52 protein-coding genes (2 of these 52 only partly in view) are annotated in these 57,293 nt (G+C 61.0%); 32 read left to right on the top strand and 20 right to left on the bottom strand.

From position 1 onward, the window contains the following. The 3 genes from OIM99_RS10945 to OIM99_RS10955 form a co-directional block, all read left to right on the top strand. On the top strand, nt 1–60 hold the 3' portion of the coding sequence (locus OIM99_RS10945) for a phosphate ABC transporter substrate-binding protein (protein ID WP_311850442.1). Its footprint begins 843 nt before the window's first position; the window shows 60 of its 903 coding nt (coding positions 844–903); its start codon lies off the left edge, out of view; its stop codon occupies nt 58–60. Between the two features lie 52 nt (nt 61–112). Then, nucleotides 113–1,141 (top strand): tripartite tricarboxylate transporter substrate-binding protein, encoded by a 1,029-nt coding sequence (locus OIM99_RS10950; protein ID WP_311850444.1) that lies wholly within the window; start codon nt 113–115, stop codon nt 1,139–1,141. Nucleotides 1,142–1,630: 489 nt separating this feature from the next. Further along, entirely contained in the window at nt 1,631–2,326 is a 696-nt protein-coding gene (locus OIM99_RS10955) for a hypothetical protein (protein ID WP_311850445.1), read from the top strand. 48 nt (nt 2,327–2,374) lie between these two features. On the opposite strand, the gene OIM99_RS10960 is transcribed toward OIM99_RS10955, so the two are convergent. The 5 genes from OIM99_RS10960 to OIM99_RS10980 all read right to left on the bottom strand — a co-directional run bounded on the left by OIM99_RS10960 (nt 2,375) and on the right by OIM99_RS10980 (nt 9,180). Continuing rightward, nucleotides 2,375–3,673 carry an HlyD family type I secretion periplasmic adaptor subunit gene (locus tag OIM99_RS10960; protein ID WP_311850446.1) on the bottom strand — a complete coding sequence of 433 codons (1,299 nt, stop codon included), beginning with the start codon at nt 3,671–3,673 and terminating at the stop codon, nt 2,375–2,377. Further along, nucleotides 3,670–5,442, bottom strand: coding sequence for a type I secretion system permease/ATPase (locus OIM99_RS10965; RefSeq protein WP_311850447.1), 1,773 nt, complete (start codon nt 5,440–5,442; stop codon nt 3,670–3,672). Before OIM99_RS10965 ends, OIM99_RS10960 begins: the two co-directional genes overlap by 4 nt. Before the next feature lie 36 nt (nt 5,443–5,478). Continuing rightward, nucleotides 5,479–6,435, bottom strand: a complete 957-nt coding sequence (locus tag OIM99_RS10970) for a hypothetical protein (protein WP_311850448.1) — start codon at nt 6,433–6,435, stop codon at nt 5,479–5,481. Between the two features lie 141 nt (nt 6,436–6,576). After that, the gene (locus OIM99_RS10975; protein WP_311850449.1) at nt 6,577–7,041 is read right to left on the bottom strand and encodes a group III truncated hemoglobin; all 465 of its coding nucleotides are present in this window, start codon (nt 7,039–7,041) and stop codon (nt 6,577–6,579) included. Nucleotides 7,042–7,644: 603 nt separating this feature from the next. Further along, a complete protein-coding gene (locus OIM99_RS10980) occupies nt 7,645–9,180 on the bottom strand; it encodes an ABC transporter substrate-binding protein (protein ID WP_311850450.1) in 1,536 nt (511 codons plus the stop codon). A gap of 427 nt (nt 9,181–9,607) precedes the next feature. On the opposite strand from OIM99_RS10980, the gene OIM99_RS10985 reads away from it, so the two are divergent. From OIM99_RS10985 to OIM99_RS11035, 11 genes are all read left to right on the top strand, one after another. Then, nucleotides 9,608–11,752, top strand: coding sequence for an indolepyruvate ferredoxin oxidoreductase subunit alpha (locus OIM99_RS10985; RefSeq protein WP_311850451.1), 2,145 nt, complete (start codon nt 9,608–9,610; stop codon nt 11,750–11,752). After that, nucleotides 11,752–13,206 carry an indolepyruvate oxidoreductase subunit beta family protein gene (locus tag OIM99_RS10990; RefSeq protein ID WP_311850452.1) on the top strand — a complete coding sequence of 485 codons (1,455 nt, stop codon included), beginning with the start codon at nt 11,752–11,754 and terminating at the stop codon, nt 13,204–13,206. Before OIM99_RS10985 ends, OIM99_RS10990 begins: the two co-directional genes overlap by 1 nt. A gap of 284 nt (nt 13,207–13,490) precedes the next feature. Beyond that, the gene (locus tag OIM99_RS10995; RefSeq protein WP_311850453.1) at nt 13,491–14,861 is read left to right on the top strand and encodes a TAXI family TRAP transporter solute-binding subunit; all 1,371 of its coding nucleotides are present in this window, start codon (nt 13,491–13,493) and stop codon (nt 14,859–14,861) included. 272 nt (nt 14,862–15,133) lie between these two features. Next, the gene (locus tag OIM99_RS11000; protein WP_311850454.1) at nt 15,134–16,117 is read left to right on the top strand and encodes a dihydrodipicolinate synthase family protein; all 984 of its coding nucleotides are present in this window, start codon (nt 15,134–15,136) and stop codon (nt 16,115–16,117) included. 13 nt (nt 16,118–16,130) lie between these two features. Continuing rightward, complete coding sequence (locus OIM99_RS11005; protein ID WP_311850455.1) at nt 16,131–16,679, top strand: 3-hydroxyanthranilate 3,4-dioxygenase; 549 nt, start codon at nt 16,131–16,133, stop codon at nt 16,677–16,679. Between the two features lie 70 nt (nt 16,680–16,749). Then, the gene (locus OIM99_RS11010) at nt 16,750–17,919 is read left to right on the top strand and encodes an ABC transporter substrate-binding protein (protein WP_311850456.1); all 1,170 of its coding nucleotides are present in this window, start codon (nt 16,750–16,752) and stop codon (nt 17,917–17,919) included. A 108-nt stretch (nt 17,920–18,027) separates the two neighbouring features. After that, a complete protein-coding gene (locus OIM99_RS11015; RefSeq protein ID WP_311850457.1) occupies nt 18,028–18,945 on the top strand; it encodes a branched-chain amino acid ABC transporter permease in 918 nt (305 codons plus the stop codon). Then, nucleotides 18,938–19,954 (top strand): branched-chain amino acid ABC transporter permease, encoded by a 1,017-nt coding sequence (locus tag OIM99_RS11020; protein ID WP_311850458.1) that lies wholly within the window; start codon nt 18,938–18,940, stop codon nt 19,952–19,954. Before OIM99_RS11015 ends, OIM99_RS11020 begins: the two co-directional genes overlap by 8 nt. Next, nucleotides 19,947–20,699 (top strand): ABC transporter ATP-binding protein, encoded by a 753-nt coding sequence (locus tag OIM99_RS11025; protein ID WP_311850459.1) that lies wholly within the window; start codon nt 19,947–19,949, stop codon nt 20,697–20,699. Before OIM99_RS11020 ends, OIM99_RS11025 begins: the two co-directional genes overlap by 8 nt. Next, nucleotides 20,699–21,400, top strand: a complete 702-nt coding sequence (locus OIM99_RS11030) for an ABC transporter ATP-binding protein (RefSeq protein ID WP_311852251.1) — start codon at nt 20,699–20,701, stop codon at nt 21,398–21,400. Before OIM99_RS11025 ends, OIM99_RS11030 begins: the two co-directional genes overlap by 1 nt. Beyond that, on the top strand, nt 21,387–22,520 hold the full coding sequence (locus OIM99_RS11035; RefSeq protein WP_311850460.1) for an alpha/beta hydrolase: 1,134 nt from the start codon (nt 21,387–21,389) through the stop codon (nt 22,518–22,520). Before OIM99_RS11030 ends, OIM99_RS11035 begins: the two co-directional genes overlap by 14 nt. 68 nt (nt 22,521–22,588) lie before the next feature. Here the strand turns inward: OIM99_RS11035 and OIM99_RS11040 are convergent, their stop codons facing one another. From OIM99_RS11040 to OIM99_RS11060, 5 genes are read right to left on the bottom strand one after another with little or no spacing between them, the layout of a single operon-like run. Then, nucleotides 22,589–23,392: an isochorismatase family protein gene (locus tag OIM99_RS11040; RefSeq protein WP_311850461.1), complete on the bottom strand. Its 804-nt coding sequence runs from the start codon at nt 23,390–23,392 to the stop codon at nt 22,589–22,591. A gap of 9 nt (nt 23,393–23,401) precedes the next feature. After that, nucleotides 23,402–24,169: an isochorismatase family protein gene (locus OIM99_RS11045; protein ID WP_311850462.1), complete on the bottom strand. Its 768-nt coding sequence runs from the start codon at nt 24,167–24,169 to the stop codon at nt 23,402–23,404. Between the two features lie 20 nt (nt 24,170–24,189). Beyond that, nucleotides 24,190–25,191 (bottom strand): ABC transporter substrate-binding protein, encoded by a 1,002-nt coding sequence (locus OIM99_RS11050; RefSeq protein WP_311850463.1) that lies wholly within the window; start codon nt 25,189–25,191, stop codon nt 24,190–24,192. 41 nt (nt 25,192–25,232) lie between these two features. Beyond that, a complete protein-coding gene (locus OIM99_RS11055) occupies nt 25,233–26,096 on the bottom strand; it encodes an ABC transporter permease (RefSeq protein WP_311850464.1) in 864 nt (287 codons plus the stop codon). A gap of 21 nt (nt 26,097–26,117) precedes the next feature. Continuing rightward, nucleotides 26,118–26,897, bottom strand: coding sequence for an ABC transporter ATP-binding protein (locus OIM99_RS11060; RefSeq protein WP_311850465.1), 780 nt, complete (start codon nt 26,895–26,897; stop codon nt 26,118–26,120). 584 nt (nt 26,898–27,481) lie between these two features. Here OIM99_RS11060 and OIM99_RS11065 point away from each other — a divergent pair. The 4 genes from OIM99_RS11065 to OIM99_RS11080 are packed head-to-tail and all read left to right on the top strand — an operon-like array spanning nt 27,482 to nt 30,933. After that, on the top strand, nt 27,482–27,748 hold the full coding sequence (locus OIM99_RS11065; RefSeq protein ID WP_311850466.1) for an acyl carrier protein: 267 nt from the start codon (nt 27,482–27,484) through the stop codon (nt 27,746–27,748). Continuing rightward, nucleotides 27,745–28,959 carry a beta-ketoacyl-[acyl-carrier-protein] synthase family protein gene (locus OIM99_RS11070; protein WP_311850467.1) on the top strand — a complete coding sequence of 405 codons (1,215 nt, stop codon included), beginning with the start codon at nt 27,745–27,747 and terminating at the stop codon, nt 28,957–28,959. The genes OIM99_RS11065 and OIM99_RS11070 overlap by 4 nt, the downstream gene beginning before the upstream one ends. Nucleotides 28,960–28,972: 13 nt before the next feature. After that, nucleotides 28,973–29,749, top strand: coding sequence for an SDR family NAD(P)-dependent oxidoreductase (locus OIM99_RS11075; RefSeq protein WP_311850468.1), 777 nt, complete (start codon nt 28,973–28,975; stop codon nt 29,747–29,749). 38 nt (nt 29,750–29,787) lie between these two features. Next, entirely contained in the window at nt 29,788–30,933 is a 1,146-nt protein-coding gene (locus OIM99_RS11080; RefSeq protein WP_311850469.1) for a hypothetical protein, read from the top strand. A 5-nt stretch (nt 30,934–30,938) separates the two neighbouring features. Here OIM99_RS11080 and OIM99_RS11085 read toward each other — a convergent pair whose 3' ends face one another. Continuing rightward, nucleotides 30,939–31,841, bottom strand: coding sequence for a LysR family transcriptional regulator (locus OIM99_RS11085; RefSeq protein ID WP_311850470.1), 903 nt, complete (start codon nt 31,839–31,841; stop codon nt 30,939–30,941). Nucleotides 31,842–31,952: 111 nt separating this feature from the next. On the opposite strand from OIM99_RS11085, the gene OIM99_RS11090 reads away from it, so the two are divergent. Both OIM99_RS11090 and OIM99_RS11095 read left to right on the top strand, forming a co-directional pair. Continuing rightward, nucleotides 31,953–33,113 (top strand): FAD-dependent monooxygenase, encoded by a 1,161-nt coding sequence (locus OIM99_RS11090; protein ID WP_311850471.1) that lies wholly within the window; start codon nt 31,953–31,955, stop codon nt 33,111–33,113. A 142-nt stretch (nt 33,114–33,255) separates the two neighbouring features. Beyond that, nucleotides 33,256–34,695 carry an MFS transporter gene (locus OIM99_RS11095; RefSeq protein ID WP_311850472.1) on the top strand — a complete coding sequence of 480 codons (1,440 nt, stop codon included), beginning with the start codon at nt 33,256–33,258 and terminating at the stop codon, nt 34,693–34,695. Between the two features lie 49 nt (nt 34,696–34,744). On the opposite strand, the gene OIM99_RS11100 is transcribed toward OIM99_RS11095, so the two are convergent. Further along, nucleotides 34,745–36,055 carry an aminotransferase class I/II-fold pyridoxal phosphate-dependent enzyme gene (locus tag OIM99_RS11100; protein ID WP_311850473.1) on the bottom strand — a complete coding sequence of 437 codons (1,311 nt, stop codon included), beginning with the start codon at nt 36,053–36,055 and terminating at the stop codon, nt 34,745–34,747. 461 nt (nt 36,056–36,516) lie between these two features. Then, entirely contained in the window at nt 36,517–37,518 is a 1,002-nt protein-coding gene (locus OIM99_RS11105) for an ABC transporter substrate-binding protein (protein ID WP_311850474.1), read from the bottom strand. Nucleotides 37,519–37,619: 101 nt separating this feature from the next. On the opposite strand from OIM99_RS11105, the gene OIM99_RS11110 reads away from it, so the two are divergent. Both OIM99_RS11110 and OIM99_RS11115 read left to right on the top strand, forming a co-directional pair. Then, on the top strand, nt 37,620–38,819 hold the full coding sequence (locus OIM99_RS11110) for an NAD(P)/FAD-dependent oxidoreductase (protein WP_311850475.1): 1,200 nt from the start codon (nt 37,620–37,622) through the stop codon (nt 38,817–38,819). A 19-nt stretch (nt 38,820–38,838) separates the two neighbouring features. Beyond that, the gene (locus OIM99_RS11115; RefSeq protein WP_311850476.1) at nt 38,839–39,612 is read left to right on the top strand and encodes a hypothetical protein; all 774 of its coding nucleotides are present in this window, start codon (nt 38,839–38,841) and stop codon (nt 39,610–39,612) included. 97 nt (nt 39,613–39,709) lie between these two features. Here the strand turns inward: OIM99_RS11115 and leuD are convergent, their stop codons facing one another. Together leuD and leuC are read right to left on the bottom strand one after the other, a co-directional pair. Continuing rightward, nucleotides 39,710–40,330: a 3-isopropylmalate dehydratase small subunit gene (leuD, locus tag OIM99_RS11120; RefSeq protein WP_311850477.1), complete on the bottom strand. Its 621-nt coding sequence runs from the start codon at nt 40,328–40,330 to the stop codon at nt 39,710–39,712. Beyond that, complete coding sequence (gene leuC / locus OIM99_RS11125; RefSeq protein WP_311850478.1) at nt 40,327–41,739, bottom strand: 3-isopropylmalate dehydratase large subunit; 1,413 nt, start codon at nt 41,737–41,739, stop codon at nt 40,327–40,329. The genes leuD and leuC overlap by 4 nt, the downstream gene beginning before the upstream one ends. 100 nt (nt 41,740–41,839) lie before the next feature. On the opposite strand from leuC, the gene OIM99_RS11130 reads away from it, so the two are divergent. Then, a complete protein-coding gene (locus tag OIM99_RS11130; protein WP_311850479.1) occupies nt 41,840–42,451 on the top strand; it encodes an isochorismatase family cysteine hydrolase in 612 nt (203 codons plus the stop codon). Between the two features lie 151 nt (nt 42,452–42,602). Further along, nucleotides 42,603–43,598, top strand: a complete 996-nt coding sequence (locus OIM99_RS11135; protein WP_311850480.1) for an extradiol ring-cleavage dioxygenase — start codon at nt 42,603–42,605, stop codon at nt 43,596–43,598. 13 nt (nt 43,599–43,611) lie between these two features. Here OIM99_RS11135 and OIM99_RS11140 read toward each other — a convergent pair whose 3' ends face one another. Both OIM99_RS11140 and OIM99_RS11145 read right to left on the bottom strand, forming a co-directional pair. Further along, nucleotides 43,612–44,850 (bottom strand): hypothetical protein, encoded by a 1,239-nt coding sequence (locus OIM99_RS11140; RefSeq protein ID WP_311850481.1) that lies wholly within the window; start codon nt 44,848–44,850, stop codon nt 43,612–43,614. Between the two features lie 21 nt (nt 44,851–44,871). Next, nucleotides 44,872–45,594, bottom strand: coding sequence for a TetR/AcrR family transcriptional regulator (locus OIM99_RS11145; RefSeq protein ID WP_311850482.1), 723 nt, complete (start codon nt 45,592–45,594; stop codon nt 44,872–44,874). 94 nt (nt 45,595–45,688) lie between these two features. Here OIM99_RS11145 and OIM99_RS11150 point away from each other — a divergent pair, with 94 nt between their 5' ends. The 4 genes from OIM99_RS11150 (at nt 45,689) to OIM99_RS11165 (ending at nt 48,070) form a co-directional block, all read left to right on the top strand. Further along, nucleotides 45,689–46,291 (top strand): VOC family protein, encoded by a 603-nt coding sequence (locus OIM99_RS11150; protein WP_311850483.1) that lies wholly within the window; start codon nt 45,689–45,691, stop codon nt 46,289–46,291. Continuing rightward, a complete protein-coding gene (locus OIM99_RS11155) occupies nt 46,288–46,557 on the top strand; it encodes a hypothetical protein (protein ID WP_311850484.1) in 270 nt (89 codons plus the stop codon). The genes OIM99_RS11150 and OIM99_RS11155 overlap by 4 nt, the downstream gene beginning before the upstream one ends. Nucleotides 46,558–46,654: 97 nt before the next feature. Beyond that, nucleotides 46,655–47,422, top strand: a complete 768-nt coding sequence (gene cysQ, locus OIM99_RS11160) for a 3'(2'),5'-bisphosphate nucleotidase CysQ (protein ID WP_311850485.1) — start codon at nt 46,655–46,657, stop codon at nt 47,420–47,422. A gap of 126 nt (nt 47,423–47,548) precedes the next feature. Continuing rightward, entirely contained in the window at nt 47,549–48,070 is a 522-nt protein-coding gene (locus OIM99_RS11165; RefSeq protein ID WP_311850486.1) for a MarR family transcriptional regulator, read from the top strand. A 6-nt stretch (nt 48,071–48,076) separates the two neighbouring features. On the opposite strand, the gene OIM99_RS11170 is transcribed toward OIM99_RS11165, so the two are convergent. Then, nucleotides 48,077–49,066, bottom strand: coding sequence for a tripartite tricarboxylate transporter substrate binding protein (locus OIM99_RS11170; RefSeq protein ID WP_311850487.1), 990 nt, complete (start codon nt 49,064–49,066; stop codon nt 48,077–48,079). 403 nt (nt 49,067–49,469) lie between these two features. Here OIM99_RS11170 and OIM99_RS11175 point away from each other — a divergent pair, with 403 nt between their 5' ends. The 4 genes from OIM99_RS11175 to OIM99_RS11190 all read left to right on the top strand — a co-directional run bounded on the left by OIM99_RS11175 (nt 49,470) and on the right by OIM99_RS11190 (nt 54,465). Beyond that, a complete protein-coding gene (locus OIM99_RS11175) occupies nt 49,470–51,254 on the top strand; it encodes an FAD-dependent oxidoreductase (RefSeq protein ID WP_311850488.1) in 1,785 nt (594 codons plus the stop codon). Continuing rightward, nucleotides 51,236–53,059, top strand: a complete 1,824-nt coding sequence (locus OIM99_RS11180) for a 2-oxoacid:acceptor oxidoreductase subunit alpha (RefSeq protein ID WP_311850489.1) — start codon at nt 51,236–51,238, stop codon at nt 53,057–53,059. Before OIM99_RS11175 ends, OIM99_RS11180 begins: the two co-directional genes overlap by 19 nt. Next, the gene (locus OIM99_RS11185) at nt 53,056–54,111 is read left to right on the top strand and encodes a 2-oxoacid:ferredoxin oxidoreductase subunit beta (protein ID WP_311850490.1); all 1,056 of its coding nucleotides are present in this window, start codon (nt 53,056–53,058) and stop codon (nt 54,109–54,111) included. Before OIM99_RS11180 ends, OIM99_RS11185 begins: the two co-directional genes overlap by 4 nt. Nucleotides 54,112–54,228: 117 nt before the next feature. Further along, entirely contained in the window at nt 54,229–54,465 is a 237-nt protein-coding gene (locus tag OIM99_RS11190; protein ID WP_311850491.1) for a hypothetical protein, read from the top strand. On the opposite strand, the gene OIM99_RS11195 is transcribed toward OIM99_RS11190, so the two are convergent. Together OIM99_RS11195 and uvrA are read right to left on the bottom strand one after the other, a co-directional pair. After that, entirely contained in the window at nt 54,462–55,796 is a 1,335-nt protein-coding gene (locus tag OIM99_RS11195) for a hypothetical protein (RefSeq protein WP_311850492.1), read from the bottom strand. The two genes, OIM99_RS11190 and OIM99_RS11195, sit on opposite strands and share 4 nt — an antisense overlap. Nucleotides 55,797–55,913: 117 nt before the next feature. Further along, nucleotides 55,914–57,293 carry the 3' end of an excinuclease ABC subunit UvrA gene (gene uvrA, locus OIM99_RS11200; protein ID WP_311852252.1) on the bottom strand. 1,518 nt of this gene lie beyond the right edge of the window, so the window shows 1,380 of its 2,898 coding nt (coding positions 1,519–2,898); its start codon lies beyond the right edge, outside the window; the stop codon is at nt 55,914–55,916.

Genomic DNA, 57,293 nt, shown 5'->3' on the forward strand with positions numbered 1-57,293 from the left:
CGCTTCACTGTCGATGAATTATTTGCCGAAAGCCGTACCGTTCTCGACGACCTTGCTTGACTTGTGTTCAACCCGGCTGGCGTCAGCTCGTCAGCCCTTTGGAGAAACCGCCATGTTTTCTGGGACTGCCAATTGGCTACGGACGATCTCTCCTCTCTTTTTCTTCAGTGCGGTTTGTGCCGCGCAGGCGCAACCTTCAGGCGACTTTCTGAAGGGCCAGACCGTGCGGGTCATGGTCGGCCATCCGCCGGGTGGCTCCTACGATTTCTACGCGCGCCTCGCCGCCGACATGCTGAAGGCCAACCTGCCGCAGGCGGCTGCCGTAATCGTCGAGAACAAGCCCGGTGGCGGCGGGCTGATCGCGACGAGCTATCTCTACAATCAGGCGCCGCGTGACGGCACCGTGCTGGCCGTTCTGCCCGAGACAATAGGCAACACCCAGGTGCTTGAGCCCGAGATCGGCAAGTGGAAGGTTCAGGAGATGAACTACATCGGCTCCTTCTCACCGGTGAACACGGCTTTCGTGCGCCGCAAGAATTCACCGTCGAAGACGCCCGAGGATATGAAAAAGCAGGAGACGATCGTCGGTTGCACGGGCACCACGGCGCAGTCCTTTCAATATCCGGCTTTGCTGAAAGTGCTCGGCGGCTTCAAGTTCAAGATGATCTGCGGTTATCCGGGCGCGGGCGAATATTCCATCGCGCTTGAACGGGGCGAAATCGATCTTGTCTCCTCGGCTTGGAATTCCTGGCGCGTCACCCACGCCAAGCAGCTCAAGGAAGGCGACCTCGTCGCCGTGATCCAGACGGGCCTGAAGCGCAATCACGAACTGCCCGACGTGCCGCTGATGCAGGAGCTGGTCGACGATCCCACCGCCAAGAAGGTCATGGAATTCGCTTCGGCGGGCGCCATGATCGGTCGAGCGCTCGTGGCGCCACCGCGCATTCCCGAAGAGCGGATCGCCTATCTGCGCGCGCTCTTCGACAAAATGGTCGCCGATCCCGCGATGAAGGAGATGGCGGCGAAGCGTGGCCTCGAACTTGAACCCACACCCGGTACGGTGGTGCAGAGCTATTCGGATGCGATCGTCAAGACGCCGCCGGAGATCGTCGAAAAAGCGGCCTTGGCCTTCAAGGGCTAAAGCAAGAGCTTAGGGAGGAAGCAAAAACAGGCGCCGGGTATGAAGCATCACGATGCTTCTGCCCGGCGTTATATTTTTCATGCGCCAACCCGAGTGGATCGAGCGCAATTGAGAAAAATGCGTCTCGAAACGGGCACCAATTCTCCACCATGAATGCCGGAAGGTTCCGGATCCACTGAACCACTAATCCGTTCTCTTCGTTCGCTTAAGGCGAGAAGAAGGAGATTCGCGATGGTTCAATACTATTACGGAACTTCCGATAACGGTGCGACCACGATGACGTGGCCGCCGCAGTCCACGGGTCCTGCGCCTGGACAAGATGCAGGCCAGGGATCGACGCCTCCGCCACTGGGAACGGCCCCACCTCAGGATGGCGGCGGAGCAGGCAATCCTCACCAACCGCCGCCGAACAATGCGGGCGGTGATCCGAACACACCGCCGGCGAATGGCGGAGGGAATGGCGGCGGCGATGGAGGCACGGGTGGAGGTTTGCTTTCGGGCGGCCTTGCCAATCTCCTCAACGGCGTCATCGATAATTTCCATGCATCGATCGAAACCGCGAGCCATGATTTGGGGCTCGGCGGAACGGTTCATGGGATCACGCATCTGGGCGAGACCATCGGTTTGGGTGATCTCGGCGGCGATAATCTGCTGACAGATGTTCTCGATGCGCCGTCCGCCATTCTAAGCGGCAACACGGGAACCTTGCTTACCGATCTGGTCCACGACGTCGGCAATACTGTCGAAGCCACGGGAAACCTGGTGAACGGCGTTGGCGATGACCTTTCGTCGCCAAACGGCATTCTCGGCGTCGCCGGTCTCGTCAACGGTCTATTGGATGGCGTCGTCGGCCCCGGCGAAGGCGGATTGCTGGAAAACATCATCAACACCAATGCCCATGGTGGCGATGATGGCCACAACCATCTCCTGGATGTGAATGTCGGCGATCTTGGCACGGGGCTTTCACTGGGCGAGCTGAATGTGCTCGACGGCGGATCGATCCAAGTACCTTTGGTCGATGGGCTACATGCGGATGCGCTCAGCGGTCTGGTGCAGAACGGACCGTTGGCGCAGGTGCTCGACATCGGTGATGTCGGCGGCGGCGCTTTGCCGGACATCGGCGGCATCACGCAATTGCTGCCCGATATTCTCGATCATAACAACGGCCATTTCCTGCTGTCATAGGCTGGGAGCCAGAAGCAAGAGCTGCCGCTGTTTTCAGCGGCAGCTTTTTTATCGCTCTCGGAAGGCTCGGTACATTTGGTCGCTCAGCGGTTTGACCAGATACGAGAGAATGGTGCGTTCGCTGGTGCGCAAATAGGCATCGACAGGCATGCCGGGGATCAACCGCACATCGCCCAAAGCCGGAATGGATTTGGCGTCCATGGCGATGCGAACCGTATAGAAACTCGTTTCGGCCTTGTCGTCCTTGCTGGTGCTTGCCGATACCAGGGTCACCTTGCCGCCGATCTCCGGTGTCGAGCGCTGATTGAAGCTGGAAAAGCGCAAGACCGCATCCTGACCGACATGAACCTGATCGACATTGGAGGGCGGCACCTTCACCTCAACGGCGAGATTGTCGGCATCGGGAACAATCAGCATGATTGGCTCGCCGGCGGCGATGACGCCACCTTGAGTGTGGACGGTAAGCTGATGGACGATGCCCGATTGCGGTGAGCGGATGTCGATCCGCTTCAATTGGTCCTGTGCTGTGACGTAACGCTCGTTGAGTTCCGCGATTTTGGCGCGGATGTCGGCGAGCTGACGAGCTACGTCGCTGCGCATGTCCTGATCGACCTGGATGATCTGCAGTTCGGTTTCGGCGATACGGCCGCGGGACTCCGCGATCGAAGCGGTCAACTGCCCGCTCTCACCATCCAGTCGCGCCTGATTGCGCTCGAGCGCGACGAGACGGGTGAGGGGAACGAGCTTCTTGTCCCAAAGGTCTTGCACGCCCTCCAGTTCCTTGCGGATGAGTCGTGATTCCGCCAGCTTGGCATCGTATTGAACTTTTAGGCCGGTGATCTTCTCGTTCAACTGGGTGATGCGCTCGCGCAACTGCCGCTTCTGTCCGTCCGATGCATCGCGACGAAAATTGAACAGTTTGATCTCGCCTTCGATAATTCGGCCGGTTTCCGACTCTGGTGACGTATCCATATCGGGGGGAAAAAGAATGTCCGGACGCTGGTCTCGCTCGGTTTCCAGGCGCGCCTGCCTTGCCCGCAGCTCGCGCAGATCTTTCTCAACCGTGGCCAGACTGGCGCGAGCAACGGTTTCATCGAGCTTGATCAAGATCTGATTGGCTTCGACCCGATCGCCTTCGCGCACATATAACTCCGCGACGATGCCGCCAGTGGGATGTTGAATTTTCTTGATATTGGTTTCGACGACGAGCGAACCGATAGCGACGACGGCGCCCGACAATTCACTCGTCGCACCGACATAGCCCATGCCGCCGACGAGGAAGATCGCAGCGATGGAACTGTTGCGCAAATGGCGTTCCAACGAAATTTGGGATGGTCGCTTGCTCATGCCGCGCCCTCCTTGGGTGGCTTGGCTTTCGCACGAGAAGCCGGCGCATTTGCGCGCCCGGCAGGTGCGGCCTGCACCAGTTGCGGGAAAAGTTTGTCGCGATCGCCGAAAGCCTGTTTGCGCCCTTCATTGAGGACGAGGACTTTATCGACTGACGCAAGCGCGCTGGAGCGATGGGCGATGACGATGGCGATGCCTTGCCGTTGACGCACTTCCCGAATGGCTGCGGTCAGCGCCGCCTCGCCGTGGGAATCGAGATTGGAGTTCGGCTCGTCGAGAACGACTAGAAACGGATTGCCGTAAAGCGCTCGGGCAAGGCCAATGCGTTGGCGCTGACCGCCGGACAATTGTTCGCCGCCTTCCCCGACGGGGGTTTCATAGGCGAGGGGCAGGCGAAGAATGAGATCGTGGACTCCGGCTGCCTTGGCGGCTGACATCAGCGCTTCGTGATCGACGCGCGTTTGAAATCGCGCGATGTTCTGCGCCACGGTGCCGGGAAACAGCTCCACATCCTGCGGCATGTAGCCGATATGGGCACTCAAGATATCTTGCGGCCAGTCATCGATACGCGCGCCGTCGAGACGGATCGCGCCATGTCGGGCCTTCCAGATGCCGACGACGGCGCGTGCGAGAGATGACTTGCCCGAACCGCTGGGCCCGATGATGGCCAATGCGCTGCCGGCTTCGACCTGGAAACTCACGTCATGGAGAACCGCCCGGCCGGTGGCGGGTGTCGCGAGGCCGAGGCCCGTGACGCGCAAGTTCTGCTTTGGCGCGCCAAGGGCGGTGCGCTCCTGGCGGATGGGGGTATCGTTGAAAATGCGCGAAAGCCGCATCCAGCTTTGCCGCGCCGCGATGAACGATTTCCAATGGGCGATCAGCATGTCGACGGGAGCCAAGGCGCGCGCGGCAAGAATAGTCGATGCCAGCATCACACCGGCCGTGGCCTCTTGATGGATCACGAGCCATGCGCCCAGCGCCAAAAGGCCCGATTGCAGCGTCGTCCGCAGGGCTCTCTGCAAGGCGGCGAAATTGCTAGTGATCTCGACACCGATTTCCTGGCGGTCAAGGGCCCGATCGTTTTCCTCGTTCCAACGGCGTGTCATGGCCGATTGCAGGCCGAGGGCTTGAACGATGCCGGCGTTGCGCCGCATGACCTCGGAGAACCGACGCCGGTCTGCATGAGCGAGTGTCGCTTCCTGCGTTTTGCGGCGAAGCAAAATTTCGCCAGTCGCCGTCAGTCCCACAAAGACGATCACCGCGACCAGAACCGTTGCGCCAATAAGGGGGTGCATTGCGAAACAGATGCCGATGTACAGGATCATCCAGGGCAGATCGAAAAGCGCCACGAGGGCGGGGCTGGCGATGAACTCGCGCAGAGTGTCGACATCGCGCTGGGCTTGCAGGCCATCCTGACCATCGGTACCGCGTTCATGCGAACGCAATAGGATATCGAAGGCCCTGGGGCCGATCTCATCTTCGATACGACGGCCAAGATGCAACATGATCCGGCTGCGCTGACGATCGAAATAGCCTTGAAAGACAAACAAGGCCACGACCAGCAAAAACAGGCTGATCAATGTCGGCACGCTGCGGCTCGGCAGTACCCGATCATAAACTTGAAGCATGAAGATCGGCGCGGCCAGCATCAGAAGGTTGATCAACGCACTGATGCCGGCCACGCCGATGAGCGGGCGCCGGAATTTCTTCACGACACCGAGGAGTTCGTCGGACTCCCATTGCGAGGAGAGTTTAGCCCAGCCCTTCATATGTCTCCCGTTCAATCATCAGGATGAATGGAGTCGTCAAAGAAGATGCAGATGGTATGTCAAACTATCGAGAACATGATCGACGATCAGCGGCACGAGGCCTGGATCGTGGTCATGGTTCGCCGGAGGCAGAATGTCGGAAATCAGATCGGGTATTGGCGAGCCTCCGACAGCGGCGGCGAGCCCGTCCAAAGTATCGTGCAATGCGCCCTGCAAAGAGGGGACCTCAATGGAGCCGTCATTATGCAGGATTGGCAATGGCAAGAGGTCAACAATGTCGCCAACCGCTTGCAATGCCGAGCCGACCAGATGCTGAGTGTCGATGGCCACGTCGTGAACGATATTTCCCACAAGGCCGGTCGCAACATCCAGGACGTGATCCACCAGTTTCAGATTCAAACTGTCCGTTAGATCGGAGATCAACGTGCCTGAATGATCGGCTGGTTGGGGAATGAGATCATCGGTGTGCGGCAAACGCACCAGATCGTCATGCGGGATGATATCTGATGCCGGCTGTTCCGCGTTGGATGTCTGCGGTGTCTCGGGCTCATGCGTCGAGACGATGGCCGGCGTAATAGCTATGCCGCCGCCGTTGGTCGCGAGGCTGGCGGAAGCAGAGTCATTGACTGCGTTCTGATCCGGGGGCGCCGATGTTTCGGCTATGACATCGGGTTGAGTGGTAAACGATAGATCGTGGTTGACGCCCGTGTCGCTAAGGGACGGCAGCGGGGTCTCCACGCCTGGGCCATGCAGGGTTTGATCAGCGGGCTCCACTGAAGCCGTTGGGGACGGCTCCGATTGCGGGGCAGGGGAGGCTTCGTTCTGCGTTCCCGAACCATCATCGGGAACGATCTCCCAGTCCGGATGAGCCGAGAGATGCTCGATCTCTATAAGTTTAGCGATATTGGCAGCCGTCGTCGGGTCCGCGACAAGGGCGGCCGCCATGATGGCAGCCTGGAGCAGGCGCTCGTCGGCAGGAAGATCGACAGCCATAGCCCGGACCTCCGCACGGAATCCCATATGATATCGTCAATGGGGAAGTTAAGGGCGCGTTCCCTCGATGGTTGGAGGGCGTGGGAACGAGGTCAATGAAAGCCTAACGGCGACGCGGCGATTTGATTGGTTCAGGCGCCGCTACAGGCTCTCTTCAAGGATAGGTTGTAGCTGCGTCGCATTCTCGCCGCGGTGGAAGGCGATGGCCAGACGGAAGGAATGGCCGATGCGCAGAGCTCGGTCGAGAAAGAGGGCGGCGACATCAGGCGGACATAGATTTTGCACGGTCGCGCGGAACAAGGTCAGCCAGCGCCGGAAATGCTCTTCGCCGAGGCCGGGCAGAACAAGATGCGGGCGTAGCGGATGTCCTTCGTAGCGGCCCGTGCGCAAGAGCGTCGACGACCAGAAGTCGCACATTTTTGCAAGATGATGCGACCAGGCGTCCGGCGCGATGGCGCCATTGAAGATCGGCCCCAGCAGATCGTCTGAACGGATCTTGTCATAGAAACCATGCACGACGGCGTGGATCATCGCCTCGTCGAGCGCATCGGGAATGAGTCGACCATCGATGGTCATGGCGCGCGTCGGCGCTGGTCGTCCTTTCATCGCTTCACCAAGAGTCGCTTCACGATCAAGATGTGTCGGATGTTGCCATTTTATTGGTCGATGCCCAACCCGCAAAAAGTCGCAGCCAGAAGTCGCCGTATCGCCACAGGTCGCACTTTTTCGTGAGAACCGAAAGCGTGCGGTGCCGGCAGCGGAACGATCATCGGCAAAGCGGATTGATCCCCCGGGGTTTGCAAGGAGAGATCGCAATGATCAAGAAAATGATGATGACTGCCGCATGTGTGGCCATGATGAGTCTGCCAGTTTTGGCTCAGGCTCCGGCGTCAGGCGGCATGCAGCCATCGGATGCAGCGACAAGTTCCGGAGCGCAGGCACCAGCCGATGCAAGTGGAACTGCCGTCCACCGCCCAAAACGCCAACAGCACGCCAAGCTCGTGAAACATAAAAAGGCACCCGCGAAACACAGTCGCAAGCCGCAAAGTTCGGAACCAGATTCATCGGACGGTGCGAGCTCGCCGCAGTAACGAGGCGAATTCTGTAAATGAAAAAGGGGACATTCATAACGAATGTCCCCTTACGAGTTCGAATGCTATCCCGTAGCGCCTGGCCACGCTGCGAAACAGCGTCCGCAATTCAGCCGGATTATTTCCAGCCGATATTATTGAGCTCCGGCGCCGTGAAGATCGTCGAGACCTTGGGCAGCACGAGGTCGGTCGTGTGCACGACGACAGCCGGAAAAGTGGTCAGCGAGAGCAGCAGCGACTTGTCGTTGACTGCATTGAAAACCTTGCGCAGCAATTCGTTGCGCTTGGCCGGGTCCATTTCTGCCGACGCCGCATTGGCCATCTGCGTGATGTCCTTTTCGCGCCAATAGTCGCGCGGTTCGGAACCGACATAATATTCGACCGCCGAATTGACGTCGGACAGGCCGCCCGAGCTGTAGTGCGCGACCAGCAATTGCAGTTTGCCGGACGTCTGCTTTGTGCGGAAAGCGACGAAGGTCGTATTCTCGAGCTTTGCACGCACGCCGATGGCACGGAGTTGGCCAGCGATGGCCTCGCCCATTTTCTCGACGCCCGGAATCGTCGTGATCTCGACGTCGAAACCGTTGGGATAACCGGCCTTGGCGAGCAGGTCGCGTGCCGCTTTCGGATCGTATTTGAGGTTCATCGGGTCGACGACGCAGCCGACCTGCGTGGCCGCATTGCATGGCGCGTCGATCACTTTCACCATATCGCCACCGGCCATGATGGCCTTGGCGAGGGTGGCGCGATCGATCGCCATGGAGAGGGCGCGGCGCACGTCGGGCTTAGTCAGGGGTTCAAGGCCGGAACGGCCGGCTGCGTCGAAGTTCAGATAGGTGTAGACCGTGTTCTCGATCGCCGTCGACGTGATGTTCGGCATCGAGGTGAGCTGTTCGGATTGGTCCTTCGGCGACTCGAGGATGATGTCGAGGCCGCCGGTCAACAGTTGCGCGATCTGCGTCTGCGGATCGGGGATCGGCATCAACTGCACGTTCTTGATTTTTGCCTTTGAGTTCCACGGGCCGGCGGGCTTGTAGTCCTCGTTGCGCACCAGCTTGATGCCGTTCGAGGCGTCGATGGAGATCACTTTGTAGGGGCCCGTGCCGACCGGCGAGCGACGACCGAAATCAGCCTTGGTTTCCAGCTTGGAATGGACGGCCTTCGGATAGATCGGCGTGGTGGTGGCCAGACGCGCCAACGCATAGGGCGTCGGGCTCTTGGTGATGATGCGGATGTTGTAGTCGTCGACCTTCTCGACCTTGTCGATGAAGCCCCAATTGGCGCTGAAGCGCAGGCCCGACTTCGGATCCGAGATATACATCAGCGTGTAGACCACGTCGTCGGCGGTGAAGGGCGAGCCGTCGTGGAACTTGATGCCTTCGCGCAGCTTCATGTCCAACTGGGTCGGCGAGACCTGCTTCCAGCTTTCAGCCAGCGACGGGCGGAAAGTTTTGCTTTGGGCGTCGAAGACGATCAACGTGTCGTAGACCGCCACGGAGGTCAGTGTCGTTTCCGGCTGTGGGTCGATATAGATGTCCGTGGTGGCAATTGGCGCCTTATAGGCGACCCGCAACGTATCCTGCGCTTTCTGCGCCAAGGCCGGCGATGCCAGAAACGCCACGCACGCAAATGCGGTGGCAACGGCCTTCGACATGGGGAACCTCCCGTAAAATACTGACAAAATTGTTTGAGCCCGCTCATGCACCCCAGCACGGAACGGATTGGCGCGGGTTCTAGCCTAAATAGCTAATAATTGTCTAGTTTTGTAATTTGACGGTGCCGTAGCGTTTCGAGCTGGAGCTTGTCTGACGCCCCACGGCCAATCGTGAAATCCCTTCAAACTCTTACGGGCTGGCATGGGTGTCAGAGGGGGGCTGGCGATCGGTTTGAAGTTGTCCAATTAGCAAGGGAGCCACGGAAAGACATAGCGCCAGAGTTTCTATAAAAATCATGTTTATCAGATAGTTATGGAGATGGGACGCGTGCGGGCCAAGCTGTGCGAAACGGCCATGCCGCTTGAAATAATTCTCAACTGCCGTGAAATGCTCAGGTCGCGAGGGGCGACAGTAAAGAGGGGTGCCATGGCCGAGGTTTCATTCAGCAAGGAAATCAAGCTGCTGAAACTGGGGCAGGGTGAGACCTTTCATGGCGAGGGTATCCTCGCTGTCACGAAGGCCCTGCTGCAATCGGGCGTTACTTATGTCGGCGGCTATCAGGGCGCGCCCGTCTCGCATCTGCTCGATGTCATGGTCGAAGCCAAGGATTTGATGGGCGAGCTTGGCGTCCACGTCCAGGCCTGCACCAATGAGGCATCCGCGGCCGCCATGCTGGGTGCCTCGATCATGTATCCGGTGCGTGGCGCCGTGACATGGAAATCCATCGTCGGCACCAATGTGGCGGCCGATGCGCTGTCGAACCTGTCGTCACCCGGCGTCATGGGCGGCGCACTGATCGTCGTCGGCGAAGATTATGGCGAGGGCGCCAGCGTCATTCAGGAGCGCACCCATGCCTTCGCCATGAAGTCGACCATGTGGCTCATGGATCCTAGGCCCAATCTGCCGACTATCGTGCGCATGGTCGAAAAAAGCTTTGAGCTTTCGGAAGCCTCCAATGCCCCGGTGATCATGGAACTGCGCATTCGCGCCTGCCATGTGCGCGGTTCCTTCACGGCAAGCGACAATATCGCGCCGAAAATTTCCGCCCGCGAGTTGCAGAAGATGCCGGCGGAGTTTTTGTACGACCGGCTCGCCCATCCGCCCGTCACCTACAAGCACGAGAAACTGAAATTCGACGTGCGCATGCCGGCGGCGCGTCAATTCATCCGCGATCACAAGCTCAACGAAATCTTTGACGGCGGTCACAAGGATGTCGGCTTGATAGTGCAGGGGGGGCTCTACAACGGTCTCATCCGCGCCTTGCAGGAGATCGGTCTCGCCGATGCCTATGGCCGTACCGACATTCCCATCCTGGCGCTCAATGTCGTCTATCCGCTGGTACCGGAAGAGATCACGGCCTTTGCCGCCGGCCGCAAAGCCATCGCGGTGATCGAGGAAGGCCAGCCCGAATATATAGAACATGAAATCGGCGCGATCTTGCGCCGGGCCGATCTCAATACGGTTCTGCACGGCAAGGATATGTTCCTGCAAGCCGGCGAATACACCACGGAAGTGCTGGTCAGCGGCCTCGTCAAACTCCTGGCTCAGCATCTGCCTTCCATCGACACGTCTAATGGCGCTGGGTTCGCGCGCGAATTGTCGGTGCTGCGTGGCAAGGCGCAGGCGATCCTGGCTGGTCCTCTACCCGCACGCCCGCCGGGCTTTTGCATCGGCTGTCCCGAACGCCCGGTGTTCGCGGCCTTGAAGCTCGCCGAGCGCGAAGTCGGCAAGGTGCATGTGTCGGCCGATATCGGTTGCCATGCGCTGGCGACCTTCGAGCCATTCTCTTTCGGCAATTCCATTCTCGGCTATGGCATGAGCCTCGCGTCGAGCGCCGGCGTGCAAGGCTTTTCGCAAAAGCGGCCGATCGCCATCATGGGCGATGGGGGCTTCTGGCATAACGGCCTGCTCTCCGGCGTCACCTCGTCCCTGCTCAATCATGGCGACCAGATCCTGGTCATCATGAAGAACGGCTATACGTCGGCTACGGGTACGCAGGATGTGATCTCGACGCCACAGGCGGACGCGCGCGAGAAGGCGGCCGGTGCTTCGACAGTCGACAGCGATCTGACCATCGAAAACACCCTCAAGGGCATGGGTGTGAAATGGCTGCGCACGGTCAACAACTATCGCGTCGGCGATATGCGCAAGACCATCGTCGAGGCGATGCGCACGCCTTTCGACGGCCTCAAGGTCATCATTGCGGAAGGCGAGTGTCAGCTCGAGCGGCAGCGCCGCTTGCGGCCGATCCGGGCGAAACTGCTGGGCGAAGGCAAGCGCGTCGTGCGCGAGCGTTTCGGCGTCGATGAAGACACCTGCACGGGCGACCACTCCTGCATCCGTCTGTCCGGCTGTCCGACCTTGACGGTGAAGCCGTCGAGCGATCCGCTGAAGACCGATCCTGTCGCCCATGTCACCAATGGCTGCGTCGGTTGCGGTCTGTGCGGTGCCAATGCCCATGCGGCGACGCTGTGCCCGTCTTTCTTCCGCGCCGAAATCGTCTCCAATCCCAATTGGATCGATCGCGCCAAGGCGGGCCTTCGCCGGGCGCTGACGGCGGGAGCCGCGTGATGAGCCTGCGTCCGCGGACTTTGCTCATTGCCGCGCTCGGTGGCGAAGGCGGCGGCGTTCTCGCCGAATGGATCGTGTCGGCGGCGCTGCAGGCGAAACTGCCGGTGCAGGCGACGTCGGTGCCGGGTGTCGCTCAGCGCACCGGCGCCACCAGCTACTACATCGAGATGATGGACGAGCCGGCACCAGAGGGGCTCACGCCCGTTCTCGCCCTCGTGCCCGTACCGGGCCGCATTGATTACATGATCTCGAGCGAGCATCTCGAAACCGCCCGTCTGCTCGAACGTGGCTTTGCTTCGCCCGAGCGAACGATACTGATTTCCTCGACCAGCCGCGTCTATACCACTGCCGAGAAGATGCAGATGGGCGACGGCCGTTTTGATCCTGAACGTCTCGATCGGCTGTGCCACGATCTATCGCGCGCCTATATCGCGCTCGATCTGGAACGCCTGGCGCTGGACAATGGCACGGTGGTCAGCGCGCCGATGTTTGGCGCTTTGGCAGCGGCTGGCGCGTTTCCATTTTCGCGCGAGACCTGTGAGGCGGCGATCCGCTCGGGCGGGCGTGGCGCCGAGGCGAGCCTGAAAGGCTTTGCCGCCGCTTTCACCGCCACCCGCGCGGCGCTCGATCAGCCGATGGCCGAGCCGGCAAAGACGCAGGAGCCCGCGCCGCCATCCGATGCCTTGAAAAAGGTCGTGGCGCTCGGGCAGGGGCGTTGTGCCGAGTATCAGGACGAGGCCTATGCCGAATTGTTCCTCGATCGCGTGCGCCTTCTGCGCGAGGCGGCGGGATCGACAGACGATCCACGTCAGGCTCACGCGCTGGAAGAGGGCGTGCGCCGCCTGGCGCTATGGATGGCCTATGAGGACATCCCACGCGTGGCCGATCTGAAAACCCGCAAGGAGCGTTTCACCCGCATTCGTCGCGATGCCGAAATGCGCGACGACCAGATCCTGCATGTCGTCGAATATCTTAAGCCGGGGATCGAGGAGATCGCGGCCATGCTGCCGCCCAAGCTCGGCAATGTGCTGATGCGCCGGGCGGCCTCAGGTAAGGAAACTTGGCCATTCGGTCGCGGCGTCAACATCTCGACCACCGGCGTCACCGGCTATTGGACGATGCGGGCGCTGGCGGGCTTCGGCCGGATCCGTCGCTCGTCCTTGCGCTTCGCCGAGGAAACGGCGGCGATCGAGCGCTGGCTCGCCGCCATGCGCCAGGCCCTTCAGGGCTCGCCCACTTTTGCCGGGGCGCTGGCGGAACTGCCACGCTTGCTCAAGGGTTATGGCGACACCCATCTGCGTGGCCGCGCCAATTACGCAGCGATTTGGGACGGCATCGTGATGCCAGCCTTGTCCAACGGGCAGTTGGACGCCGTGGCGCCGAAATTGCGCCAGGCCATTGCTGCGGCTTTGGCCGATCCCGAAGGCAAAACGCTTCGGCGCGCACTCGCCTAGCATTGGGGTCCGACCGATTTTCGCGGTTCCAAACAGTCGCTCACAATCGAGCGAGAGGGCACCGTATTGCCTTTTTTTAACTTGAATCGCTTGGCAGCCTGTTGGAGCTTTTGAACCAAGCGGATTCCGGTCGCGTAAGGAATGGCGACAGAGCAAAGCCGGGTACCGGGTCTGATGGAATCCGAATTGCAAGGCCCTGACCGTCTGTAGGATGGCGAGGATGTCCCGAATCGACCGTGCCGCTTCGATTCAGGGACAAGACGGACTGCGGCCTGGAAGAGGTGATGGAGAAGCGAGTCCTCCTGCGATTGCTGGCCGCGGTCTTCACGGTTCTGGCTCTGGGCATTGCGATCGGTCTTTACCTGTCGATGCCGACCACCTTGCGCATCGCCGTCGGGCCGGAGGGCACTGAGCAGGCGCGCTTCGTCCACGCCGTGCAGCGTGCGATGATCGACACACGCCAACCATTCCGCCTCGATATCCGCCCCGTCATGAATTCCGCCGAAGCCAGCAAGCTCCTCGACAAGAAAACCGTCGATCTTGCCGTGGCGCGCAGTGACGATCCGACCTCGAACGAGGGGCGCTCCGTTGCCGTTTTGCAAAAGCGGTCGATCATCGTCGTTGCCCGAAAGGAGAGCGGCATCGATGGCGTGACGGATTTGCGCGGACGCAACGTCGCGCTTCTCGGAGAATCCGATTCCAACCTGTCGCTTATCGAACGCATTTTCGCCCATTACGAGATCGAGCCCGACGAGGTGAAGCTTAAGGAAATGCGGCCGGCTGACGTGGCGAATGCCATGGCTGACGGCATGCTCGACGCTTTCATTCTGGTGATCGATCCCAACGCTCGTATGCCACGCCGGGTCTTGGCCGAGATCACCGAGAAGCTGAAAATCCCGCTTACCTTCATGGGCATGCCGGCGTCCGAGGCCTTGGCCTTTCGTTTTCGCGATTTGATCACCACGGAAATTCCTGCCGGTATTTTCGGTGGCACGCCACCCCGTCCGGAGGCCGCGATCAATACGGTGGCGATCAGCTACGAACTGATCTCGACGGAGCGCATGTCCGAAACGACGGCGACGGCGTTGACCAAGAGCCTGCTCGATCTGCGCACACGCCTGCGCCGCGATCAGGAAATGTCATTCAGCATCGAAACGCCACCGGTGGACGAGCCGCGTCGCTTCCTGCCTCACGACGGCACAGCGGCGCTGGTCAATGACGATGCGGAAACCTTCCTGGAGAAATATAGCGATGCCATTTGGCTGTCGCTCTTCGGGCTTAGTTTGCTCGGGTCTTCGGTCACGGGCTTCATGGGCTGGGCCTCCGGCCGTCGCCGCGAGGAGGAAGTGTCGTTTCAGGCGCTGTTGCCGCAATTGACCGAAAAGCTGGCGGCGGCGAATTCGCTTGAGGACGTGGACGAGGTGCAGCGGGATTTCGACGCTCTTGTCGTTAGCACCCTGATGGACACCAGCAAGCGGTCGGGCCCGGGAGCGGATACACCTGATCCGACACCGTGGATCACCCTGTTCAATCGCCTCATCGCCAGCCGCCGGGCGGGTCTCGAAGCCCATGCGGCGCCCTCGATCGGTGGCCGTGACGGGTTGGAGCGCCGGCAAGGTGCCAAGGTCGTTGACCTGACCCCGCGCGGTCAATAGCCGCATTCCTTATAGATTTATAACGGGTTCCGTCCGAGGGCCGGTTCGCGCCGTTTGCGGCACTGAGCGCGGGCGTCAAACGGACGGCGGAAACACCATGGTCATGTTAATTATCCTTGCATCCCAAGGATTTCTGCGCGGCGCACCGCGGCGCGCTCGCATGCACCTCTCTGCCGCGCGGAGGCATCTTCGTGGCCCGGCGTCATTGGTCTAGGCCATTGACGGAGCGGGAAATCGGGCGCAGCAATGCCGTCATCTGATGGAGATTGACGATGGCTTATTCTCGCAAGGACGCCAAGGCTTTCGCCCGCGAAAACATGCGCGGCATCTGGGCGGCGGCGCTCACCCCTTTTGCTCCCGATCTGTCGATTGATGAGAAGGCACTGCGTGCCAATCTGCGCCATTGGTTCGATGATCTGGGCATCGACGGCGTGTTCATGGCTGGCAAGCAGGGCGAGTTCTGGTCCCTCTCGCTGGAAGAGCGCAAGCGCCTCATGGCGATCTCGGTCGAAGAGGCCGGCAAGAAGGCCGGCACGATCATGTCCTGCTCGGACCAGAACATCGACACGGTGATCGAACTGGCGAAATATGCCGAGAGCATCGGCGCCACCAGCATCGTCGTTCACGCTCCGGTACTGAGCTTCCTCAAGGCGCAGGACGAGACGCTCTACGAATATTACAAATACATCAGCGAGCAGGTGAACATCGGCATCGCGATGTGGAGCCATCCTGATTCCGGCTATCTGATGAGCCCGGAGCTGTGCGCGCGCATCGCCGAACTGCCGAACATCGTCGCCATCAAATACAGCGTGCCGCGCGAGATGTACGTCAAGCTGACGCATATGGTCGGCGACAAGCTGATCGTGTCGACGTCGTCCGAGGAGGAATGGTTCGACAACATCGTCGAGCTCGGTTGGCGGCTCTATCTCTGCTCGTCGCCGCCCTATCTGCTGCAGACGAAATATGACCGCCGCATGCGCGAATATACCGATCTCGCCTTTGCCGGCGAAGTCGAGAAGGCGCGCGCGGTGCGCAATAGCCTCGACCCGGTGCGTAAGGCGCTGCGCGGCACCCAGCCGAAAGAGAAGCCGCCGGCGCATGGCAAATATTGGCAGCAGCTTCTGGGTCAGCAGGGCGGCGAGGGACGTGTCCGCCGGCCGATGCTTGAATTGACCGACGCCGAAAAGCAGGCCATGCGCGAAGCCTTCGCCTCCTGTGGCTTGCAACTCTCCGCGTCCAAATCCGCAGCCGAATAAAGAGGAGAGGGTGATGTCCGAGGGTCGCCTGCGCGCTTTCAATTTCCAGAAATGGATCGACGAACATCAGCATCTGCTGAAGCCGCCGGTTGGCAACCGGCAGATCTGGGAAGATGCCGACATGATGGTCACTGTCGTCGGCGGCCCGAACCGGCGCACGGACTATCATGACGATCCGGTGGAAGAGTTCTTCTACCAGCTCAAGGGCGACATGGTTTTGAAGGTGTTCGACGAAGGCAAATTTTACGACGTGCCGATCCGTCAGGGCGAAATCTTCATGTTGCCGCCGCACGTGCGCCATTCGCCGCAACGTCCGCAGGAAGGCTCGGTCGGTCTCGTCGTCGAGAACAAGCGGCCGACCGGTGAGAAAGACGCCTTTGAATGGTTCTGCTTCAATTGCGGTGAGAAGGTGCATCGGGTCGAGGTTTTGCTCACCAGTATCGTGCGCGATCTGCCGCCGCTTTTCGAAGCATTCTGGGCCGATGAAAAAGTGCGCACCTGCCCGAAATGCGGCACCCTTCATCCCGGCCGCACGCCGCCGGAGGGTTGGGTAAAAATCTAAGTTCCATTTTGCGTGCATCTACGCCTATGATACTGCAATACCCATAAAAACCTTTCTGGAGGGGTCCCATATGCGTTTGGTGAAGTCGTTTGCGGCGGCGCTTGTCGCCACCTGTCTTGCTGTTCCGGCGCTGGCGCAAGCGCCGGTCAAGATCGGCCTGATCACCACTTTGTCCGGTCCCGGCGGCTATCTGGGTGAGGACACCCGCGACGCCTTCCAGCTCGCCGTTGAAATGGGCGGTGGCAAGCTCGGCGGCGTACCGGTCCAGGTGATGGTCGAAGACGACGCGCTGAAGCCCGGCCAGGGCAAGGAAATCGTCGAACGCCTGATGAAGAACGAAAAGGTGAAGCTGTTCACCGGCGTCATCTTCTCCAACGTGCTGGCCGCCGTCACGCCGGAAGTGCTCGACAATGACGGCGTCTATGTCAGCTCCAATGCCGCGCCGTCGAACTTCGCTGGCAAGGAATGTCATCCCAACTATTTCGTTCTGTCCTGGCAGAACGACACCCTGCACGAGAGCGCCGGCCAATATGCCACCAATCTCGGCTTCAAGAAGGTTTTCGTGCTGGCGCCGAACTACCAGGCGGGCAAGGATGCGATCGCCGGCTTCAAGCGTTATTTCAAGGGTGAAATCGCCGGCGAAATCTACACCCGTCTCGACCAGACCGACTTCGCTGCCGAAATGGCGCAGATCCGCGCTGCCAAGCCGGACGCGGTGTTCCAGTTCCACCCCGGTGGTCTCGGCATTGCCTTCGCCCGTCAGTATCAACAGGCTGGTCTGCTCAGCACCATCCCGATGGTCGTTGCCGCGCCGTCGATGGATCTCGGCATCATGAAGGCGCTGGGTGAGGCGGCAGTCGGCGTCAACGTGTCGTCGCACTGGAACTCGGACCTCGACAATGCGGCGAACAAGGAATTCGTCGCCGCCTTCCAGAAGAAGTATAATCGCCTGCCGTCGGCTTACGGCGCCCAGGCCTATGACGCGGCGCTCGCCATCGGCGCTGCTCTGAAGAATGCCGGCGGTAAGGTCGACGATCTCAAGGCGTTCCGCACGGCGATGCTGAAGGCCGATTTCGCGTCCGTTCGCGGTGCCTTCAAGTTCAACAACAACCAGCATCCGATCCAGGATTGGTATGCTCTGAAGGTCGAGAAGGACGCTGGCGGCAACGTCGTGCTCGTCACCAAGGGCAAGGTGCTGACCAATCATGCCGACTTCTATGCCAAAGACTGCAAGCTCTGAGGCAGGTTTCGTGCGGGCGCGGCTGAACGGACGAATTGATCCGCAGATGTCGCGTCCGCGTTTTGTTTGTAACTCCCGAAACGACGCAGAAGCGTCTTGGCGAGTGTCATGGCGCTTCTAATCGAACAGGCCTTGAATGGCGTGCAGCTTGGCTTCACGCTGTTCCTTCTGGCCGCGGGCCTCACCCTCATCTTCGGCATCATGGGCGTGATCAATCTCGCCCATGGCTCTCTCTTCATGATCGGTGCCTATGCGGCGGCCTTGACCGCGGCCAAGACAGGTTCGTTCCTGATCGCTTTTCCGGTCGGGCTCATCTGCGCTGCCATCGCCGGCATGGTGATCGAATTCCTGGTCGTGCGCCGTCTCTATGCCCGCGATCATCTCGACCAAGTGCTCGCCACCTTCGGCCTGATCCTGTTCTTCAACCAGATGACCATCATTCTCTTCGGGCGGCAGCCGCTGTTCGTTGAAATCCCATCCTGGCTCGAAGGCTCGATCCCCATCGTCGCGGGCGTGCAGTATCCGCTCTACCGCTTCGTCATCATCCTGGTGGGGCTGCTGACGGCGGTCGGTCTCTATTTCCTGATCGCGCGTACGCGCATTGGCATGCTCATCCGCGCTGGCGCCACCAATCGCGATATGGTGCGGGCGCTCGGCGTCGACATCAAACTGCTCTACACGATCGTCTTCGGCCTCGGCGCCATGCTGGCCGGTCTCGCCGGCATCATGACCGGGCCGATCAGCGCCGTTCAGGTCGGTATGGGCGAGCACGTTTTGATCCTCACCTTCGTCGTCATCATCATTGGCGGTGTCGGCTCCATCAAGGGCGCTTTCGCTGGCGCGCTCATCGTCGGTGTCGTCGACACCATGATGCGCGCCTTCCTGCCGGCCTTGATGCGCCATCTGATGACCAGCGGCTCGGAAGCCGACGCGCTGGCCGGTGGTATCTCCGCCATGGGCGTTTATCTGCTGATGGCTATCGTTCTCCTCATCAAGCCCAAGGGTCTGTTGCCTGCCCATGGCTGACATTCAAGACACCTCTCCGGCCAAACCGAAGAATGTGCGCTCGCGTTTGCTGATCGCGCAGCTCATCGTGCTCCTGGCCGTTCTGCCCTATCTCGCCAATCTGTTCGGCCAGCCGGCTCTGGTCTCGTTGGCGACCCGCATCATCATCCTTGCCATCGCCGCGGCCAGCCTCAATCTGATCATGGGCTATGCGGGCCTGGCCAGCTTTGGCCATGCCGCTTGGTATGGGCTCGGCGGTTATGTGGTGGGTATTCTCTATCGCCATTCGGTGACCGGCGATCCGCTGTTCGGTCTGCCGATCGGTAGCGATCAGATGCTGATCACCGTGCCGGCGGCGATCCTGATCGCCGGTCTCTTTGCGGCGATTTTCGGCTCCCTGTCGCTGCGCACGTCCGGCGTGCAGTTCATCATGATCACCTTGGCTTTCGCGCAGATGATCTTCTTCTTCTTCGTCGCCTTGAAAGCTTATGGCGGCGACGACGGCCTGATCATCCGCCGCCGCAATGCCTTGCCGGGGCTCGATACCCGCGATGCCATGGTCTGGTACTGGATCTGTCTCGGGGTGGCGATCCTCTGGTATGCTTTGCTGTCGCGTATCGTCGCTTCGCGTTTCGGCCGCATTCTCGTCGGCGTGCGTCAGAGCGAGCGGCGCATGGCCGCCATGGGCGTGCGCACCTATCCCTATAAACTCGTCGCCTTCGTCATTGCCGGCATGGGCGGTGGCCTGGCCGGCGCGCTGATGGCCAATCACATGCGCTTCGTCAGCCCTGACATGCTGCATTGGACCCAGTCCGGCGAATTCATGTTCATGGTCATTCTCGGCGGTGCCGGTACGCTGCTCGGCCCAGCCTTCGGCGCGGCGGTGCTGATTGGTCTTGAAACCGTTTTGGCCGCGTGGACCGAACATTGGCAGGTGATCCTCGGTCCGATCCTGGTGCTGGCGATCCTCTTCACCCGCGGCGGCCTGTCCGGCCTCGTGCGTATGGTGCGGGGAGGGCGCGATGACTGACGTGCTGCTCCAGGTTGAGGGCCTGCGCAAACGCTTCGGCGGCGTCGCCGCGACAGACAATCTCACGCTCGACGTACGCGCGGGCGAGGTCCACGCGCTGATTGGCCCCAATGGTGCCGGCAAGACCACGTTCATCACGCAGCTCATGGGCGAACTCACGCCCGATGCGGGTTCGGTGCGCTTTGCCGGCCAGCCGCTCGAAGGGCTCGACACCGCGGCACGTGTGCGCCTTGGCATCGCGCGTACCTTCCAGATCACGCAGACGCTGGATGAGGAGACGGCGCAGGCCAATGTCGCCCTCACCATCCAAGCTCATCAGGGCCATTCCTTTCGCTTCTGGAAGAATGCCGCCACCGATCCGAGCCTGAACGAACCGGCGCGGCGGCTGCTCGCCGATGCCGGACTGGCGGCGCGCCGCAATGTTCAGGTGCGCGATATGTCTCACGGCGAACACAAGCAGCTCGAACTGGCCATGGCGCTGGCTAGCGAGCCGCGCCTGCTGTTGCTCGATGAACCGATGGCGGGCCTTGGCGTGTCCGAAAGCCGGCAGATGATCGACGCGCTGAAGACTTTGAAGGGACGTATCGCCATTCTTCTGGTCGAACACGATATGGATGCCGTTTTCGCATTGGCCGATCGCATTTCGGTGCTCGTTTACGGCAAGGTGATCGCCACCGGCACGGCGCAAGAGATCCAGGCCGATCCGCAGGTGCGTGCCGCTTATCTTGGCGAGGGCGACGCATGATGCTCGATGTTCAAGGCCTTCAGGCCGCTTATGGCGCCAGCCAGGTGTTGTTCGATATCTCGCTGCAGGTCGGCGAGGGCGAATGCGTGTCGCTCATGGGCCGCAACGGCATGGGCAAGACGACCACCATCCGCACCATCATGGGCCTGCTTGAAGCCAAGGCGGGCGGTATCGCCTTTCTGGGCCAGCCCATCACGGGTCTGGCGCCGGAAGCCATTGCCCGCCGGGGCATTGGCCTCGTGCCGGAAGGACGGCAGATCTTCTCGACCTTGACGGTGCGCGAAAATCTCGTCGCCACCAGTGCCGATCGCCGCAACAGTGCCAAGCCCTGGACCTTGCAGCGGGTGTTCGACCTGTTTCCGCGCCTGCATGAGCGTCAGCAGCAATGGGCGCGCACGCTGTCGGGCGGCGAGCAGCAGATGCTTGCCATCGGCCGCGCGCTGCTGACCAATCCGCGCCTCATGATCCTCGACGAGGCGACCGAAGGTCTGGCGCCGGTCATCCGCGCCGAAATCTGGAAGTGCCTGGAAACCTTGAAGGCGGAAGGCCAGTCGATTCTCGTCGTCGATAAGAATGTCTCGGTGCTGCGCCGTCTCGCGGATCGTCATGTGGTCATTGAAAAGGGCCGCACGGTCTGGTCCGGCGACGGCGCCGCGCTCGATCGCGATCTGGAAAAGGTGCACACTTATGTCGGACTCTGAACCCCGCATTGTCGAAGTCGAAGGTGCGGCACCGGCGACTTCGCCCGAAACCGGTCTGACGCAGGCGCTCGAAGCGGCACTCGCCGCTCTGGTGAAGGCAGGTGGCGGCCCGCCGCATCTCACCGCCATGCATTGGTCGGCGCCCGATCCCGCCGCGATCCATCCGTCCCGTCGGGTCATCGACCAGCAGTGGCGCATGGTCTTCGCCGGCTTCCGGCCGCAGCCGACCATTACGCGCTCGACCGATGGCCAGATCCATGTGCGCGCCACCGCACGCATCCCGACATCGCCGCCGCCGGCGACGCCCGTTTTCCGGGACTATGGTGTCATCGATCTCGCCCGGGAGATGAGTCCGCGCAACCAAGTGCCCGACATGGGCGCGATGTTTCGCATGTGGACCAGGGACGGGACGGCGGCGCGTGCCAAACACACGGCGCTCGATCTCGCTTATGGCGCTCACCCCGATCAGCGGCTCGACCTCTATCGGCCTGCCGGAGCGGTGCGTCCGCCCGTCTTCGTGTTCATTCATGGCGGTTATTGGCAGGCCTCGACCAAGGATCAGCACGCGCAATTTTTCGACGGCATGCTGAGGGCGGGTTTTGCCGGCGCCAATATCGAATATGGCCTGGCGCCGGAAACGCCGCTCGAAGCCATCATCGGGCAGATTCGCGAAGCGCTGCATTTCCTGGTGCGCGAAGCCGATCGTCTCGACATCGATGCCGGCAATATCCATGTGGCGGGGCATTCGGCCGGCGGCTATCTGTCGGCGATGTGCGCGTGTGACGAAGGCATGCCGCCGATCCGCAGCGCCCATCTGCTTTCCGGCATTTTCGACTTGGAATCGCTGCGGCCGATCCCGATGGGGCCTGTGCTCGGCATCACCAGCCGCGAGATCGCCGAACGGCTGTCGCCCAACCGGCGCAAACCGCGCCCGGGCACGCGCATCGCTGTGGCGGTGGGTGGCGGCGAAAGCAACGAGTTCAAGCGCCAGTCAGCCGAAATCGCTGAATTGTGGAACGCCGGTCCTTCCCTCGTCGTTGAAGGCAGGCATCATTTCAATCTGCTCGACGATCTCAACGGCGGGGCTCTGCTCGACCAGCAATTGCGCCTGGCCCGATAAACACACGGCGCGCACGTGAGTGCGCGCCGAGGATTTGCCTGAGGGATTGATCGCCCGTAACCGGACGACTACGCCGAAGACACCAGTCGGAGGTCTGGCGTACCGGACACAGGGGCATGCGCAGGAACCCCTTTCGGCAAATTCGGAAACAGACCGTCCGGCAGTGTTTTAATATGGGCGATGATGTCGGCCGTCGGCAGCACGTCGGCATATTTCGCGTGCATGTCGCAGAGATTGATCGCATGGCTTGCCTGGGCGCGATCGAAGCAGGCGTCCTCGGCCACCGCGACGCGATAGTTGAGGCTGAAGGCATCGATCACTGTCGCGCGCACGCAGCCTGATGTCGTCGTACCGGTGACGATGACGCTGTCGGCGCCGAGCAACGTCAGATAAGCGGAGAGATTGGTGCCGAAGAAGCCGGATGGCTTCTGCTTCAGGACCATGAGGTCTTGCGGTTGCGGCGCGATCTCGCTGACGATCTCATTGCCGTCGAGCACCTGCGGCCGGTCGAACGCCTCGTTCATGCGTGGGTTCTTCCAGCTCCAGCTTCCCATGTCCCAGCCATCGTCGCGCGCCACGCCGGTGGTGTAGATCACCGGCAGTTTGCGGGCGCGGAACGTCTCGGCCAGAACTTTGATCTTGGCGATCGCATCCCAGCTCTCCGCACCGCAGGATGTGCTCCAGCGCTTGATCGAGTCGAGAATGGGTTCCGGCTTGTCGCCGGCGAAAGCCCAGCTCACATCGATGACGAGCAGAGCAGGGCGTTTACCGTAGCCGCCCTTGGCGCCGAAGCCGGAGGCCTTGAACACTGCCTTGTCGCGATCGGTGAGGAATTTGTCCCAAATCCTTTCCGTCGTTTTACCGTCGTTCATGCCGACCTCCTAAAAGTTGGCGGCCTTCGCCATCTTGGGCGCTTCGCCCTTAGGCAGGTCGAAGAGACCGGCGGGTAGGGTGTCGAAGAAGGAGAGAACTTCGGCGGTCTTCACCACGTCGGCATATTTGGCGTTCATGTCGCAGAGATTGATGGCATGGCTCGCCTGCGAGCGATCGAAACAGCCTTCCTCGGCCAGAGCGACGCGATAATTGAGGCTGAAGGCATCGAGCACTGTAGCGCGCACGCAGCCCGAAGTCGTCGTACCCGTGACGATCACGCTGTCGCAGCCGAGCAAGGTCAGATAGCTCGCCATATTGGTGCCAAAAAAGCCTGACGGCTTTTGCTTGTAGATGACGATGTCTTGCGACGCGGGCGCGATCTCCTCGACAATTTCATTGCCATCGATATTGCTCACCGGCACCACCGGGTGCTCACCACCGCGGCTGTTCTTCCAGCTCCACGAGCCGCTATCCCAATTGTCGGCACGGCGAATACCGGTGGTGTAAATGACCGGAACGCCTTTCTCATGCGCCTTGTCGCAGAGAGATTTGATGGCGGCGACTGCCGGCCAGCTTTCCTCGCCGCAAGAGTTACGCCAGCGCTTGATCGATTCCAGGATCGGCTCAGGTTTGTCGCCGCAGAAAGCATAGTTCACGTCGATCACCAGCAGAGCCGGTCGCTTGCCGAAGCCGCCGCGCGCGCCATAGCCGGAGGCAGCGAACACCGCCTTGTCGCGTTCGGTCAGAAACTGATTCCAAATCGGTTCGTCGGACATGAGTTTTCTCCTTGTGCGAGTTATTGAGCGATCGAAGCCTGGGTCGATTTGACGAACTGCATGTCGATGATTTCGTCATAAGCGACGGGCTTTTTCAAAATGCCGGCTTCGAGCACGACGGCTTCGCCGGTCTTCCAGGATTCCGGAGAAATCATGCCATCCTTGCTCCAGATGGAGTCGGCGAAGGAACGGTCGATCGTCGCTTTGAGGTCTTCAAGCGACATCGTCGGAAATTCCTTCTTGGCGATGGCCAGGGTTTCTTCGTGGTGTGTATCGGTGAATTTGAGGCCCTTGATGATGCCGCGCACGAACGCCGCCACCGTCTTCGGGTCTTCCTTGATCGAGGCGAGACGTACATTCAGCGTCGAATAGGCATAGGGGCCAAGATCCTGTGGTACATTGAGGATCGGTTCGCTCCAAATACCTTCGTTGACACCGCGCGTCAGCACGGGCTCGGTGGTGACGGCGATTTGAGCGGCACCAGCCTTCACCGTGGCGATGATCGCGCCCGTCGCCATCTCCTTCAAGGTCACGTCGCTCTTTGGATTGAGCTTCCATTTGTTCAGCATGTAGAGCGTGATCGAATAGGGCGTGCCGCCATAAAAGTTGAGCGCGACGGACTTGCCTTTGAAATAGCTCGCCAGATCTTCGCCCGGCTTCGGCTCCATGCCTTTCTTGGCGACGTAATAGACGTTGCCGCGGTTGACCACGTTGACGATGCCACGCAACTCGCCGCCCTTGATCTTGGCGAAGGCATTGTGTTCCGGTCCGCCGATGAAGGCGAAGGCCTGGCCGCTCAGCGTCGCGTTGGTATGGCCGGCACCGCTCTCCACCGTGAGGATTTTGACGTCGAGATTCTCTTCCGCCAGAAAACCTTTCTGAATGGCGACATAGAGTGGCAGATAGCCGGTGCTGTGCAGCGGCTCGGCGACGATGAGGGTTTTCTTCTCCTGCGCTATCGCGCCGCTCGCACCCAGCGCGACGACCGAAGCCAGAAGGAAAGTTCTGAACGCGAACGACATCTTATTCTCCTTGTTATTGGTCATATCGATGACGGCGGCGCTCAGCGCACAACGCCCTTGCGCAGGATTCTTTCGAGCCAGGTCACGCCGGCGTACATGACGACAGACAGAGCCGAGAGCACGAGGACAGCCACCCAGACCAGCGAGATTTCATAAGTCGAGCCGGCATAGAGGATGGTGCGGCCGAGACCGTGCTGCGAGGCGACGAATTCGCCGACGATCGAGCCGGTGAGCGCCAGGCCGATGTTCACCCGCAGGATCGAGATGATCCAGGGTATGCAGGAGGGGACGACCAGTTTGGCGAAGATCTGCCAGCGGCTGGCGCCCAGCGAATAGAACAGTTTCTCCTGGTCCTTATCGACTGATTGCACGCCCGAATAGGCGGTGAGCGTCGAGACGATCAAGGTCAGTGCTGTCGCGATGGCGACCTTTGAGGCGAGGCCCATGCCGAAGACGAGAATGATGAGCGGCGCCAGAGCCAGTTTGGGGATCGACTCCAGGCAGATGATATAGGGCTGCATGATCAGCGCGTAATTGCGCGACCACCAGAACGACAGGCCGAGCAGAGCGCCGGCGCTGGTGCCGATAATGAAGCCGAGGATTGTCGAGCGGAACGTGTAGGCGATATCGACGAAAGCGTTCCCCTGCGAGAAGAACTCAAGCATCGTCGTCCAGATCAGGCTGGGGCGCGACCAGAAGAATGGGTCGACGATCCCGACGTCTGCGCCCAGTTCCCACAGTGCGACGAAAACCGCGAGAATGCCGAATTGCGTGGCGACGATGGCCCAAGTGGGCCAGAGCCGTTGCACGGGCAGTCGTCGTTTGACGCGGCGCATCGGCTTCGTCGAGCCGGTGGCGGCCTGCCCGACGTTCAGGCCGGGAAGCGTCGTCGTTCTCGTCGTCATCGAGATCCCTTTCTGTTCGTATCAGGCGGCTTCCGGCACGGCGGCGCCGTGTAGAAGGTCCAGGCAATATTTTTTCATGGCGACGAAACGGGGGGTGCTGACGATGGCGCGATCACGCGGGCGCGGCAGATCGACGGGCATTTTGTCGATGATCCGTCCGGGCCGGCTCGCCATCACATAGACGTCGTCCGACAAGAAGATCGCTTCCTCGACGTCATGGGTGACGAAGATTACCGTGCGTCCGAAATCGTTGAACAGTGTGAGCAACCATTCCTGCATCTTGGCTTTCGTCTGCGCATCGAGCGCGCCGAAAGGTTCGTCGAGCAGAATGACATCCATGTCGATCAGCAGGGTGCGCAACAGGGCGGCGCGCTGGCGCATGCCGCCCGAAAGCGAGGACGGAAAGGCATGTTCGAAGCCGGCCAGGCCGTAGCGTTGTAGCATCGGCATGGCGCGATCGCGCGCTTCCTTAGTCGGCACGCCCCGGATTTCCATGCCGAGGATGACGTTGTCGAGAACCGTCCGCCACGGCAGCAGCAAATCCTTTTGCAGCATGTAGCCGACCTGGCCGATGAGACCGGTCGCATCCTGACCGTCGATCAGCACACGCCCTTCGGTCGGCGCCTGCAAGCCAGCGATGACGTTGAAGAGCGTGCTCTTGCCGCAGCCCGAAGGGCCGATGAGAGAGATGAAACGACCGGCCGGTACTTCAAGGTTGACCGGCGCGAGGGCCACGAATTCTTGGCCATTGGTGTTGAACACCATGGAGACGTTATCGATCGTGAGCTTCGGCTGGCTCAATCCACACCTCGCTTGTCATGCGGCGTGTGTGCCGCCGCGATGCGGGAGCATGTCGCGTGCCAACAGCAAAGGTTGAGCAGAAACAAACGGCTGACCCGGCGAGGGCAAACAGGCCGCATCTTCCGTGGCCAATCCTCGCAAATTCAGCGCAGCCATCGTGTGAATTTTGTGCAGTTGCACAGGCGGGTGGCGGTGCCGGCGCGCGGTATATGTTTTTCGTTATACGAGATATATGCCTGCGGCCTCGGTCAAGCTATCGGAAAACGTCGCAATTTCGTAGGCGCCTCAAGCCGGCTGTATCCGACCTCGTTCCCGATGGCGGTGGCGGGCTCCGATTCCCCGCAGGTCCAACGCAAGGTTCCCATCCTGAAGGTATCCCGTCCAGCCTGTTCGGAGGCCTGGAATGCGATCCATTTCCGTATTTTAGGAGGAGATTCCGTTGAAAATTCGCTATCTCTTGTGGCCCAGGCGGCTGTGGGGTTGAGCCCTTGGAGATTTGATTTGATAAGGGTTATAGAACAGGCGGGATGCGTCCGTCGGACGCACCCAAGCTGGCCTGCAGCGGCGGAATCAGGAGGTTAGACTTGCCCGAAACTCGTGCAGAAATAGCAGAGCGCATTATGGGCTTCATGCGCTCCGAAATGCAGGACAAGTCCATAGAATTCTCGATGGATACGCCGCTCGAAGGGGTCAAGATCGACTCGATCGACGTGATCCACGTCATTTTCAAGGTCGAGGAAGAATATGGCGCAACCGTGGACATGGCGCCGGATTCTAAATTTGCGACCGTTGGTGAATTTGTGAATGCTTTGATTGATTTCATTCCAGCCGACAAGAAGGTCGACGCATGAACCCTCATTGGGTCGATGTGACCGGCCGAGGCGTGATTAGCAGCGCCGGTTTTTCGATCGCCGATTTTACTTCGACCATCATGTCGGGACGCACGATGATCGGTGACATCACCGACATCTGCAATGACGTACGTTTCACCAATGGGGCGGTGATCCGCAATTTCGACGCCAATGCCCATTTCGACGAGCGCACGCTCGGCAATTTGGATCGCTTCTCGCAGTTTGCCGCCGTCGCTGGCCGGCAGGCGGTGGCCGAAGCGAAGCTGGCCGATGCCATCATCGATCCAGCCCGTATCGCAGTGATCATCGGCACGGCGAACGGCGGCGGCGATATTCTCGAAGAGGGATATCAGCGGATTTACGAAGAGCAGCGCAAGCCGCGCCCGCTGACCATCCCCATGTCGATGTCGAACGCGCCGGCGAGCCGTATCGCCAAGGAAATTGGTGCGCGGGGCCCGGTTTTTGGTGTGTCGAGCGCCTGCGCCTCGACCAATCACGCGGTCATGATGGGGCTGATGATGATCCGCTCCGGCCTGGTCGATGTGGCCATCGTCGGCGGCACGGATTCTTGCGGCTATGCCTCCTATTTCAAGGTTTGGGACGTTCTGCGCGCCGTTTCGCCGGAAACCTGCCGGCCGTTCTCGACGGGCCGCAAAGGCCTGATCATCGGCGAAGGGGCTGGCGTTCTGGTACTGGAGCGGGCCGGGCAGGCGGCGGCGCGCGGCGTGAAGCCGGTGGCTCATCTCGCCGGCGGCGGTATGTCGAGCGATGCCGGCGACCTGATCGCGCCTGATAGCAGCGGCATGGCGATGGCCATGCGCGCCGCCGTGGCCGATGCCGGCGTCGCGCCCGATCAGATTGGCTATGTCAACGCCCACGGCACTGGCACGGTCGCCAACGATCGGTCCGAGTCGAGCGCCATCAACGAGATTTTTGGCGGCAATCGCGAGCGCATTTCGGTGTCCGCCACCAAATCGATCATCGGCCATGCCATGGGCGCCTCAGGTGCGCTGGAAGCCATGGCGACGATCGCCGCATTGCAGACCGGCATGATCCCGCCGACGGTCAATTTCACCTCGGCCGACCCGGAATGCGACGTCGATGCGACCCCCAACGAGCCTCGCCAACGCGAAATCGAAATGGCCTTGTCCAATTCTTTTGCTTTCGGCGGCCTCAATGTCTCCCTCGCCTTTGCCCGTGCGCAAGGCTGAGGCCTGATCGCTGATGTCCTTCCGCCATGTGGTCATCACCGGAGCCGGGAGCGGCATCGGGGCGGCATTGGCTCACGCCTATGCCCAGTCCGGCGTGCGTCTCAGCCTATGCGGCCGTAATTCGGCCCGATTGGACATTATAGCTGAGGCCTGCCGGGCGGCCGGCGCCGACGAGGTTGCGATCGGCATCTGTGATGTGACGGAAGCCGACGTGCTGCAGCGCTGGTTGGAAACGATCGACGACGAACGCCCTGTGGATCTGCTGATCGCCAACGCCGGCATCGGCGGTGCCGGCACGCTGACCAAGGATCAGGCGGAGCCGGGCGCCGTGGCGCGGCAGGTGATCGAGGTCAATACGATCGGTGTCGTCAACACACTGACGCCGCTGCTGCCGCGTTTCATCGCGCGCAAGACTGGGTCGATCGCCATCATCAGTTCGGTCGCTGGTTTTCTCGGCCTCCCAGACTCACCCTCCTATTCAGCCTCGAAGGCGGCGACGACCACCTATGGTGAGGCGCTGCGGCGATTGTTGAAGCCGCGCGGCATCAACGTGACGGTGGTCAGCCCCGGCTATGTCGAAACGGCCATGAGCGCATCCTTGCCGTTCCATCGGCCGTTTCTGTGGAGTGCCGAAAAGGCCGCGCGCGTCATTCAGGCGGCCATCGCCAAGGGGCGCGGCGAGTTGATTTTTCCCTGGCAATTCCGGTTCGCCATTCGTTTGGCCCGGATCCTGCCGACGCGGATGGTGGACCTCATCCTTATGCGTTTCCGCGCCAAGGATGTTTGGTAGAGCAGCTTCAGGAACGCGTATTCCAAAGGACTTTGATCATGACGACAGCCGATCCGGTGCGAGTGGTTCCGGTTACCACGTCCGCGCAACGCAATGATTGGCTGATGTTGCCGCACACGATCTACCGCGACGATCCGGCCTGGGTGGCGCCGATTCACTTCATCGAGAAGCAACGCATCACGCCCAAGACCAATCCTTTCTTCGGTTTCGCCGACGTGCAGCTTTTCGTGGCCTATCGCGGCGCCAAGCCCGTGGGTCGCATCACCGCCCAGGTGAACCGCCGCTATCTCGAAAGCCATCCCAATAGCACCGGCCACTTCGGCTTTTTCGATTGCCTCGACGATCAGGAAGCGGCGGATGCGCTCGTTGCGACGGCCGCCGAATGGCTCAAGGCGCGCGGGATGCAGCGCATGGAAGGTCCTTTCAACTTCTCCATCAATCAGGAGTGCGGACTGCTGATCGCGGGCTTCGACTCGCCGCCCGCCATCATGATGACCCATGCCACCGCCTGGATGCCGGGCTTGCTGGAAAAGGCCGGCATGACCAAGGTTATGGACACACATGCCTATCGTTTTGAGCCAGCAAAAATGCCGGATCGGCTGTTGCGTCTGGCGGCGATGGCGAAGAAGTCCCCTGAAGTCACCGTGCGTCCCATCGACACCAAGAACTTCCGCCAGGAAGTGTTGACCTTGATCGATATTTTCAACGATGCCTGGCACGACAATTGGGGTTTCGTGCCGTTCAGCGATGCCGAGATCGATGCGATGATCGGTGAAATGAAGTTGTTCTTTCGCTCCAAATACGGCCGCATGGTCATGTACCACGACAAGCCGGTCGGCGTGATCATCGCATTGCCTAACATCAATGAAGTCGCCGCCTCCTTTAACGGTCGCTTGTTGCCGTTCAACTGGGCGAAACTGATCTGGTGGCTGTGGCGAGAAAAGGGCCGCACGGCGCGCATTCCCCTGATGGGCCTGCGGCGCGAAGTGCAGGGCACGCCGCTGGCCTCAAGCATGCTGGCGCTGATGACATCGGACTTCCTCCAGGAAGAGCGCGAGCATCCGATGGATTGGGTGGAGTTTTCCTGGGTGCTCGACGTCAACAGACCGATGAAAGCCTTGGCCGAACTCGCGGCCGGCAAGCCCGCCAAGACCTATCGCATCTACGGCATGGCACTCGCGTAGACCGATCAGCCGGCTTGCGCCGAGATCGCTTGCGTCTGCGCCACGAAATTGGCGACGATCGCCAGGTCGAGCTGTTTCTTGTGAGCCATATAGAAGGGCAGCGGCTGGAGCGCGCCGGCCGCGAGTGGTAGATAGGCCACTGTTTCCGGGTGTAACGCGCGCATGGTCGCGGGCACGATGGAAATGCCGCGTCCGGCCGCGACGAGATTGATGGCGCCGATCAACCGGCTCACTTCTCCGACGATCTTCATGCGCCCGCCGAACGCCGCGACGGCGTCCAGAATGCCATCGAAAATGCCGGGACCATCGGTGCGCCGATAGATCACGAAATCCTCTTGGAGCAGGCGCGGCCAGTCGAGCGGTTTTTTGGTTCGCGTCAGCGGATGATCGATCGGCACGACGGCCATCATCTTCTCGCGAGTGAGTACGTGGCTTTGCAGGTCTGGATAGCGATCGGTCGAGATGTGCAGGAAGGCGGCATCGATCCGTCCTTCGCGCAGGGCGAGGATCAGCTCATAGGTCTCGCTTTCACGCACCGAGACTTCGGCAAGCGGATAGGTGTCGTGAAAGCCGCGCAGGATTTTTGGCGTCAATGGATGCAGGGAAGCCGAGCTGGTCAGTCCGATATTGAGATGGCCGATTTCGCCGCGCTCGAAACGGCGCACCCGTTGCGCCGCCTCCGCCGCATGGCGCAGTACGGCGCGCGCTTCCTCGACGAAAAACGTACCGGTCGGGCTCAGCGCGATTTGCCGTGGCCGCCGCTCGAACAGTTGGACGCCAAGCTCGTCCTCGAGATTGCGGATTTGCTGGCCGAGTGGGGGTTGCTGAATACCGAGCCGCTCGGCCGCGCGCGTCATGCTGCCTTCCTCGGCGACAGCCACAAAATAGCGCAAATGACGAAGATCCATGATCCGCCCTATGATATGTTTTAAGTTTCAGAGTGGAATAATATATATATTTTACATTTATGGAAGGCCAGAGCATCCTCACCGACATCAAGTCTAGAGAGGAGCTCCCCAATGGCACGCAGCCGTCCCACCATCGCCATCGTCGGTGCCGGCATGGGCGGCCTCGCTGCGGCGGCAACGCTGCGCCAGGTCGGCATAGAGGTTCAGGTTTACGAACAGGCCCATCAATTCCTGCGCGTCGGCGCGGGCATTCAGATGTTGCCGAACGCTTCGCGGGTGTTGCGCGGCATTGGTATCGAAAAGGGCCTGCGCAAGATCGCCTTCGAACCCTATTCGCATCTCAACCGGGTGTGGGACACGGGCGAAATCAAGCGCGAACTGCCGATGCCGGAAAGCCTTTATGGCGCGCCGTTTCTCTGCATGCATCGCGCCGATCTGCACGAGGCCTTGGTTTCCGTTCTGCCGCCGGACATCATCCATCTCAACAAGAAGCTGGTCGGCCTCGATCAGTCGGACAAGGGCGTGACGCTGTCCTTTGCCGATGGCACCAAAGCACAGGCCGATGCAGTGATCGGCGCCGACGGCGTCCACTCCCTGGTTCGTAGTCTGATCGTCGGGCCGGATGCGCCTCTTCATAAGGGCCGCATCGCTTATCGCGCCGTCTTCGACAGCAGCTTGATGAACGGCGGACAGATCGCGCCGTCACGTACCAAATGGTGGGGGCCGGATCGTCATATCGTGATCTATTATACGGCCGCCGATCGCAGCCAACTTTACTTCGTCACCAGCGTGCCGGAATCGACCGAGTGGATGACCCAGGAAAGCTGGTCGACCAAAGGCGACGTGCATGAATTGCGGGCCGCTTACGAAGGCTTTCATCCGGAAGTCCGCATGGTGCTGGAAGCTTGCCCGGATTGCCATAAATGGGCGATCCTCGAACGCGAGCCTTTGCCTCATTGGAGTATCGGCCGCATCGCTTTGATGGGCGATGCCTGCCACCCGATGACGCCCTATATGGCGCAAGGAGCAGCGACATCGATCGAAGACGCAGCCGTTCTCGCGCGCTGTTTCGCTGAAACCAACAATGACGACATTGAAGGCGCGTTCCGTCTTTATGAGGCCAATCGCAAGCCGCGCACCTCGCGCATTCAGGCGATTTCCAGCGCCAACACCTGGATGTCTGCCGGCAACGACGACACGTCCTGGCTCTATGGCTATGACGCCTGGACGGTGCCGTTGGTGCCCGCCGATCAATTGACGATGGCGAACTGAGCGCCGTCGACGCAATGCCAGCGTGTAGGGGCGCTATATCGATGTGAGGAACGCCCGCAGGGCGGGAGGCGCTTTCAGCAGGCGGAACGTGAGAATCCGTGTGGAAGCGCCTCTCTCGATCTCATCAGACGGGAGTGAAACAATGCCGGCTCAAGCCATGGCGTCGGATAGCGCAGCGGCGACAATCGATGGCGACCAGGCCGTGAGCCTCGATCGATCGCCGGAAGCGGCGCGGCTGATCGCGCGGTTTGAGCATATTCCATTTTCCGCATGGCATCGGCGCGCGCGCATCGTCATGGGCTCGGCGACCTTCCTCGATGCTTTCGACGCGCTGTCGCTGGCCTTCGCCATGCCGATCTTGGTCGGGCTTTGGCATCTCACGCCCGTCAACGTCGGCTGGCTGATCGGCGCGAGCTACATCGGCCAGCTCGTCGGCGCGCTCTTCTTCAGCCGGTTGGCGGAAAGTCGCGGCCGCATTCCAAGCGCCGGCATTGCCACCGCGATCATGTCGGTCATGGGCATCGTGTGCGTCTTTGCCGGCAGCTTGCAGTGGCTGTTCGTCTGTCGTCTGGTACAGGGCATCGGTGTCGGCGGCGAGATGCCAGTCGCTGCCGCCTATATCAGCGAACTTTCGCGGGCGCGCGGCCGCGGCCGCTTTTTCATCCTCTACGAATTGCTGTTTCCGCTGGGATTGATGGCCACCGGACAGATCGCGACCCTGCTGGTGCCGGCTTTCGGTTGGGAGACACTTTTCCTGGTCGGGGCCATACCCGGATTGATCGTGACGGCGGCGCTGTGGCGCCTGCCGGAATCACCCCGCTGGCTGATCAACCGTGGTCGTCTCGACGAGGCGCGGACAATCATCGAACAGGCGGAAGCCAGCGCCGCGCGCCGCTTCCCCAGTTTCGAGCCTTTGAAGGGCGATGCGATTCCAGCAGCCGCCTTGGCGCCCAGCGGGGCAGTGGGCGAAACGCGCTGGCGCGAACTGCTGTCGCCGGTCTATCGCACGCGCACGCTCATTGCCTGGTTGCTTTGGGCATCGGCTTTTTTCGTCGCCAACGGCCTCAACAACTGGATGCCGACGCTCTACCACACGGTCTACAATTTGCCGCTGAAGGACGCGCTGCGTGCGGCCTCCCTCACAAATGTCGCGCAGGTCGCGGTGCTGCTGGTGTGCGCCTTCTGTATTGATCGGATCGGCCGGCGCAATTGGACGACGGGTTTCTTTATCCTCAGCACCGTTCTGTTGGTTGCTTTGGCCTTCAGTGGCGCGACGAGCGTCGCGGTGGTGATCGTCATGGCGACTTTGGCCTATGGCGCCGTCGCTTCCAACAATGCGGTGCTCTATCTCTACACGCCCGAAATCTATCCGACACGCTTGCGCGCGATCGGTACGGGGCTTGCGACCTCATGGCTTCGCATCGCCTCCGCCGTGGCGCCGACCTTGGTCGGCATGATCATGGCGCAAGGTGGCGTGCGCTGGGTCTTCGCGATGTTTGCGATCGTTGCGGCCATTGGTGCTGTCGCCGCACTCGGTATGATCGAAACACGCGGGCGGCGGTTGGAAGAGATCGCTCAATAAAAAAGCCCTCGCCGTTAGGCGAGGGCTTTGAGGATGTAAGAAATCCCGATCAACGGGCGCGGGCCGTGCCCGTGCTTGTGTCCGCGTCCGTATCGACCAGACGCACCACATTCTTCGGCGTCGTGGCCGGGCCGCCGTGCTTGGACGAGAACTGAGCCCGCTGGCGGGACGGATCCATGGCGGCCACCAGGGCCTCCAGAACACCGTCGATCTGCGCCTTGGTATGCGAGGCATTGAGGAAGAAACGCAGCCGTGGCTTGTTCTTCGGTACGCCGATCTGAACGATCGGCGGCACGTAATAACCAGCACGCAGCAGGGCTCGCCCGGCGATCATCGTCTTTTCCGACGTGTCGAAGATGATCGGGATGACACCCTCGGCGATGGCATCGCCAATGTTGAGGCCCAGCGAACGGGCGCGCTCAGCGAAATAGCGGCTGTTCTCGCGCAGCTTATCGATGCGCCAGGGTTCGCGCGAAATGATGTCGAGGGCCTCGCGCACGGCTGCGGTGACCGACGGTGTCAGGCCGACGCTGTAGACGAAGCCGGGCAGGGTGAAGCGCAGCCAGTCGATGACGATCTGCTTGCCGCCGATGAAACCACCGCAGCTTACGAAGGCCTTGGACATGGTGCCGACGACGATATCGACATCGCTCATGTCGAGGCCGAAATGTTCGGTGATGCCCCGGCCGGTCTTGCCGAGCACGCCGATCGAGTGCGCCTCGTCAATCATCAACCAAGTGTTGTAGCGATTGCGCAGTTCGAGGAATTTCGGCAGGTCCGGCACGTCGCCGTCCATGCTGTAGAGCCCCTCGATGAGAATGAGCACACGGCGGAAATGGCTGCGCTTCTCTTTGAGGATCTCCTCGAGGCGTTCCATGTCGTTGTGCGGGAATTCGACGATGGTGGCACGCGACAGGCGGGTGCCCATGACCAGGCTGTTATGGGCCAGGTCGTCGACCAGGATCAGATCACCCTTGGTCAGCAGATGGCCGACGAGCGAGATATTGGTGCCGTAGCCGCTGACCATGGCGATCGTGTCGTCGACGCCGATGAAGGCGGCCAGATCGTATTCGAGAGCCCGGTGGCAGGTGCGCTCACCACCGACCAGGCGGGAGCCGCCGACGCCGACCCCAAATTCGTTGATCGACTGGATCGCCGCCTTGCGGATGCGTTCGTCCTCGGACAGGCCAAGATAGTCATAATTGGCGAACGTGGTCAGCTCGTCGCCACGCGCGCGAAAGTCGGACCGCAGACGGTCCAATGGGGCGAAATAGGGATGGTCGTATCCGATGACCGAAAATCCGGCCAGTTTCATGCGACGGCGGGCATATTCTTCCAGGTCGGAACTTACCGAATCCATATAGGGGTCTCTAGTTCGAGGCAGGATCAGCACGCATAGATACGAAAGCGAACCGAAATGCGGCTAATTCTCAAAACACTGATCGACTTAAACGTAACTCCCATATGTCGTCTACCGGACAACTCCTACGGTTGAAATCGTCTCGGGGCGCGCTTCCGCGGATGTCGCGCCAAAGGCCAGGATGAGCCTCAGGAGCGGCTGCTCGTCCAAGCCAATCGATATGATCGGACTATCAGCTTATCATATTGATAAATAATAAATTACTCAAGAACAATGACGCTCCTTTCGGGCGGCGGGCTGCTATGATCATACGTTCGCGCTGCCGGTCGCAGGGCACGAAAACGCGTCCGGCCGATGCGTCTCAACTTTTCTATAATCCGGTTGGGATCCGTGAACCTCGACGGTTCACGGCCTTTCGCGGGCCGACTCAGTGGCGCTAACTATATCGTTGAGCGATATAATTAGGAAACGAACTGGTTCGTGTAGAGCGTCTCCGGCTCGCCCGGATCGCCAATATTATTGGCCCGAAGAGCATCGACGCCGCTCTTCCAAAGCTTCGGCACGTTGCGCAGCAGGTTCTCCCGGCCCTCCGAGAGCCAGAGCCGGTCCGCCGTCACCTTTTCCACGGCGACCAGGGCTTCGACGTCGCGGATACCGGGGATTTCGAAATCCTTGGCCGCCCGTTCGAAGATCGGCCGCAGCGGCTGGGTCATGATCTCGTCCACCGAGGCGCGCATGGCGGTCATTGCCCGCTTGAGGACGTCGGGCCGGGCTTCAACGATCTGGCGGGTGCTGATGTAGCACTGGCCCGGCATCGGCGCGTAGCGGTCGGTCGACCAGGCGAGCACGTCTTCCTTCATCCGCTCCAGCGCCACGACCACCTGGATCGAGGCAATGAAACAGTCGATACGACCTTGTTTGATAAGCTGCAGGGCGCCAGGGCTGTTGCCCGAGACTTCACGCTTCACGTCGTCCTTCTTCAAGCCGGCTTTCGCGAGGATGAGATCGAGAAACACATCGGTCGTGCCTGAGACGGAGACGATGCCGACGGTCTTGCCCTTCAAATCCTCGGCCTTTTCGATCGGCTTCGATTTGAGGCTGATCATGTGAAAGGTCGAGCCCTGATACATGGTGGCGATCGAGACCAGCGGCACTTTCGTCGTCGCGATGGCGCGCATGATATCGATGCCGGAAGCGCGAATGAAATCGACCTGCCGGGTGATGAGCTGTTGGATCGGCTGCGCCGTGCCCTGGCCGCCGAGCAGTTTGGCGTCGAGCCCTTGTGCGGCGAAGTGACCGCCCGAAACCCCATTCATCAGCTCGATGAAATCGGGAATGAAACCGAACGGCGTCATGATGGTGAGAGATTCACGTGCTTGAGCGCGCACAATGGCCGGAAAGCTGGTCACGGCGGTGGCCGCGAGCGCTGCGGAAGCCTGGATCAATTGGCGACGATTGGTCATCTGATCTCCGGTGTGAATTCGCCGGCAATGGCGCTTTGACGTCCTATGGCAAGTTGTCCTAATCATAGGACAAGGTCAATCGCCTGGAGCCGGTTTAAATCGTGGAAGTTGATTGCGAAGTCATTGTCGTGGGGGGCGGACCGGTCGGATTGTGCACGGCTCTGCTGCTTGCCCGTTCCGGCATCACCGTGCGGGTTTTTGAGGCAGAAGCGCAGATCAATCAGGATCTGCGCGCGTCGACGTTTCATCCGCCGACGTTGGACATGCTTGAACAGCTCGACGTTACGAAAGAGCTTCTGGCGCAGGGCTTGATTTGTCCCGATTGGCAGATCCGCCTGCATCCGACAGGAGAACGAGCGGTCTTCGATCTGTCGGTCCTTGCACCTTACACGGGCCATCCTTATCGCCTGCAAGTTGAGCAATGGAAGCTGTCGCAGGTGCTGCTGGCAAAGCTATTGGCCGAGCCGAAGGCGAAAATCGAATTCGGCGCTCGCGTCGAAAATGTCGTTGATAACGGCGATCATGTCGACGTGCAGGTGATCACGGACAAAGGCAGCGAGAGCTTCCGCGCCCGTTTCGCCGTTGGCGCCGATGGTTCGCGCAGTCTCGTCCGTCGGACATTGGGTTTGAGTTTCGAGGGTGAAACCTATCCCGAGATCACCTTGCTGGTGACGACGCAGTTTCCGTTCGAGGATCATCTCGAAGGCCTGTCGAACGTCAGCTACTGCTGGAAGAAGGACGGGAATTTCAGTCTGCTCAAAGTGCCCGGCCGTTGGCGCGTTTCCATCTATCCGCGCGAGGATCTGCCGATTGAGGAACAGCTCGGCGACGAGCTCCTGCGCCAAAGCATGGACGACATTCTGCCGCGTGGCGATGCTTGGGAGTTGGGGGAGAAGCGGGACTATCGCGTTCATCAGCGCATCGTGCCGCGTTATTTCGGCGGCCGGTTGGCGCTCGCTGGCGATGCGGCCCATCTCAATTCGCCGTCCGGCGGTATGGGTTTGAATGGCGGCCTGCACGATGCCTTCGAACTGGTGCAGGCCTTGAAAGAGATGCTGCACAAGGGTGCGCCGCTCGAGCGTCTCGATCTCTATGATCGTCGGCGCCGGCCGATCGCGCGCGATCAGATTTTGGCTCAGGCCGATCGCAACCGTGCTCGCATGCGCGAGAAGGATCAGGATCGGCGCCTCGAAATGCTGCACGGTCTGCAGAAGATCGTCGCCGATCGCGAGCAGCTCCTCGATTATCTTCTTAAGTCGTCGATGATCGACAGCTTGCGCCAGTCAGCGGCCATCAACTGAAAGTATGCGGAGTAGGCCTATGAGCGTGGAATATGGTCCCAAGGGCGTCGTCGGTGTGTTGACGCCGCAAGCCAACACCACCGTTGAGCCGGAATATGCGATCCTGACTCCGCCGGGCTATGCCTTTCTCAACGCCCGTCTGCTCAGCCCGCAAAAGACGATCGAAGACCGGCTGGTCGATTACTTTGCTACTGTGCAGAATTATACGAACCAGTTCGCCAATGCGCCGATCGGCGCTCTCGCTGTCGCCACGACGGGCATGTCCTATCTGGTCGGCAAGGAAGCGGAAGATAAAAAGCTCGGCGACATGTCGGCGAAGCTCGGCATTCCGGTGATGACCGCCGCGACCTCCGTCTGCATGGCGCTCGATGCCTTGGGCGCCAAGCGCATCGGCTTGATCTCGCCTTATGACGGCAATCTCGATGCGGCGTCGACGCCTTATTGGGAGTCGCGCGGCTATACGGTGGCGGCTAAAACCAAGGCGTCCCAGGCGGCGGCGGGCGAGAACTTCCATCCCATCTACAGTCTGCCTTCGGGCGCGGCACAACAGGCGCTCGATGCGATCGCGGATGACTCTCTCGACGCCATCGTCATGCTCGGCACGGGCATGCCGACGCTGGGCCCCATTGCACGCACGCCGTTTCTCGGTCGCACGCCGGTGCTGTCCTGCATGTTCGCATTGATCTGGGCGAACATGGTGGCGCTCGATGGCCGCAAGCCGTCGGGCGACGATTTGCTGAAATGGCTTAACGGCATATGGTGGCGCGAGCGAATGAACGCGCCGGCGATCTAGAGCAAATTGCGTTTCGACAGAAACGCAATTTTGCCTAGAACCTTTGTTTTGACGCGTCTTTGTGGTGTTTGGCGATTCCGCCAAACTGCAAAACGCTCTAACCCTGTTTCGCCGGCTGCGCCCAAGGGCGCGTTTGGCTGTCGGCGGCGTTGAACGCCTTGATCTGCGCCGCATAGGACCGGGTCATGTCGACATCGTCCCAGCCGTTGAGCAATTGCTTCTTCCAGTCGGCGCGAATGGCAAAATCGAAGACGCGGTTGCCGGCGACGATTTGCTGGCGTTCGAGATCGACGCGGATGCCACGTCCTTCGACCACGCTTGGTTCGCTCAACAGAAGTTCGATGTCGGCTTCGCTCAGCACTGCCGGCAGCAGGCCGTTCTTGATCGAATTGGCGGCGAAGATGTCGCCGAAGCTTGGCGCGATGACGCAGGTGATGCCTTGATCCACCAGCACATAAACGCCAGCCTCGCGCGAGGAGCCACAGCCGAAATTCTTGCGCGCGACGACAATGCCGCAGGTGGCGTAGCGCGGGTCATTAAGCGGGAAGTCGTCCCGCAGTTTGCCGTCGCCGTCGCGGCGCAGATCGTGAAACAGAAACTGGCCATAACCCTTTGAACGCGGCGTCTGCATGAAGCGCGCCGGGATCAACTGATCGGTATCGACATTGGTGAGACCGAGCGGGCAGGCCGTGGCATCAAGCGTGGTGAACGGCTTCATGGCTGGCGCCCCTCCGTCAACAGCCTTGGATCGGTCAGGTGGCCAGTCACGGCAGCGGCCGCCACCATGGCGGGCGACATCAGATGGGTGCGGCTGCCTTTGCCCTGGCGACCTTTGAAATTACGGTTGGTGGTGGAGGCGCAGCGTTCGCCCGCCGGCACCACGTCGCCATTCATGCCGACGCACATGGAACAGCCGGGGCCGCCCCATTCGAGGCCGGCCGCAGTGAAGATGCGATCGAGCCCTTCTTCCTCCGCCTGCCGTTTGACCGTGCCCGAGCCCGGCGAGACGAGGCCAGGCACAATGGCATGACGGCCGGCGAGAATGGCGGCAGCGGCGCGCAAATCCTCTATCCGGCTGTTGGTGCAGGAGCCGATGAAAACCCGATCGATCGGAATTTCGGTGAGCGCCATGCCGGGTTTCAGATCCATATAGGCGAGCGCGTCACGCAGCGCTTCCGCTTTGGTCGGATCGGCTTCCGAAGCCGGATCGGGAATGCGTGCCGTGATGGCAGCCGCATGTTCCGGGCTCGTGCCCCAGGTCGCTGTCGGTGCGATCTCTTGCGCATCGAGCACGATCTCGCGATCGAAGACCGCTTCATCGTCGCTGGCAAGCTGACGCCAATCGGCGACAGCCGCGTCAAAAGCCTCCCCTTGCGGCGCATAGGGCCGGCCGCGCAGCCAGGCAAAGGTGGTCTCATCAGGCGCGATCAGACCCAGGCGTGAGCCGGATTCGATCGACATGTTGCACAGGGTTAGCCGCCCCTCGACCGACAAGCCGCGCACGGCGCTGCCGGCATATTCGATGGCGCAGCCCTGCGCATAGCCGGTGCCAATGCGAGAGATGATCGACAGCGCCATATCCTTCGCCGAAAGACCGGAGGCCAGCGCGCCGTCGATCCGCAGCCGCATGCGTTTCGGGCGCGATTGCCAGATAGTCTGGGTCATCAGCACATGCGCCACTTCGGACGCGCCGATGCCGAAGGCATAGGCACCTAGCGCGCCGTGGGTCGAGGTGTGGCTGTCGCCGCAGACGATCAGCAGGCCGGGCAGGGTGATGCCGAGTTCTGGTGCCACCACATGGGCGATGCCTTGCCGGGCATGGCCCTCGCCGAAACAGGTGATGCCATGTTGCGCTGCATTCTCCTGCAACTGCCGGATCATCCGGCGCGTATCGTCAGGCTGCACGGCGCCTGAGCGCGTCGGCACATAATGATCGGCCATGGCGAATGTCAGGTCCGGCCGGGCGACCTGCGCGCCGCGCGCATTCGTATAGCCGAAACCGTGATGGGAGCCTTCGTGGACGAAATGACGATCCACCCAAAGCAGGCAATCGCCGTCGTCGCGCTGGACGATGGTGTGGGCATCCCAGATTTTGTCGATAATGGTGCGGGGCGCGCGGCTTTTCATGGGGCTCCCTTAGCACGACATGGAGGACGCGGAAACGAGCTTCGCGCTAAGCTGTCAACGACTCGAAATTTCTATGTAGTTACTCCGAGGCGGACATTCCATGGCAACAGCATTCGCGGACCCGGCCAACACGGCTCTTTTGATCGTCGATTTGCAAAACGATTTTCTGCATCCAAAGGGAGCCTATGGCCGTGGCGGGCAGTCGTCGCCGGAAATTGCCGCCTTGCCGGCCCGCCTCGCGCCGCTCACTACCGCGCTGCGGGCGAAAGGCGGCGTCATTGCCGCCACCCAGTTTACCTTGGTGCCCGGGCGCGGTGGCGACCCAATCATCTCGCCGCATCTCAAGGCGATCCGTCCTTTCCTCGCCAAGGGCGATTTTCAGCCCGGCAGCTGGGGGCAGGCAGTCGTTGACGAACTGCAGCCCATCGATGTCTTGATCGAGAAGGTCGCCTATTCGGCCTTTTACATGACGCGGCTCGAATGGGTGCTGCGTAAGATCGGTATCGAACATCTCATCGTCGGCGGCATCGTCACCAATGGTGGCGTCGCCTCGACCGTGCGTGATGCCCATGTCCGCGACATTCCCGTCACCGTGCTGGCCGATGGCTGCGCGGCATTCTCACCGCAGGTGCACGAGGTGTCGATTGAGGCCTTGCGGCCGGTGGCCCAAATCGCCACGGTGAGCGAGGCCCTGGCCGCCTTTCAATCGTAACGCGCGATGATTTCGATCCCGACGCCCGATGATTTGCCCGCGATTTGAAGGATTCCAAAGCGCAACGCGCAGCTTGAACCAGGGCAGCGCCAAAGTTAGTCTTGCGGTCAAGGATAGGTCCGCACGGCGGACAATCTAGGGAGACGTCACGATGGCAAGAGTTGTTCTGGGAATCGGCATGTCGCACAGCCCGCTGCTGGCTCTGCCGGGCGAACGCTGGGTCGAGCGCGGCAACGACGATCGCGCCAACAAAGGCCTCAACACGATCGATGGCCGTTTCGTTGACTACAATACCGTCAATGCCACGGTGAAGGATCGCTATGCTGACGTCGCGGTCACCGAAACCTTTGTTCGTCAGGACAAGGAAGCGCAGGATGCGCTCGATCGGCTGGCCGATGATTTCGCCCGCATCAAACCAGATGTGGCGATTGTCGTCGGTGATGATCACTATGAACTGTTCTCACCAGCCAACATGCCGGCGATCGCCATCTACCATGGCAAGGAAATCCTCACCCATGAAGCCGACAAGCATGACGAAGGCCATTGGCGCAACACGGTCGCCGCTATGTATGCGATGGATGAAGTGCATTCCTATCCGGCGCATCCGGAGCTGGGTGAAAAGCTGATCGAGCAATTGATAGAGCGTGATTTCGACATTGGTTCGTCGGCGCGCGTCGACGATCCCAAGACCCTAGGGTTCGGTCATGCCTATGGTTTTGTCGCCGAGCGCATCTTCCGCGGACGGGAAGTGCCGATCGTGCCGGTCATGCTCAACACATATTTCCCGCCCAACGCACCGACGCCGCGCCGCTGCTATAACTTCGGCATGGCGCTGAAGGAGAGCTTGGAAGCCATTCCGATGGATCTGCGCGTCGCAGTCATCGGCTCGGGCGGCCTGTCGCATTTCATCGTCGAGGAAGAACTCGACCGGCAGATCCTAACTGCGCTGGAAAATCACGACGAGGACGTGCTGCGCAACATCCCCGTCAATGCGCTTAAGAGCGGTTCATCGGAAATCCGCTGCTGGATCGCCGCTGGCGGTGCCTTCCGGGGCCTCAAGCACCAATGGTCGGAATATGTGCCGGCCCGGCGGACGCCGGCGGGCACCGGCATCGGCCTGGGTTTTGCCGCTTGGTATAACGCCTAGAGTTTTTCGCCGTCTATCGGCCGAAATGATCGGCCGTCCAATGGCGAATGGTGCGCCCGGCTAGCTTTCGGCCGGGCGTTTCGCCGTCCTTGAGCGCGCGGCCGTGATGATCGCCGTGGAAACGCAGCTTCTCCTTGGTGCTTGACGGGATGGCTTTGAAGATGGCGTCGCCGTCGGCCGGAAACAGCGCATTGTCGGCGGTATATTCGATCTGCAGGCAGGGCTGCTCGATGGATTTCGCCGTCTCATAGACATTGGCGCGCGATGATAGGCCCGACCAGGTTGAGAGCCAGGCCTCGGGCGTGCAGAAGCGGGCAAAGCCCATCGCGCCGTAATTGGACGCGAACGGGTCCTTGCCCCAGAGCGATCCGACGACGCGTTCAGATGGATCGAGCGAAATATCCCAGCAGCGCAGCTCTGCGTCGGTGCGCCAAATGGTCATCACCTCGGAATGAGCGCCGCGCACACGGTCGGCCATCGTGCCGCCGTCCTTGGCGCGCTTGCGCGCCGCGAGCCGCTCTTCGATCAGGCCTTTCGCCGTTTCATCCAGTCGCTGCACGCGCGCACGCTGGGCGGCGCGGTAACGGGTCACGAATTCCGGCGCATAATGCGAGCCCTTCGGGCCGTCGCGATAGCCGTTCTCCGGATTGAGGAAATCCAGCGTCGGATCACTGCGCAAGGGATCGCGTTCGTCGACGACGGCCGGGTCGATGGCGTTCATCAGCAACATGCCCTGGCCCGGGTGAGGCGACACCAGGATAACGCCATCGGCCACGGGCATGGATAGATTGGCGAGCTTGACCGGCCGTCCGCCGGGGGTCTTCGCCAGGCGTTGGTCCGGCGCCAGCAGCGATTGTTGATTGTAGAAGGCATAGAGGCTCGAGCCGCCGGAATTACCGATCAAGATGATTTTCTTGAAGCCGCTCTCGCGCAGGAAATTCAAGCCGGCGGCGACGTCGATGAGAGCGACCTCATGTTCGAGCCGCAGATCGTTGCCGACCGAACGCGACGTCTGCGTCCAAACGTTGTAGCCGCCTTCCAGCAGTTCCGGCACCAGATAATGGGTCGCCAGGAATTCGCGCGGGTGCATGATGCACAACACCACGTCCGACTGACCGGCGCGGAACAGAAAGCCATTGATGGCAGCGCCATCGGCGGTGGCGAGCGGATGGACGCTGACGCTAGCTCCGGGCGGCAGATGCGGCATCGTCCAGCCGGCGTTGCGAAAGCCTGCGGTTTCTTGTTCTGACATGAGAGTCCCTCTACTTCTTTCTTACGGCTTGGCCGCAACCTTCTCGAAAATGTCGATGTCTTCACGCCATTGCGCGAGGAGGGCGGAGAGATTGCCTGCATCCTTGCCGTTCTCGCGCGCGGGGCGGATGGAGTTCACCGCCATCTCCGCCATGGTCTCGGCGATCTCATCGGCGCTCTTGCGGCCATCGCTCGAAAACCAGAAGGCCGACCAGTTGCACATGCCGAGCAGGGCCAGCGCTGCCATATGGGGATCGACCGGGCGGAATTCGCCTTTGGCGACCCCGGCTTCGATGATGCGGGCGAAAGCGGTGAGAATGCCGCGCTTGGCCGTATCCTGAACCGCTTTGGCCTTGTCGGAGAGATAGTTTTCCGTTCGCAGCAGCACACGGAATTCGAGCGGATGCTGCATGATCCAGCGCGCTTGCGCCATCACCATTTGCCGCAAGCTGGCCGTCGGCGAATTGCTGGATCGTGCCTCGATCTGCGCCGAGCGCTTCAAGGCGCCGATGGTGATATCCTCGACCAGCGAGGCCAGAATCTCGTCCTTGCTGCGGAAGTAATAATAAAGCGCCGGCCGGGTGACGCCGATCTCGTCGGCGATGTTCTGCAGGCTCGTGCCGGCAAAACCGTTGGCCGCGAACAGCCGCGAGGCGGCGGTCAGAATGGCCTGCCGCAGCAAGGCTTTGCTGGCAGGAACCGAGGCGGGAGCGGCAGGCTGGGCGTTGCGGGGCACGGCGGTCATCCTGTGTTGGTCCAGGGGAGCGATTTGACGCTATTGTAAAATAATCTTCGATGATGTAAAGAAGGATGTAAAGCCACCATTCAAGGAGGTCCGCATGTCCCTGTCCCTGCAATCGGCGCCGCGCCTGCATGGTGTCGATCACACCGCCCGTCCGACATGGAAATTGCGCGAGACCGTGCATTTCTATCGCGACATCCTGGGCCTGCCGCTGGTGCATGCCATCACCGCCAAGGGCTGGGGCCGCGAGAAGGAAGAACATGCCGACTTCCTGCATTTCTTCTTCGACAGCGGCAACGAAAGCACGATCGCCTTCTTCTACTACATCGGCACGCAGCAGCCGCCGGAACTGGTGGTGCCGCGCGGCTATATGGCCATGGCCAATCACACGGCCTGGCGTGTCGAAAGCGAAACGGAATTGCTGGCGTGGCAGAAGCGGTTGGAAGATCATGGCGTGCGCGTCAGCCAGTCGGTGACCCACGAGGTCATCGAGTCGATATATTTCCGCGATCCGAATTTCTACCCGCTGGAAATCGCGCGCACTCTGCGCGACGTCGAAACGCCCGATGCCGTCGATGCCGGTCTGACGATTGAAACGGCCATGCAGCTTGAGGACACCGGCCGCTGGAGCAATATCGAACAGCTCTGGCGCGCCAAGGCCGAGCACGTCATCGCTCATCAGGAGTTGCATCCGGCATGACCGGCTTCTTTGTTCTTGACGTGCCCGAGTTCGCGCCGCTCGTCGCAGCGGCGGGCCGTGCGCCCAACGTCACCGTGCATCCGGTGCGCGGTAGCTATCGCTTTGTCGAATTCGATGGCGCGCTCGACATTCGCCGCAGCGATACCGGCCTCAACGAAGCGGTCTGGTTCGGCTGCCTGACGGCGGGGTTGTGCGGCAAGATCGTCCGTTTCGATGCCGAACAATTGTCATTGATTGCGACCAATGAGCCGGTGTTGCCGCTCTGATGTTCTGTCATAATCGGCGAATCGAGGCGCCGAAGACAGGGTCAAGACGGTGGCAAGCGTTGGGGGAAGAGCGGGGGATTGGGCGCTGGTGGAGGCGATGGCCGACATCGCCTTGCAGGCCGGGATTTGTATCCTCGCCCACTACGAAAAGCCTGACACCGCGCACAAGGACGACGGCAGCCCGGTAACGCAAGCTGATGTCGAGGCGGAAGCGCTGATCGAGAAAGCGCTGGCGACCTTGCTGCCGGGTGTCCCGATCGCCGCCGAGGAGGCTTGTTCCGCCGGTCGTCTGCCGCGGGTGGATGGGGCGTTTCTCCTGGTCGATCCGCTTGACGGCACCAAGGATTTCATTGCCCGCAACGGCCAGTTCACCGTCAATATCGCGCTCATCGAAGCACGCATGCCGGTTCTGGGCGTGATCTTCGCGCCAGCGCTCGGGAAGATTTGGCTGGGCGCCGATAAGGCGGTTACGGCCGATGTACTGGCCGGAGCCAAGCTGGCGCAAGCGCGCCACCGTCGTGACATCAAGGCGCGCCAACGACCGGCTAAAGGGCTGGTGGCCATGGCCAGCCGGTCGCATATGAACGCGGAGACGGAACGGCTGTTGAGTGCTCTGCCGATCGCCGAGCGCCGGCCGGTCGGTTCCTCGCTTAAATTCTGCGAGATCGCCGAAGGCTTGGCTGATGTCTATGTCCGCGCCGGGCGCACCATGGAATGGGATACGGCGGCGGGACATGCGATCCTACGCGCCGCCGGTGGTGACGTGCGCGAACCCGACGGTGCAGTCTTTCTCTATGGCAAGCGCGACGCCAAATTCGCCAATGGTGATTTCATCGCCGCAGGCGATACCAGCATCTGGGATTGATCAGGCGGCGCGTTTGCAACGTTTCATAGGAAGTGCCCGCAACAAGGGCATTCTTGCCTTGGCTCCGGCGCGGCGCGAGTATCGACAGGGCAGAGGGGGCGCCAGACAGATGAGGTTGAGCGGCGCATGAAACGACGGGCCAGTGAAACGTCCATCGAGGACGAGGAGATCGACCTGTCCTACAATGTCGGCCATCTGCTGCGTCGCGCCCAGCAGCGGACGGCGGCGATCTATGTGGAAGAGATCGGCCGCGAAATGTCCTCGCCGCAGTTCTCGCTTCTGCTGGCGATTTTGCAGGAACCTGGCTGCGCGCAGATCGATTTCGTGCAGAAGGTCGGGATCGACCGCAGCACCTTGAGCGCCATGGTCGATCGTCTGGTCAAGCGCGGCATGCTCACCCGCGAGCGCGCGCATCATGACCAGCGTGTCGATGCCTTGTTCATTACGCCGAAAGGTACGGCCACCGTCCGCCGGGCGCTTCCCGGCGCCTACAACGTGCATCGCCGGGTCATGCAGCTTCTGCCGGCTGACCTCAGAGCCGGGTTCATCAAGGCTCTGACCGTCCTATCCGAACAGCCGGCGGAGCCGTCCAAGCCGAAACCGCGGCGGCGGAAGACCGACGCGGCCGGCGAGGACGATGCCGAGTAAACGCGATTATCTGCGCTTCATGCCGACCAGATTCGCGATCTCGGTCACCTGATCGATCTGCTGCTGGATGGAGGCCGCGAAGGCCCGGGCGCCGCCTGGATTGACGGCCTGGCCGGTCGCCACCAGTTTCGCTGCGATGGCCGGATCCTTGATCACATCCACCACTTCATTGCCGATCCGCTCGCGCAGTTCGAGCGGCATCATCTTCGGACCCAAGAGACCGACCAGACCTTCCATCTCCAGCGAGGGCACGCCGGCTTCGCGCGCCGTCGGCAGATCCGGCGCGCCGGAGAAGCGATCGCGGCCGGCAACCGCCAGCGGACGCACGGTCTTGCCCTCGATGCCCGGTTGCAGGATGGCATAGGCGGCCATCATCATCTGCAGGCGGCCGACGGACAGATCGTTGACCCCTTCGACGATGTTGCGATACGGCACTTTCGTCACCGACACGTCTTCCTTCTTGACGAAGCCGTCGAAGACCAGCTCGGTGATGCCCGGGACCAGTGCCACGTTGAACTTGCCGGGCGCGGCCTTCATCTGGGCGACCATCTCTTTCAGGCTGGTGATCTTCGACTCCGCCGGCACGCCGATGGCCAGGATCGTATTGGTGACCTGCGCGATGGGCAGCATGTCGGCTTTGAAATCGTAGGGCAGCTTGTCGTACTGGAACGGATGCACCGTGAACGAACCGGTGGACGCGTACATCAGCACGTGATCGTCATTGGCGCTCATGAAAGCGCTGATCGCCACCAGGCCATCGCCGCCGGGCCGGTTCTCGATGATGACCGGCTTGCCCCAGCGCTGTTGCAGTCGCTCTGCCACCAATCGGGCGCTGATGTCAGCGCCAGCGCCGCCGCCGAAGGGAACGATGAATTTGACCGCGCGCTGCGGCCAGGCGGCTGGTTGGGCAGCCGCCGGCAGGAAGCCCATGGCGGCAAAGCCGACCAGGCTGGCGGCGAAGGCAAAGACGCGTTTCGTCAGGCGCGCGGATGACATGTTTCCTCCCTCGTTATGATGCGGTGGTTCTTCCACCTGCGACGATGATTACTAGAGCAAATCACGTTTCGGTAGAAACGTGATTTTGCTTAGATCCTCTTATTTGGATGCGTCTTGTGAAACGCTACCGGGGCAGGGCACCCGTCAATCGCGCTTCATCCCGCATCGCAACATCACGAACAATCGAGACTCTTGAAGCAAATGTGATCGTGGAGGGGCGCCCTGGATGGGCCTTGCCCAACCCCTTGCCTTGACTGTGCCCAGGGCTTGGAACACCCTGCGACAACCCGTCGCGCACCTGTTCGGCGGGAAAGATTCTCAAACAAAAACTGCGCCGTGACCGTTTTGATGACAATTTAAACAACTAACAAAAGCGGCTGGGGACGGCGATAAAAGGTGAAGCGTGAAGCCTACCGAAATCACGGATCCCGCCTACTTTCACAAGGTCGTCGATTGCCAATGGGCCTGTCCAGCCCACACGCCAGTCCCCGAATATATTCGGTTGATTGCCGCAGGCCGTTACTCCGACGCCTATATGATCAACTGGAAGTCGAACGTCTTCCCCGGCATTTTGGGACGCACCTGCGACCGGCCCTGCGAGCCGGCCTGCCGCCGCGGCCGTGTCGAGGAAGAGCCGGTCGCCATCTGCCGGCTCAAGCGCGTCGCCGCCGACTATAAAAGCGACGTGCGCGGGCTGATGCCCCAGCCAGCGAAGAAGAATGGCAAGCGCATCGCCTGCATCGGCGCCGGCCCAGCATCGCTGACGGTGGCGCGCGATCTCGCGCCGCTCGGCTATGACGTGACGGTCTTCGATCAGGATCCGAAGGCCGGCGGTTTCATGCGCACGCAGATCCCGAAATTCCGTCTGCCGGAAACGGTGATCGACGAGGAGGTCGGCTATGTGCTCGATCTCGGCGTCACCTTCCGCCACAAGCGGATCGACAGCCTTAAGGCGATCCTGGACGAGGGCTATGACGCCGTTTTCGTCGGCACCGGCGCGCCGCGCGGGCGCGATCTCGACGTGCCGGGCCGCCAGGAGGCTGCCGCCAATATCCATATCGGCATCGACTGGCTGTCGAGTGTTTCCTTTGGCCATATCGACAAGATCGGCAAGCGGGTCATCGTGCTCGGTGGCGGCAACACGGCCATGGACTGCTGCCGCTCGTCCCGTCGTCTCGGCGGCGAGGATGTGAAGGTCGTCGTGCGCTCGGGCTTCGAGGAGATGAAAGCCTCGCCCTGGGAGAAGGAGGATGCCATGCATGAAGGCATCCCCATCATGAACTATCTGGTGCCGAAAGCCTTCAACCATGCGGGCGGCCGGCTCACCGGCGTCGTCTTTGAAAAGGTGAAGGCGGTGCGCGATGCCAAGGGCCGGCGCGATCTGGTGGCGACCGGCGAGCCGGACATGGTGATCGAGTGCGATGACGTACTGATGGCTGTGGGGCAGGAGAATGCCTTCCCCTGGATCGAAAAGGACATCGGCATTGCTTTCGATCACTGGGGCATGCCAGTGGTCGATCCCGTCACCTATCAATCGACGGTGAAAGGCCTGTTCTTCGGTGGTGATGCGGCGTTCGGCCCGAAGAACATCATCACCGCCGTCGCCCATGGCCATGAGGCGGCGGTGTCGATCGACAAGATGCTCCATGACGAGGACATCGAGCAGCGGCCGTCGCCGCTGACCAATCTCGTCAGTCAGAAAATGGGCATCCATGAGTGGAGCTATGACAACGCGGTCGCTAACGACCTGCGCTACAAAGTGCCGCTGAAGGATGCCGAGATTGCGCTGAAGGACATTCGCACCGAGGTCGAACTTGGCTTCGATGTGAAACTTGGCTTTGCCGAAGCTCAGCGCTGCCTCAATTGCGACGCGCAGACGGTGTTCACCGACAAGCTCTGCATTGAGTGCGATGCCTGCGTCGATATTTGTCCGATGGACTGCATCACCTTCACCACCAATGGTGAGGAAGGCGAGCTTCGCCACTGGCTCAACGCGCCGGCGCCCAATACGTCGCAGGATCTCTACGTCTCCGGTTCGCTTAAGACCCATCGTGTGATGGTGAAGGACGAAGACGTCTGTCTGCATTGTGGCCTATGCGCCGAGCGCTGCCCCACCGGCGCGTGGGATATGCAGAAATTCTATCTTGAAATGACACACGCAGGGCCATCATGCCGATCCAGAGCGTAAACGATTTCGTCGTCCGTTTTGCCAACGTCAACGGTTCGGGATCGGCAAGCGCCAACCAGCTCTTTGCCCGTTCCATCATCCGCATGGGTGTGCCGGTCACGCCGCGCAACATCTTCCCTTCCAACATCCAGGGGCTGCCGACCTGGTATGAGGTTCGGGTCAGCGAAGCCGGTAATCTCGGCGCACGCGGCGGCACCGATCTGCTCGTCGCGATGAACCCGCAGACCTGGGCCGACGATATCGCCGGCATCGAACCGGGCGGCTATATTTTCTATGATTCCTCGCGGCCGATCCCGAAGTCGCAATTCCGCGACGACCTCACCATCATCGGTGTGCCCCTCACGGAAATCTGCAACAAGCGCTACACGGACGCGCGCCAGCGCCAATTATTCAAGAACATCGTTTATGTCGGCGCACTGGCGGCTTTGCTCGATATCGATTTCGCCGAGGTCGAGAAGCTGATCGACGAACAGTTCAAGGGCAAGGAAAAGCTGATCGCGCCCAATCATGAGGCCCTGCATCTGGGCCGAGATTACGCGCTGGCGCATTTCGAATGCCCGATCGGCTTGCGGGTGCGCCGGGCGGACAATGTAGGCGATCGCATTTTCGTGGAAGGCAATCAGGCGGCGGCGCTTGGCGCGGTCTATGGCGGCGCCAGTGTGTGCGCCTGGTATCCCATCACGCCCTCGACCTCTTTGGCCGAGTTCTTCATGGGCTATTGCAAGCGGCTGCGCGTCGATAAGGATACCGGCCAGAACAAATTCGCCATCGTCCAGGCCGAGGATGAGCTTGCCTCCATCGGCATGGTGGTGGGCGCGGGCTGGAACGGCGCGCGCGCCTTTACCGCTACGTCCGGTCCCGGCATTTCGCTGATGCAGGAATTTTTGGGGTTGGCCTATTTCGCCGAAATCCCTGTCGTCCTGTTCGACGTGCAGCGTGGCGGGCCTTCGACAGGCATTCCGACGCGCACGCAGCAATCGGACGTCTTATCCTGCGCCTATGCCTCCCATGGCGACACCAAGCACGTGTTGCTGTTCCCCGAAGACCCCTATGAGGCCTTCGAATTCGGCGCTCTTGCCTTCGATCTCTCCGATCGATTGCAGACGCCGATCTTCGTCATGCTCGATCTCGATATCGGCTCCAACCATCGCTTGTGCGCGCCGTTCAAATGGGACGACAAACGCCAGCTCGATCGCGGCAAGGTGATGACCGCGCAGGAGCTGGAAGCCGGCAAGGAATTCGGCCGTTATCTCGATGTCGATGGCGACGGCATTCCTTATCGCACCTTGCCCGGCACCCATCCCAAGCGCGGCGCCTACTTCACGCGCGGCACCACCAAGGATCGCTATGCGCGCTATTCGGAAGAGGGACCAGATTATATCGACAATATGGAGCGACTGGCCAAAAAGTTCGACACGGCGAAAGGGCTCGTGCCGGCGCCCGTAGCGCGGCCGGCCAGCCGCAAGACGGATCTCGGCGTCATTTATTATGGCTCCACAGCGCCAGCGATGAATGAGGCGGCCGCCATGCTGGCGGCGCGCGGCATCCATCTCGATCTTCTGCGCGTGCGCGGTTTCCCGTTCTCGCGCGAGGTGACCGACTTTATCGCCGCCCATGAACGCGTCTTCGTGGTCGAGCAGAACAAGGATGGGCAATTGCGCACCTTGCTCCTGGTCGAATGCGGCATCGATCCGGCGCAGCTCATGCCCATCGTGCATTACGACGGCAATCCGATCACCGCCCGCTTCATCGACAAGGCGATCGGCGAAGCCGTCAATCAGATCAAGGAGAGGGCGATCCCGTGACCTATCTGCCCAAGCCGAAATTTCATCATCCCGATATCGAGACCAATTCGCTGGGCTTCACCCATCGCGATTATGAAGGGCCGATTTCGACACTCTGCGCTGGTTGCGGCCATGACTCGATCTCTGGTGCGATCATCAAGGCCTGTTTCGAACTCGCCATCGAGCCGCACCGGGTTGCCAAGCTCTCAGGCATCGGCTGTTCGTCGAAGACGCCGACCTATTTTCTTGGCCAGTCGCATGGCTTCAACACCGTGCACGGGCGCATGCCCTCGGTGCTCACCGGCGCCAATATGGCGAATCGTGAATTGCTTTATCTTGGCGTGTCGGGCGACGGTGACAGCGCCTCCATCGGCTTCGGCCAGTTCGCCCACGCCATCAGGCGCGGCGTCAACATGGTCTATATCGTCGAGAACAATGGCGTTTACGGCCTCACCAAAGGCCAGTTCTCGGCGACCTCCGACAAGGGTTCGAAGAGCAAAAAGGGTGTCGCCAATACGGATTCGCCGATCGATCTCGTCGCGATGGCGCTGCAGCTAGGTGCGACTTTCGTGGCGCGCTCTTTCTCCGGTGACAAGGGCCAGCTCGTACCGCTGATCAAGGCGGCCATCGAACATAAGGGCGCGGCCTTCATCGATTGCATCTCGCCCTGTGTTGCCTTCAACAATCACGACGGCTCGACCAAGAGTTTCGACTATGTGCGCGCTCATAATGCGGCGCTCAACACGCTCGATTTCATCACCGGCCAGGCGCCGATCACTGCCGATTATGCGCCGGGCACGGTGGAAGAGGTGAAACTGCACGACGGCTCGACGATCAAGCTGCACAAGCTTGCCGCGGACCACGACGTGCGCGACCGGGGCGCTGCCATCAACGCGCTGCACCGGGTGCAGTCGCGCGGCGAGATCGCCACTGGTCTCATCTTCCTCGACGACGAGCCGGATGATCTGCACGCCAATCTCAACACGGTATTGAAGCCGTTGAACCGCCTGAACGATGCCGATCTGGTGCCGGGCAGCGCGGCACTGGACAAGATCAACGCGGGGCTGCGATAGCAGATTCCGCCGGTTGGGGGCTGGCTTCCATCTTTTAGCTACGATTGCATGTCAGGTTTTTGACATTCAAGCGACAGCTTAGCCGCCGGTTGTTCCAAATGTTTGAAGGCATCTGACATGAATGCTCTCGTCACGGCAGCGGTCCTGTGCCTGGTCGGCATGTCGACCGCTTTTGCCATGCATGCCACCCCCCGTGCGACGGCCCAGGGCCAGGGTGTGCAAGGCCAATATATCGTGATCCGCGATACGCCACGTCCGTCGCGGCCGAAGCCGGCGCATGCCCACTACGGGCCGGTCGCTTTTTTCGGTTCGAGCGCCTATGCGCAGCCCGGCGATCCCGACTACGCCCGCTAGAAACGCGCATTGATCCACTTCGCCACATAGTCGAACAGGTTTCTCATCGTATTCGAATACTGGCCCTTGGTGGTCTCACAGGCCGTGCAGGGCGTGAACCCGTGCGTCGCGCCCTCGATGACCACATAATCCTTGTCCTTGGTCTTGGCCTCGTCGAAGGTCATTTCGTTGTCGCGCACGAAATTGGCGCCGCCCATGGCCGCATACATCTGCGGAACGCTGATCACGCGAACAGCGCAGACCGTCGAATTGTTGCTTGAACACTGGTCGATGCCATCGAGCGAATTGGTCGAGCGGATGGCATTGGCGCTGAGGAACGAATTGATGCTGTAGACCTTCGTGCCGGTATCGAAGGCACGGTTGGTTTCGCGCGAACGCGGATCGGGTGCGGCCACCGAGGCGATGATCCTGGTTTCGATCGTCCCGTCGTTGCGCAGCAATTTCTCCGGCCGCACCGTGCTCATGATGCTGGCGATCTGCGGGTCGAGCACATGCAGCGAGCCAGTGCCGCCTGGTCCGCCCACCGGATTGCCGGCCATGGGCACGACGAAAATATCGTTGTCGCGGGTGAGATATTTGCCCTCCGCCATGCGCGCCTTGATCGCCAGCGCCTTGTCGATGAGCTTGTTCATGCGCGTTGATTGGGCAATGAAATAGCGCTTCTGGAAATCTTCCGAATAGATCGAGCGGCCGTTGGGATTGTAGCCGTTCTTGGGATCGAAGGGATCGAGCGAAGGGTCGATCTCGCCGGTCTCCTCGTTGATGACCGATCCGTTGAAGCCGCGCAAGGTCGTCATCGGATAGCCGGGGTGGGCATCGGCGAAGACGAGGCCATCGGCTGGCGGCAGGTTTGTAAGTTCGTCACCACATTTCGTCAGCCGCTGCGGGTCCTTGCAGAAACCGACGCCGTTCTCGGCGACCGCCTGATAGAACGCCATTGTCGGCGCGCCGCCGCTGTGGCCAAACAAGAGCACCTTCTCTATGCCCGGCTGTCGCTTGAGGAATTCAACGCCGGCTTTGACATCGAGCGCCGTCTGTTCCCAGACGACACGCACTTCATTGTTGTCGAACCGCGAGTTCATGCACAGCACGGCAAAGCCGCGCTTGGGGAGTTCGGTGCAGGCGGGGTGCGAAAGGAAATTGACCGTTCGATGCATCACCAGCACGCCGACGCGCGCGGTGCCCTGATCGGGCTTGTAGTAGACGCCCTTGGCCGGGCCGAGGGGATAATAGACCGGATGGCTCTTTGCCAACGCGACACTGGCACCCAAGGGCGCGGCAAAGGTTGCGACGAGGCCGATCAGGCCAGATTTGAACGTGCCGGCAAACATGCTGTCCTCCCAACTCTTCGTGGCGCGACCGAAGACGCGTCTTTTTGAGTCGGAACCTGCGCTGTTTCACGCGGCATTTCAATGTTGGGCGTGGCCCACGCGAAGGGCAGGCGGCGCTTACTCCGCCGCCTGCTTGCTCACCTTCTCGTTCTTCTCAGCGGCCGCGATGGGCCGGCGCGCCAGCACCTCCTTGAGGAACCGGCCGGTGTGCGAACGCGGATTCTTGACGATATCCTCGGGCGGGCCGGTGGCGACGATTTCGCCGCCGCCGTCGCCGCCCTCGGGACCAAGGTCGATCACCCAGTCGGCCGTCTTGATCACTTCGAGATTGTGCTCGATGACAACGACCGTATTGCCCTGATCGACCAGCTCGTGCAGCACTTCCAGAAGTTTCTTGACGTCGTGGAAATGCAGGCCGGTGGTCGGCTCGTCGAGGATATAGAGCGTGCGTCCGGTCGAGCGGCGCGACAATTCCTTCGATAGTTTGACGCGTTGCGCTTCGCCGCCCGAGAGCGTCGTCGCCTGCTGGCCGACCTTAATATAATCGAGGCCGACGCGTGCCAAGGTCTCCATCTTCTCGCGGATCGTCGGCACCGCCTTGAACACCTGGCGGGCTTCCTCGACGGTCATGTCGAGCACGTCGGCGATGCTGCGCTCGCGATATTTCACTTCCAGGGTCTCGCGATCGTAGCGCTTGCCCTTGCACACGTCGCAGGTGACATAGACGTCGGGCAGGAAGTGCATTTCGATCTTGATGACGCCGTCGCCCTGGCAGGCTTCGCAGCGCCCGCCCTTGACGTTGAAGGAGAAGCGGCCCGGCTGATAGCCGCGCGCCTTGGCTTCCGGCAGGCCGGCGAACCATTCGCGGATCGGCGTGAAGGCGCCCGTATAGGTTGCCGGATTGGAACGCGGCGTGCGCCCGATCGGCGACTGGTCGATGTCGATCACCTTGTCGAGATGTTCGATGCCCTCGATTTTGTCATGCGGCGCCGGATGTTCCAGCGCGCCGTTGAGCTTGCGCGCCACGGCTTTGTACAGCGTGTCGATGATCAAAGTCGACTTGCCGCCGCCAGACACGCCGGTGATGCAGGTGAACGTGCCGAGCGGGATTTCCGCATCGACATTCTTCAGATTGTTGCCGCGCGCGCCGACCACTTTCAGCTTGCGCCCCGGCTGCGGCTTACGCCTTGCGCGGGGCACCATCACCGATTTGCGGCCGGTGAGATAATCGCCGGTCAGCGATTTTGGATCGTTGAGGATGTGCTCGGGCGTGCCTTCCGAGACGATGCGGCCGCCATGGATGCCAGCGCCTGGGCCGACATCGACCACATAGTCGGCCGTCAGAATGGCGTCCTCGTCATGTTCGACGACGATGACCGTATTGCCGAGGTCGCGCAGTCGGCGCAACGTGTCGAGCAGTCGTGCATTGTCGCGCTGATGCAGGCCGATCGACGGTTCGTCGAGCACATAGAGCACGCCCGTCAGGCCTGAGCCGAT

It is taken from the genome of Methylocella sp. CPCC 101449 (assembly GCF_031921685.1).
Classification (GTDB): domain Bacteria; phylum Pseudomonadota; class Alphaproteobacteria; order Rhizobiales; family Beijerinckiaceae; genus Terripilifer.

Coding starts and splice junctions, on each gene's coding strand:
- OIM99_RS11135 (WP_311850480.1), top strand. CDS start 42,603: ATGGCAAGAGTTGTTCTGGGAATCGGCATGTCGCACAGCCCGCTGCTG.
- OIM99_RS11005 (WP_311850455.1), top strand. CDS start 16,131: ATGTCCGAGGGTCGCCTGCGCGCTTTCAATTTCCAGAAATGGATCGAC.
- OIM99_RS11075 (WP_311850468.1), top strand. CDS start 28,973: ATGTCCTTCCGCCATGTGGTCATCACCGGAGCCGGGAGCGGCATCGGG.
- OIM99_RS10970 (WP_311850448.1), bottom strand. CDS start 6,435: ATGGCTGTCGATCTTCCTGCCGACGAGCGCCTGCTCCAGGCTGCCATC.
- OIM99_RS11100 (WP_311850473.1), bottom strand. CDS start 36,055: ATGGATTCGGTAAGTTCCGACCTGGAAGAATATGCCCGCCGTCGCATG.
- OIM99_RS11095 (WP_311850472.1), top strand. CDS start 33,256: ATGCCGGCTCAAGCCATGGCGTCGGATAGCGCAGCGGCGACAATCGAT.
- OIM99_RS11150 (WP_311850483.1), top strand. CDS start 45,689: ATGTCCCTGTCCCTGCAATCGGCGCCGCGCCTGCATGGTGTCGATCAC.
- OIM99_RS11055 (WP_311850464.1), bottom strand. CDS start 26,096: ATGACGACGAGAACGACGACGCTTCCCGGCCTGAACGTCGGGCAGGCC.
- OIM99_RS11115 (WP_311850476.1), top strand. CDS start 38,839: ATGAGCGTGGAATATGGTCCCAAGGGCGTCGTCGGTGTGTTGACGCCG.
- OIM99_RS11045 (WP_311850462.1), bottom strand. CDS start 24,169: ATGTCCGACGAACCGATTTGGAATCAGTTTCTGACCGAACGCGACAAG.
- OIM99_RS10975 (WP_311850449.1), bottom strand. CDS start 7,041: ATGAAAGGACGACCAGCGCCGACGCGCGCCATGACCATCGATGGTCGA.
- OIM99_RS11080 (WP_311850469.1), top strand. CDS start 29,788: ATGACGACAGCCGATCCGGTGCGAGTGGTTCCGGTTACCACGTCCGCG.
- OIM99_RS11025 (WP_311850459.1), top strand. CDS start 19,947: ATGACTGACGTGCTGCTCCAGGTTGAGGGCCTGCGCAAACGCTTCGGC.
- OIM99_RS11090 (WP_311850471.1), top strand. CDS start 31,953: ATGGCACGCAGCCGTCCCACCATCGCCATCGTCGGTGCCGGCATGGGC.
- OIM99_RS11070 (WP_311850467.1), top strand. CDS start 27,745: ATGAACCCTCATTGGGTCGATGTGACCGGCCGAGGCGTGATTAGCAGC.
- OIM99_RS11145 (WP_311850482.1), bottom strand. CDS start 45,594: ATGACCGCCGTGCCCCGCAACGCCCAGCCTGCCGCTCCCGCCTCGGTT.
- OIM99_RS11130 (WP_311850479.1), top strand. CDS start 41,840: ATGGCAACAGCATTCGCGGACCCGGCCAACACGGCTCTTTTGATCGTC.
- OIM99_RS11010 (WP_311850456.1), top strand. CDS start 16,750: ATGCGTTTGGTGAAGTCGTTTGCGGCGGCGCTTGTCGCCACCTGTCTT.
- OIM99_RS10980 (WP_311850450.1), bottom strand. CDS start 9,180: ATGTCGAAGGCCGTTGCCACCGCATTTGCGTGCGTGGCGTTTCTGGCA.
- OIM99_RS10950 (WP_311850444.1), top strand. CDS start 113: ATGTTTTCTGGGACTGCCAATTGGCTACGGACGATCTCTCCTCTCTTT.
- OIM99_RS11165 (WP_311850486.1), top strand. CDS start 47,549: ATGAAACGACGGGCCAGTGAAACGTCCATCGAGGACGAGGAGATCGAC.
- OIM99_RS11190 (WP_311850491.1), top strand. CDS start 54,229: ATGAATGCTCTCGTCACGGCAGCGGTCCTGTGCCTGGTCGGCATGTCG.
- leuC (WP_311850478.1), bottom strand. CDS start 41,739: ATGAAAAGCCGCGCGCCCCGCACCATTATCGACAAAATCTGGGATGCC.
- OIM99_RS11000 (WP_311850454.1), top strand. CDS start 15,134: ATGGCTTATTCTCGCAAGGACGCCAAGGCTTTCGCCCGCGAAAACATG.
- OIM99_RS10960 (WP_311850446.1), bottom strand. CDS start 3,673: ATGAGCAAGCGACCATCCCAAATTTCGTTGGAACGCCATTTGCGCAAC.
- cysQ (WP_311850485.1), top strand. CDS start 46,655: ATGGCCGACATCGCCTTGCAGGCCGGGATTTGTATCCTCGCCCACTAC.
- OIM99_RS11140 (WP_311850481.1), bottom strand. CDS start 44,850: ATGTCAGAACAAGAAACCGCAGGCTTTCGCAACGCCGGCTGGACGATG.
- OIM99_RS11195 (WP_311850492.1), bottom strand. CDS start 55,796: ATGTTTGCCGGCACGTTCAAATCTGGCCTGATCGGCCTCGTCGCAACC.
- leuD (WP_311850477.1), bottom strand. CDS start 40,330: ATGAAGCCGTTCACCACGCTTGATGCCACGGCCTGCCCGCTCGGTCTC.
- OIM99_RS11050 (WP_311850463.1), bottom strand. CDS start 25,191: ATGTCGTTCGCGTTCAGAACTTTCCTTCTGGCTTCGGTCGTCGCGCTG.
- OIM99_RS11015 (WP_311850457.1), top strand. CDS start 18,028: ATGGCGCTTCTAATCGAACAGGCCTTGAATGGCGTGCAGCTTGGCTTC.
- OIM99_RS11040 (WP_311850461.1), bottom strand. CDS start 23,392: ATGAACGACGGTAAAACGACGGAAAGGATTTGGGACAAATTCCTCACC.
- OIM99_RS11035 (WP_311850460.1), top strand. CDS start 21,387: ATGTCGGACTCTGAACCCCGCATTGTCGAAGTCGAAGGTGCGGCACCG.
- OIM99_RS11020 (WP_311850458.1), top strand. CDS start 18,938: ATGGCTGACATTCAAGACACCTCTCCGGCCAAACCGAAGAATGTGCGC.
- OIM99_RS10995 (WP_311850453.1), top strand. CDS start 13,491: ATGGAGAAGCGAGTCCTCCTGCGATTGCTGGCCGCGGTCTTCACGGTT.
- OIM99_RS11105 (WP_311850474.1), bottom strand. CDS start 37,518: ATGACCAATCGTCGCCAATTGATCCAGGCTTCCGCAGCGCTCGCGGCC.
- OIM99_RS11030 (WP_311852251.1), top strand. CDS start 20,699: ATGCTCGATGTTCAAGGCCTTCAGGCCGCTTATGGCGCCAGCCAGGTG.
- OIM99_RS11170 (WP_311850487.1), bottom strand. CDS start 49,066: ATGTCATCCGCGCGCCTGACGAAACGCGTCTTTGCCTTCGCCGCCAGC.
- OIM99_RS10990 (WP_311850452.1), top strand. CDS start 11,752: ATGAGCCTGCGTCCGCGGACTTTGCTCATTGCCGCGCTCGGTGGCGAA.
- OIM99_RS11180 (WP_311850489.1), top strand. CDS start 51,236: ATGCCGATCCAGAGCGTAAACGATTTCGTCGTCCGTTTTGCCAACGTC.
- OIM99_RS10965 (WP_311850447.1), bottom strand. CDS start 5,442: ATGAAGGGCTGGGCTAAACTCTCCTCGCAATGGGAGTCCGACGAACTC.
- OIM99_RS11155 (WP_311850484.1), top strand. CDS start 46,288: ATGACCGGCTTCTTTGTTCTTGACGTGCCCGAGTTCGCGCCGCTCGTC.
- OIM99_RS10985 (WP_311850451.1), top strand. CDS start 9,608: ATGGCCGAGGTTTCATTCAGCAAGGAAATCAAGCTGCTGAAACTGGGG.
- OIM99_RS11085 (WP_311850470.1), bottom strand. CDS start 31,841: ATGGATCTTCGTCATTTGCGCTATTTTGTGGCTGTCGCCGAGGAAGGC.